General features: G+C 50.3%; 62 protein-coding genes, 7 tRNA genes and 1 other RNA gene (2 of these 70 only partly in view). 18 read left to right on the forward strand and 52 right to left on the reverse strand.

All coding sequences use genetic code 11. The features are described 5' to 3' along the window. The 6 genes from VMW30_02415 to VMW30_02440 all read right to left on the reverse strand — a co-directional run. A tRNA-Lys gene (locus tag VMW30_02415) sits at positions 1–21 on the reverse strand (it extends 52 nt beyond the left edge of the window). A 119-nt stretch (positions 22–140) separates the two neighbouring features. Continuing rightward, complete coding sequence (locus VMW30_02420) at positions 141–647, reverse strand: UTRA domain-containing protein (GenBank protein HUW87222.1); 507 nt, start codon at positions 645–647, stop codon at positions 141–143. Between the two features lie 317 nt (positions 648–964). Further along, positions 965–2,182: an iron-containing alcohol dehydrogenase gene (locus VMW30_02425; GenBank protein ID HUW87223.1), complete on the reverse strand. Its 1,218-nt coding sequence runs from the start codon at positions 2,180–2,182 to the stop codon at positions 965–967. A 2-nt stretch (positions 2,183–2,184) separates the two neighbouring features. Further along, the gene (locus tag VMW30_02430) at positions 2,185–3,627 is read right to left on the reverse strand and encodes a cytosine permease (protein HUW87224.1); all 1,443 of its coding nucleotides are present in this window, start codon (positions 3,625–3,627) and stop codon (positions 2,185–2,187) included. Next, positions 3,624–4,556, reverse strand: coding sequence for an MBL fold metallo-hydrolase (locus VMW30_02435; protein HUW87225.1), 933 nt, complete (start codon positions 4,554–4,556; stop codon positions 3,624–3,626). Before VMW30_02435 ends, VMW30_02430 begins: the two co-directional genes overlap by 4 nt. Before the next feature lie 89 nt (positions 4,557–4,645). Next, positions 4,646–5,611 (reverse strand): L-threonylcarbamoyladenylate synthase, encoded by a 966-nt coding sequence (locus VMW30_02440; GenBank protein ID HUW87226.1) that lies wholly within the window; start codon positions 5,609–5,611, stop codon positions 4,646–4,648. 9 nt (positions 5,612–5,620) lie between these two features. On the opposite strand from VMW30_02440, the gene VMW30_02445 reads away from it, so the two are divergent. Next, a complete protein-coding gene (locus tag VMW30_02445) occupies positions 5,621–6,778 on the forward strand; it encodes a glycosyltransferase (protein ID HUW87227.1) in 1,158 nt (385 codons plus the stop codon). On the opposite strand, the gene asnB is transcribed toward VMW30_02445, so the two are convergent. Both asnB and VMW30_02455 read right to left on the reverse strand, forming a co-directional pair. Next, positions 6,775–8,622, reverse strand: a complete 1,848-nt coding sequence (gene asnB, locus VMW30_02450; protein ID HUW87228.1) for an asparagine synthase (glutamine-hydrolyzing) — start codon at positions 8,620–8,622, stop codon at positions 6,775–6,777. The genes VMW30_02445 and asnB overlap by 4 nt on opposite strands. A gap of 6 nt (positions 8,623–8,628) precedes the next feature. After that, on the reverse strand, positions 8,629–9,585 hold the full coding sequence (locus VMW30_02455) for an NAD-dependent epimerase/dehydratase family protein (protein ID HUW87229.1): 957 nt from the start codon (positions 9,583–9,585) through the stop codon (positions 8,629–8,631). 102 nt (positions 9,586–9,687) lie between these two features. Between VMW30_02455 and VMW30_02460 the strand changes: the two genes are divergently transcribed. The 5 genes from VMW30_02460 to VMW30_02480 all read left to right on the forward strand — a co-directional run bounded on the left by VMW30_02460 (position 9,688) and on the right by VMW30_02480 (position 11,386). Then, positions 9,688–10,407 carry an SIMPL domain-containing protein gene (locus VMW30_02460; GenBank protein HUW87230.1) on the forward strand — a complete coding sequence of 240 codons (720 nt, stop codon included), beginning with the start codon at positions 9,688–9,690 and terminating at the stop codon, positions 10,405–10,407. Between the two features lie 92 nt (positions 10,408–10,499). After that, a tRNA-Glu gene (locus VMW30_02465) sits at positions 10,500–10,572 on the forward strand. Positions 10,573–10,626: 54 nt separating this feature from the next. Next, positions 10,627–10,700, forward strand: a tRNA-Asp gene (locus VMW30_02470). A gap of 49 nt (positions 10,701–10,749) precedes the next feature. Continuing rightward, positions 10,750–10,823, forward strand: a tRNA-Phe gene (locus tag VMW30_02475). A 176-nt stretch (positions 10,824–10,999) separates the two neighbouring features. Beyond that, positions 11,000–11,386, forward strand: coding sequence for a hypothetical protein (locus tag VMW30_02480; GenBank protein HUW87231.1), 387 nt, complete (start codon positions 11,000–11,002; stop codon positions 11,384–11,386). A gap of 148 nt (positions 11,387–11,534) precedes the next feature. On the opposite strand, the gene VMW30_02485 is transcribed toward VMW30_02480, so the two are convergent. Next, a complete protein-coding gene (locus tag VMW30_02485; protein HUW87232.1) occupies positions 11,535–11,975 on the reverse strand; it encodes a hypothetical protein in 441 nt (146 codons plus the stop codon). Positions 11,976–12,250: 275 nt separating this feature from the next. Here VMW30_02485 and VMW30_02490 point away from each other — a divergent pair, with 275 nt between their 5' ends. Together VMW30_02490 and VMW30_02495 are read left to right on the forward strand one after the other, a co-directional pair. Further along, positions 12,251–13,474 carry an XRE family transcriptional regulator gene (locus VMW30_02490; GenBank protein HUW87233.1) on the forward strand — a complete coding sequence of 408 codons (1,224 nt, stop codon included), beginning with the start codon at positions 12,251–12,253 and terminating at the stop codon, positions 13,472–13,474. 2 nt (positions 13,475–13,476) lie between these two features. Further along, positions 13,477–14,010, forward strand: coding sequence for a hypothetical protein (locus tag VMW30_02495; GenBank protein ID HUW87234.1), 534 nt, complete (start codon positions 13,477–13,479; stop codon positions 14,008–14,010). 246 nt (positions 14,011–14,256) lie between these two features. Here VMW30_02495 and VMW30_02500 read toward each other — a convergent pair whose 3' ends face one another. The 19 genes from VMW30_02500 to fbaA all read right to left on the reverse strand — a co-directional run bounded on the left by VMW30_02500 (position 14,257) and on the right by fbaA (position 32,326). Next, positions 14,257–15,768, reverse strand: a complete 1,512-nt coding sequence (locus tag VMW30_02500; protein ID HUW87235.1) for an ice-binding family protein — start codon at positions 15,766–15,768, stop codon at positions 14,257–14,259. Between the two features lie 142 nt (positions 15,769–15,910). Next, on the reverse strand, positions 15,911–16,195 hold the full coding sequence (locus tag VMW30_02505; GenBank protein ID HUW87236.1) for a DUF167 domain-containing protein: 285 nt from the start codon (positions 16,193–16,195) through the stop codon (positions 15,911–15,913). Positions 16,196–16,216: 21 nt separating this feature from the next. Beyond that, positions 16,217–17,662 carry a hypothetical protein gene (locus VMW30_02510; protein HUW87237.1) on the reverse strand — a complete coding sequence of 482 codons (1,446 nt, stop codon included), beginning with the start codon at positions 17,660–17,662 and terminating at the stop codon, positions 16,217–16,219. Positions 17,663–17,673: 11 nt separating this feature from the next. Continuing rightward, complete coding sequence (locus VMW30_02515) at positions 17,674–17,853, reverse strand: DUF5302 domain-containing protein (protein ID HUW87238.1); 180 nt, start codon at positions 17,851–17,853, stop codon at positions 17,674–17,676. A gap of 25 nt (positions 17,854–17,878) precedes the next feature. Continuing rightward, on the reverse strand, positions 17,879–18,931 hold the full coding sequence (locus VMW30_02520; protein HUW87239.1) for an MraY family glycosyltransferase: 1,053 nt from the start codon (positions 18,929–18,931) through the stop codon (positions 17,879–17,881). Between the two features lie 23 nt (positions 18,932–18,954). Continuing rightward, complete coding sequence (locus VMW30_02525) at positions 18,955–19,152, reverse strand: BldC family transcriptional regulator (protein ID HUW87240.1); 198 nt, start codon at positions 19,150–19,152, stop codon at positions 18,955–18,957. A 96-nt stretch (positions 19,153–19,248) separates the two neighbouring features. Continuing rightward, on the reverse strand, positions 19,249–20,064 hold the full coding sequence (locus VMW30_02530; protein HUW87241.1) for a hypothetical protein: 816 nt from the start codon (positions 20,062–20,064) through the stop codon (positions 19,249–19,251). Between the two features lie 5 nt (positions 20,065–20,069). Next, positions 20,070–20,246, reverse strand: coding sequence for a DUF3073 domain-containing protein (locus VMW30_02535; GenBank protein HUW87242.1), 177 nt, complete (start codon positions 20,244–20,246; stop codon positions 20,070–20,072). Positions 20,247–20,285: 39 nt separating this feature from the next. Beyond that, positions 20,286–21,341 carry a phosphoribosylformylglycinamidine cyclo-ligase gene (gene purM, locus VMW30_02540; GenBank protein HUW87243.1) on the reverse strand — a complete coding sequence of 352 codons (1,056 nt, stop codon included), beginning with the start codon at positions 21,339–21,341 and terminating at the stop codon, positions 20,286–20,288. Then, positions 21,341–22,819, reverse strand: a complete 1,479-nt coding sequence (gene purF / locus VMW30_02545; protein ID HUW87244.1) for an amidophosphoribosyltransferase — start codon at positions 22,817–22,819, stop codon at positions 21,341–21,343. Before purF ends, purM begins: the two co-directional genes overlap by 1 nt. Positions 22,820–22,898: 79 nt before the next feature. Next, entirely contained in the window at positions 22,899–23,204 is a 306-nt protein-coding gene (locus tag VMW30_02550) for a sterol carrier family protein (GenBank protein ID HUW87245.1), read from the reverse strand. Positions 23,205–23,214: 10 nt separating this feature from the next. Further along, positions 23,215–25,443, reverse strand: a complete 2,229-nt coding sequence (purL, locus tag VMW30_02555; protein HUW87246.1) for a phosphoribosylformylglycinamidine synthase subunit PurL — start codon at positions 25,441–25,443, stop codon at positions 23,215–23,217. Beyond that, positions 25,444–26,115 carry a phosphoribosylformylglycinamidine synthase subunit PurQ gene (gene purQ, locus VMW30_02560; GenBank protein ID HUW87247.1) on the reverse strand — a complete coding sequence of 224 codons (672 nt, stop codon included), beginning with the start codon at positions 26,113–26,115 and terminating at the stop codon, positions 25,444–25,446. Continuing rightward, positions 26,116–26,361, reverse strand: coding sequence for a phosphoribosylformylglycinamidine synthase subunit PurS (gene purS / locus VMW30_02565; GenBank protein ID HUW87248.1), 246 nt, complete (start codon positions 26,359–26,361; stop codon positions 26,116–26,118). It abuts the gene before it with no gap. Between the two features lie 21 nt (positions 26,362–26,382). Further along, the gene (locus VMW30_02570; GenBank protein ID HUW87249.1) at positions 26,383–27,264 is read right to left on the reverse strand and encodes a phosphoribosylaminoimidazolesuccinocarboxamide synthase; all 882 of its coding nucleotides are present in this window, start codon (positions 27,262–27,264) and stop codon (positions 26,383–26,385) included. Further along, positions 27,261–28,682, reverse strand: coding sequence for an adenylosuccinate lyase (gene purB, locus VMW30_02575; protein ID HUW87250.1), 1,422 nt, complete (start codon positions 28,680–28,682; stop codon positions 27,261–27,263). The genes VMW30_02570 and purB overlap by 4 nt, the downstream gene beginning before the upstream one ends. After that, complete coding sequence (purD, locus tag VMW30_02580; GenBank protein ID HUW87251.1) at positions 28,682–29,926, reverse strand: phosphoribosylamine--glycine ligase; 1,245 nt, start codon at positions 29,924–29,926, stop codon at positions 28,682–28,684. The genes purB and purD overlap by 1 nt, the downstream gene beginning before the upstream one ends. Positions 29,927–29,975: 49 nt before the next feature. Continuing rightward, complete coding sequence (locus VMW30_02585; GenBank protein HUW87252.1) at positions 29,976–31,259, reverse strand: adenylosuccinate synthase; 1,284 nt, start codon at positions 31,257–31,259, stop codon at positions 29,976–29,978. Positions 31,260–31,291: 32 nt separating this feature from the next. Beyond that, positions 31,292–32,326, reverse strand: a complete 1,035-nt coding sequence (gene fbaA, locus VMW30_02590) for a class II fructose-bisphosphate aldolase (protein HUW87253.1) — start codon at positions 32,324–32,326, stop codon at positions 31,292–31,294. A 437-nt stretch (positions 32,327–32,763) separates the two neighbouring features. Between fbaA and acs the strand changes: the two genes are divergently transcribed. Further along, on the forward strand, positions 32,764–34,722 hold the full coding sequence (acs, locus tag VMW30_02595; protein HUW87254.1) for an acetate--CoA ligase: 1,959 nt from the start codon (positions 32,764–32,766) through the stop codon (positions 34,720–34,722). Here acs and VMW30_02600 read toward each other — a convergent pair. From VMW30_02600 to nth, 3 genes are read right to left on the reverse strand one after another with little or no spacing between them, the layout of a single operon-like run. Then, positions 34,706–35,203: a CvpA family protein gene (locus VMW30_02600; protein ID HUW87255.1), complete on the reverse strand. Its 498-nt coding sequence runs from the start codon at positions 35,201–35,203 to the stop codon at positions 34,706–34,708. The two genes, acs and VMW30_02600, sit on opposite strands and share 17 nt — an antisense overlap. Positions 35,204–35,207: 4 nt before the next feature. Further along, the gene (locus VMW30_02605) at positions 35,208–35,753 is read right to left on the reverse strand and encodes a TlpA disulfide reductase family protein (GenBank protein HUW87256.1); all 546 of its coding nucleotides are present in this window, start codon (positions 35,751–35,753) and stop codon (positions 35,208–35,210) included. Next, the gene (gene nth, locus VMW30_02610) at positions 35,750–36,445 is read right to left on the reverse strand and encodes an endonuclease III (protein ID HUW87257.1); all 696 of its coding nucleotides are present in this window, start codon (positions 36,443–36,445) and stop codon (positions 35,750–35,752) included. Before nth ends, VMW30_02605 begins: the two co-directional genes overlap by 4 nt. A gap of 69 nt (positions 36,446–36,514) precedes the next feature. On the opposite strand from nth, the gene VMW30_02615 reads away from it, so the two are divergent. Beyond that, complete coding sequence (locus VMW30_02615; protein HUW87258.1) at positions 36,515–37,198, forward strand: Crp/Fnr family transcriptional regulator; 684 nt, start codon at positions 36,515–36,517, stop codon at positions 37,196–37,198. Here the strand turns inward: VMW30_02615 and VMW30_02620 are convergent, their stop codons facing one another. Genes VMW30_02620 through VMW30_02630 form a run of 3 tightly spaced genes read right to left on the reverse strand, consistent with a single transcriptional unit; the run spans position 37,199 to position 38,314 of the window. Next, positions 37,199–37,660 carry a RidA family protein gene (locus tag VMW30_02620; protein ID HUW87259.1) on the reverse strand — a complete coding sequence of 154 codons (462 nt, stop codon included), beginning with the start codon at positions 37,658–37,660 and terminating at the stop codon, positions 37,199–37,201. Then, a complete protein-coding gene (locus tag VMW30_02625; GenBank protein HUW87260.1) occupies positions 37,657–37,812 on the reverse strand; it encodes a DUF4177 domain-containing protein in 156 nt (51 codons plus the stop codon). Before VMW30_02625 ends, VMW30_02620 begins: the two co-directional genes overlap by 4 nt. A gap of 49 nt (positions 37,813–37,861) precedes the next feature. Next, on the reverse strand, positions 37,862–38,314 hold the full coding sequence (locus tag VMW30_02630) for a GatB/YqeY domain-containing protein (protein ID HUW87261.1): 453 nt from the start codon (positions 38,312–38,314) through the stop codon (positions 37,862–37,864). Between the two features lie 36 nt (positions 38,315–38,350). Here VMW30_02630 and VMW30_02635 point away from each other — a divergent pair, with 36 nt between their 5' ends. Further along, positions 38,351–39,169 (forward strand): metallophosphoesterase, encoded by an 819-nt coding sequence (locus VMW30_02635; GenBank protein ID HUW87262.1) that lies wholly within the window; start codon positions 38,351–38,353, stop codon positions 39,167–39,169. Here VMW30_02635 and VMW30_02640 read toward each other — a convergent pair. The 11 genes from VMW30_02640 to ffs all read right to left on the reverse strand — a co-directional run bounded on the left by VMW30_02640 (position 39,161) and on the right by ffs (position 47,206). Further along, positions 39,161–39,234, reverse strand: a tRNA-Pro gene (locus VMW30_02640). The genes VMW30_02635 and VMW30_02640 overlap by 9 nt on opposite strands. A gap of 99 nt (positions 39,235–39,333) precedes the next feature. After that, positions 39,334–39,759, reverse strand: coding sequence for a hypothetical protein (locus VMW30_02645; protein ID HUW87263.1), 426 nt, complete (start codon positions 39,757–39,759; stop codon positions 39,334–39,336). After that, positions 39,756–40,427: a nucleotidyltransferase domain-containing protein gene (locus VMW30_02650; GenBank protein HUW87264.1), complete on the reverse strand. Its 672-nt coding sequence runs from the start codon at positions 40,425–40,427 to the stop codon at positions 39,756–39,758. The genes VMW30_02645 and VMW30_02650 overlap by 4 nt, the downstream gene beginning before the upstream one ends. A gap of 121 nt (positions 40,428–40,548) precedes the next feature. Beyond that, positions 40,549–40,617: transfer RNA gene (locus VMW30_02655), tRNA-OTHER, on the reverse strand. Positions 40,618–40,695: 78 nt separating this feature from the next. Further along, a complete protein-coding gene (locus VMW30_02660) occupies positions 40,696–41,073 on the reverse strand; it encodes a hypothetical protein (GenBank protein HUW87265.1) in 378 nt (125 codons plus the stop codon). Between the two features lie 372 nt (positions 41,074–41,445). Next, positions 41,446–42,312 carry a class I SAM-dependent methyltransferase gene (locus tag VMW30_02665; protein HUW87266.1) on the reverse strand — a complete coding sequence of 289 codons (867 nt, stop codon included), beginning with the start codon at positions 42,310–42,312 and terminating at the stop codon, positions 41,446–41,448. Between the two features lie 6 nt (positions 42,313–42,318). Beyond that, on the reverse strand, positions 42,319–43,371 hold the full coding sequence (locus tag VMW30_02670) for an aspartate-semialdehyde dehydrogenase (GenBank protein HUW87267.1): 1,053 nt from the start codon (positions 43,369–43,371) through the stop codon (positions 42,319–42,321). Continuing rightward, a complete protein-coding gene (locus VMW30_02675) occupies positions 43,368–44,639 on the reverse strand; it encodes an aspartate kinase (protein HUW87268.1) in 1,272 nt (423 codons plus the stop codon). The genes VMW30_02670 and VMW30_02675 overlap by 4 nt, the downstream gene beginning before the upstream one ends. Before the next feature lie 82 nt (positions 44,640–44,721). Beyond that, positions 44,722–45,321: a recombination mediator RecR gene (recR, locus tag VMW30_02680; protein ID HUW87269.1), complete on the reverse strand. Its 600-nt coding sequence runs from the start codon at positions 45,319–45,321 to the stop codon at positions 44,722–44,724. 8 nt (positions 45,322–45,329) lie between these two features. Continuing rightward, on the reverse strand, positions 45,330–47,078 hold the full coding sequence (locus VMW30_02685; GenBank protein ID HUW87270.1) for a DNA polymerase III subunit gamma and tau: 1,749 nt from the start codon (positions 47,076–47,078) through the stop codon (positions 45,330–45,332). 31 nt (positions 47,079–47,109) lie between these two features. Next, an RNA gene (gene ffs, locus VMW30_02690) (signal recognition particle sRNA small type) lies at positions 47,110–47,206 on the reverse strand. 39 nt (positions 47,207–47,245) lie between these two features. On the opposite strand from ffs, the gene VMW30_02695 reads away from it, so the two are divergent. From VMW30_02695 to VMW30_02725, 7 genes are all read left to right on the forward strand, one after another. Beyond that, positions 47,246–47,330: transfer RNA gene (locus VMW30_02695), tRNA-Ser, on the forward strand. Between the two features lie 175 nt (positions 47,331–47,505). Further along, a complete protein-coding gene (locus tag VMW30_02700) occupies positions 47,506–48,000 on the forward strand; it encodes a hypothetical protein (protein ID HUW87271.1) in 495 nt (164 codons plus the stop codon). Positions 48,001–48,014: 14 nt separating this feature from the next. Continuing rightward, positions 48,015–48,353: a hypothetical protein gene (locus VMW30_02705; GenBank protein ID HUW87272.1), complete on the forward strand. Its 339-nt coding sequence runs from the start codon at positions 48,015–48,017 to the stop codon at positions 48,351–48,353. A gap of 32 nt (positions 48,354–48,385) precedes the next feature. Then, positions 48,386–48,721 carry a hypothetical protein gene (locus VMW30_02710; protein HUW87273.1) on the forward strand — a complete coding sequence of 112 codons (336 nt, stop codon included), beginning with the start codon at positions 48,386–48,388 and terminating at the stop codon, positions 48,719–48,721. 724 nt (positions 48,722–49,445) lie between these two features. After that, positions 49,446–49,583, forward strand: a complete 138-nt coding sequence (locus VMW30_02715; GenBank protein HUW87274.1) for a hypothetical protein — start codon at positions 49,446–49,448, stop codon at positions 49,581–49,583. Then, the gene (locus VMW30_02720; GenBank protein ID HUW87275.1) at positions 49,558–49,896 is read left to right on the forward strand and encodes a hypothetical protein; all 339 of its coding nucleotides are present in this window, start codon (positions 49,558–49,560) and stop codon (positions 49,894–49,896) included. The genes VMW30_02715 and VMW30_02720 overlap by 26 nt, the downstream gene beginning before the upstream one ends. A 289-nt stretch (positions 49,897–50,185) precedes the next feature. Next, positions 50,186–50,527 carry a hypothetical protein gene (locus VMW30_02725; protein HUW87276.1) on the forward strand — a complete coding sequence of 114 codons (342 nt, stop codon included), beginning with the start codon at positions 50,186–50,188 and terminating at the stop codon, positions 50,525–50,527. Positions 50,528–50,558: 31 nt separating this feature from the next. On the opposite strand, the gene VMW30_02730 is transcribed toward VMW30_02725, so the two are convergent. The 7 genes in view from VMW30_02730 to VMW30_02760 are tightly spaced (at most 27 nt apart) and all read right to left on the reverse strand, a layout consistent with a single transcriptional unit that may run on beyond the window. After that, positions 50,559–51,530 (reverse strand): ABC transporter ATP-binding protein, encoded by a 972-nt coding sequence (locus VMW30_02730; GenBank protein ID HUW87277.1) that lies wholly within the window; start codon positions 51,528–51,530, stop codon positions 50,559–50,561. Then, positions 51,527–52,540, reverse strand: coding sequence for an ABC transporter ATP-binding protein (locus VMW30_02735; GenBank protein ID HUW87278.1), 1,014 nt, complete (start codon positions 52,538–52,540; stop codon positions 51,527–51,529). The genes VMW30_02730 and VMW30_02735 overlap by 4 nt, the downstream gene beginning before the upstream one ends. Before the next feature lie 27 nt (positions 52,541–52,567). After that, positions 52,568–53,713 (reverse strand): FGGY family carbohydrate kinase, encoded by a 1,146-nt coding sequence (locus VMW30_02740; protein ID HUW87279.1) that lies wholly within the window; start codon positions 53,711–53,713, stop codon positions 52,568–52,570. Positions 53,714–53,719: 6 nt separating this feature from the next. Next, on the reverse strand, positions 53,720–54,457 hold the full coding sequence (locus tag VMW30_02745; GenBank protein HUW87280.1) for a KDGP aldolase: 738 nt from the start codon (positions 54,455–54,457) through the stop codon (positions 53,720–53,722). Next, complete coding sequence (locus VMW30_02750) at positions 54,454–55,611, reverse strand: aminotransferase class V-fold PLP-dependent enzyme (protein HUW87281.1); 1,158 nt, start codon at positions 55,609–55,611, stop codon at positions 54,454–54,456. Before VMW30_02750 ends, VMW30_02745 begins: the two co-directional genes overlap by 4 nt. Continuing rightward, the gene (locus VMW30_02755) at positions 55,608–56,669 is read right to left on the reverse strand and encodes a glutamate cyclase domain-containing protein (protein ID HUW87282.1); all 1,062 of its coding nucleotides are present in this window, start codon (positions 56,667–56,669) and stop codon (positions 55,608–55,610) included. The genes VMW30_02750 and VMW30_02755 overlap by 4 nt, the downstream gene beginning before the upstream one ends. A 15-nt stretch (positions 56,670–56,684) precedes the next feature. Continuing rightward, positions 56,685–56,823, reverse strand: partial view of an ABC transporter permease gene (locus VMW30_02760; protein HUW87283.1) — the 3' end only. 698 nt of this gene lie beyond the right edge of the window; 139 of the gene's 837 nt are visible here — the last part of the coding sequence; the start codon falls outside the window, past its right edge; its stop codon occupies positions 56,685–56,687.

The following is a 56,823-nucleotide window of genomic DNA, read 5'->3' on the forward strand; positions in this document are numbered from 1 at the left end:
TACCGACTGAGCTAGAGGCCCGGGACCTGACTAAATGATAAGACTGACGTCATATCTGAAAGGTCTCAGAGTGAAGTGTAAAGGGTAATCGACATTTACCCTGACCAACCTTGCTCTCATGCGTCCCTTCATATGCGTGATCAGATATCCGCAATCTGCCAAAATGCATTTGGGATCTGGCTGCTTGAGGAGACATCGAAGCGAAGTTGAACCATATCGACGCGGTATACCCCTCGTGCGACTTCGAAGGGGATCTCTTCCCCGTTTTCCAGGTGATATTCCGTGCAGAGGGTAACAAAAACGGCACCCTGAACGGGCACCTGAAGTTGTTCCGCCTCCCAAGCACTACAAAAACTCGTCTCGATTCCGACGCGAGTACGTGTGAGTCCTACTTCGCGCATTTGCCGTGTCGATTCTAGAATGAAAGGTAATTTTTTACGTAAGTGTTTTCGATAAGGCTCAGCTGCCCCAAGGGGAAAGAAACTATCTAAAAGCGCGACTGGGGTTCCATGCACTCGCAGAAGAGTCATAACTCGGATGATCTTTGCCTTGGCCTGTAACTCAAGTTTTTCTCTAACCCATTTAGGTGGCAACTCTTCCTGGTAATCAAGTACCAAAGATTCATGGTCTGGAATGGGATTAGCCATTAGCCGACTAAGGCCACCAACTCGGTGTTCAAGTTTCGGAGGACTAACAAAGGTACCCCGACCTCGAATACGACGAAGCTGCCCATCCTGCTCTAAAACAGAGAGGGCTTGGCGAACCACGGTGCGACTGACTTGATAGGTTTCGCAAAGACTCGGTTCTGACGGGATCATTTGCCCAACGGCCCATGCGCCCAGCTCAATCTTTTCCTTCAACACCTCCTGCAGTTGGAAGTACAACGGGATCGGACTACTTCTCCTTAACTCGTCTTTCGCCACCAGCAAAGTATGTCAGGTTTGAGGAGTTGCCTCTCTATCCGCTACTCACCCTTCGCGTTGTATTCCAATTCTCGAACGAACATATCTCGAAATTCAACAACGCCAGCTGTACGTGGATTCGATGGAGTCGATGTATTAGCAAAAGCCTTTTGGGCTAGAACATCTAGATCTTTCTCATCTATGAGAGAGGCGAGGGTGGGAATACCGATGCGCTTATTCAATTCACGCACGTAGGTGATGGCAGCATTGGCAGCAGTTTCATCATCCATTTCGAAGGTCTTTATTCCGAAGGCATTGGCGAGCCTTGCGTATTTCTCGCGAGATACGGGCAAGTTGTACTCCATGATCATTGGCAGACCAATCGCACAGCACTCCCCGTGCGGGTGGTCATATAGCGCCCCAACCGCTTCAGCAATTGAGTGGGTTCCTGAGACGTCGGTGATACCTACCGCGAGACCCGCAACCAGACTGGCTTGCATCATTCCGCACCGTGCTTCAATGTCGCCTCCATCCTTCACGGCTCTCTCGAGGTACATCGCGATCAGTCGGGCTCCTTCCAGAGCCATCCCATCAGAGGCAGGAGTGTCCAAGCGACATTGCAAGGAGTCTATGGAATGACTGAGTGCATCCATACCGGTAGATGCGGTGATCCGTGATGGCACAGAGAAAGTTAGGTCTGGGTCAACAAGAGCTAGCCGTGGACAGATGCGTGGGTCAAAGAGATTCATCTTTTTCTTACGTACCGTGTCCAAGATTATTGATGACGGCGAAACTTCGCTTCCGGTGCCAGCCGTTGTTGGGATTGCAATCATTGGTATTGGATCGTGCTGGAGGGCGCCAAAATCCTCCCAATCGCGCGGATGACCGCCATTAGTAAGGAGCACGGCAATGCACTTGCCCGTGTCAATCGGAGAACCCCCACCAATTCCAACAATCAATTGGATTCCCTGAGAACGCGCCAACTCAGCGCCTTCAATACAGTGAATGTCACGAGGGTTTGAAAGAACTTTGTCGAACATGGTTACGGTCAGACCAGCCGACTCAAGAGCAGTAACGATAGGAGCAACTAAACCTGTCGAGTAAACTCCGGGATCGGTCACGACCATCACCCTGCTCGCGCCAAACCCCTTGACTTCTCCAGCAAGTGTTGACGTAACTCCACGTCCATACTGAACTCGAGTTGGCATATTAAAGGTGCCATCAGCTGCGACACCGACTCCGGTTCGCGATAAGGCGGGATGTATTGGATGTTCAGACATCACTAACCCTTCACTTTACTTGAGGATTTACGAAATCGAGAGGATGCCAGCATGTAGTAGATACCGGCCCCCAGTATCAGTCCGACAAATGGAGAAATGTCGGCACCGCCAAGGTAGTCCATTGCAATAAATCCCTGGAATTTCGCAGTGTTAGCAGTCAATGCACCCGCGACAACTCCGACAATCAGGGCAATCATCGCCGCCCAGTTAACACCTCTGGTGTACCAATAACTTCCACCCTTTGTAAGTAGCAAGTCTTCACTCACGTAATTACCTTTACGAAGGAAAAAGTCCACCATGAAAATTCCTGCCCATGGTGCAAGGAGTATTACGAGCATGGAAAGGAACTGAGTGAAAACAATCGAGAAATCATAAATGAATAACGCTATACAGGCCAAAGCAACGGTAATCACTGCATCCACGAAAACACTCTTATATCGTTCAATTCGAACTCCGATTGCGAGTAGCGAAAGTCCGCTCGAATAACTATTCATTACATTGTTTGCAATAACTCCCGCCATCATGACGATCAGAAATGGGAAGAGAAACCAACGTGGAAGTATGGAGGGTAAATTCTTAATTGGGTCAGATGTATCAACCAAAGTGCCGAGCACTACGCCCAGTCCTCCAAATAGACAACCAGGAATCGCCGTGGCAAGTGTGACCCATCCTACGATGGCACGTCCATCAGTCCGACGCGCTAGATAACGCGAATAATCGGAGGCATAGTTCACCCAACTAATTGCACCAGCACCAAGAACAGCGGTCAGTCCAAGGAACCACGTTGAAACCGTATTTGCCGCCGCAAGATCGCCGCCCGAGTACCCCCAATTAACTTTTGGAACTAGCAAGATTCCCATCACGATAGTGAGACCTGTGAGGACGTACGCCAACCACTTCTGCGCGACTACAAGAGTCGCGTGCCCAAGAATCGGAATAACGAAGGTGAGGAACGCCATCAACACCAGAAATGGGGCAAGAACCCATTTGGCAGTATGAATTCCGAGTTGATCAAGTAACGTGCGAAGAGCAAGTGTGCCCAAAATGATATTTACGGTCTCCCAACCTAAAGTAGCCGCCCAACTAAATATTGACGGAACCATATTTCCGCGAAGACCAAATGGAGCACGACTGACGGTAAGGGCAGCAGTGCCGGCCCGTGGTCCAGGAAGGCTGCAGATGCCCACAAGGACAAAAGCTAAGTTTCCGACAATCACGACGCTTAGGCCCTGCCAAATGTTGAGACCAAAAAGAATGAGGACTCCACCCACAATCATGTTGATAAAGGTCGAATTGGCAGAGAACCATGGCCAGAAGAGTTCTTTGGGGGTTCCATGGCGGTCAGTATCAGGAATGATGTCTATACCGTGGGTTTCTATTTTGCCGAAAGCGTCAGCAACCTTGTGATCGATGTCGTGATTGTTGGCAGCCTCATCTTTATTCATCCTGTACCCACCTTTTCATTAGTAGTTGCTTGGCCGGGAAGATATATTGAGAATTCTTCAAAGAGCGCTTCTCGCACCAATTGACCAGAGCAGTCTCGGTTTATCCTAAATTCGACTTTCCCATCGAGGAGATCCTGGGCACCTTCTGAAACATCACGAAGAAAATATGGCAAAGTTGAATATCGCACCCAATGGTGCACAAGCACGGCGTGAATATCCGGAATCAATGCGGACAATCGTTTGGCGGATTGAGCAAAGTCCACAACATTTGACTCCGGCCACTGAAGGTAGATAGCGCCCGTACTAATTGCATCACCCGCAAAAAGAAGGCCATCCGGCTCGAGCAAGAAAGCAACATGATCTGGCGAATGTCCCGGCGTTGCAATTACTTTCAACTCACGCCCACCCAGGTCAACCACGTGTCCATCGGCGAGAACTCCACTTGCCTTACTTCCAGGGATTTGCCATGTGTTGTTCGTGCCCTTGATGGGAAATGGACGAGGTTCATCAGCTGGAGCAAGCGAGAAGAAAAACGATCGGTCTGATTCAATATAGGTAGGAAGGGCCTGTTCCATCTTCTCTACGTAATCCAGATACTCGACCAGCACCTCCCGCGGTACATCTTTTGCAATAATTGGGACGCCATCAGGATGAATCAAAATTTGATCAAACTCGTGATTCCCACCGATGTGATCAAAATGCGAATGAGTATTGAGCACGAGGATAGGAAGATCCGTAATGGCTTCCACAACTGGGCGGATTGGTCGGACACCCAATCCAGAATCAATGAGCACCGCTCTGGCCGAACCCACGACAAGCCAAGTATTTACGTGAGGAGGCTCTCCCAGCAGCCATATTCCCGCGGCCACTTCGCGCACACGGAACCAGCCCCCAGCCGCCTTGAAAATCTTGTCGCTCCGCAGTCGCATGTAAACATCACCCTGTAATCTTGTTATTACAACTTAGTGAGGTGGATTAAACATCCCCTGTCTTGTGGCGTCAAGGGTTTTGGTCGTTTTTATCGTCCGCGAGAGGCCCGCACGAGGCGGTCGCGAATTGCGATGGCTAGTCCATCTCCCTCCGGAGGCAAAACAGCAATCTGCTTGAGCCCTTGATCATCACCTTCACGAAGGGCCGCGTAGAGCACCCTCGCGTAATCCTCTGCGTTCTTTGGAGATGCAAGACGGATAGCACCTTGCGGCGTAGCGATCGTTGAGAGTGCGATGAAACCTTCGCCGGCTTCAGCCAGGGCACCGATAATCACTTTTGCCTTAGGCGAGTAGTGATTCTCAAGTGAGCCAGAGACCCTCACACTGCTTTCCGCTGAATGATCAATTTCGAGTCCCGTACTTTCTTCAATCATTAATTCTGTAACTGCACCTGGGCGCAGTATGCGCGGAGCTTCACCTGTGCAATCAATGATCGTGGATTCAACTCCGACTAATGAGGGACCTCCGTCAAGAATGATGTCTTGGGGGGCAAGATACTTTCCGATTTCCGCTTCAACAGCGGCAGAGGTCGTTGGCGAAACTTGTCCAAATCGATTCGCGCTCGGCGCCGCAATTCCCAATCCTCCAATTTTTTCAAACGCACTAAGAAGAGAAAGGGCAATGACATGGGCCGGAACTCTTAATCCCACAGTGTCTTGCCCGCCAGTAATGAAATCTTTGGCAACCGCGCTCCGTGGAAGTATCAAAGTCATTGGCCCTGGCCAAAAATCACGGGCGAGGGAAATTGCATAGGTTGGAATATCTCCTGCCCAAATTTCCATCTTTTCCATCGCGCTAATGTGGACAATCAATGGATGGTCTACCGGACGCCCTTTGACTTCGTAGAGTCGGTCAATCGCACTTTGATTAGTTGGGTCGGCACCTAGACCATAAACAGTCTCAGTGGGGAAGGCGACCAACGAACCCTTTTTCAATTCGGCTGCCGCCTGACTCAAAGTGTCAGCAGTACACATGGAAACAAAATTTTGCGCCAAGATACTCCTATGGCCAGAAACCAAGATCAACGCATTCGCGTTATGCGAATTATAGCCCGAATGAATGTCGGGGGTCCCGCCGTGCAGGTTTCGGGCCTAATGCGAGGTCTTGATCCGTTGAAATTTGATCATCGGTTAGTGACCGGGTTCTGCGCAGAGGATGAATCAGATTATTTAGAGACAGTCGCGACAGATGTGCATGCCACACGAATAAAGGGGTTAGGGAGGTCCATCTCTCCCAGAGCCGACTTCAAGGCATTTCTACTGGTTATCCGCGAAATACGGGCATTTCGTCCGCAGATAATCCATACACACACCGCCAAGGCCGGTGTCATCGGACGCGTGGCCTCAATACTTTCGGGCCATCGTTCTGTGCGAGTTCATACCTACCACGGACATTTGCTGCACGGGTATTTTGGCAAAGGCAAAACCCTTCTTGTGATTGTCATCGAAAGATTTTTAGGCCTCTTCACGACAAGATTATTGGCCGTAGGCAAGCAAGTCATAGACGATTTACTTGCGGCGGGTATCGGCACAAAAGAGAAATTCGGCGTAATGCCCCCGGGACTTAGATTGAGCCCGTTGCCATCGCGAATAGATGCCTGCAATGCTCTTGGAATTGATCCTTCGAAAACTTTTTGCGCATTCATTGGGCGAATTACCAAGATTAAGAGACCAGATCGATTTCTTGATGTCGTTTATGAAATTCACAATCAACAAGTTCCCGTGCATTTCATCGTTGCTGGTGCGGGAGACCTATTGGAATACTGTAAAGAACGAGTCACTAACGAAAACCTTCCCGTGACTTTTCTCGGATGGCGCGAAGATATCGAGACGGTACTTGCTGCCTCGGATATGGTGCTCCTAACAAGTGATAATGAAGGAACTCCTCTCTCTCTCATCCAGGCCGGCATGGCCAGACTTCCGGTCGTATCCACGAATGTTGGATCAGTGGGTGAAATTGTCGTTGATCAAGAGACAGGAATCTTGACAGACCTCAACGCTCGATCATTGGCAAATGCACTTAAAGAACTCGTGGAAGATGACAATCTTCGAGAAGATATGGGCCTAGCGGCTTATGACTACACCATGCAGCGATACGGCGTTGAGCGGTTGGTAAATGATCACCAGAATTTATATACCGAACTTTTATCTCGGAACTCTTAGCGATCAAGCCAATTTCTTGCCCAGAGTTCGAGCATCAGCATCGGCCAGATGATTGAATCACGATCCTGACCTGACATATGTTGCTTAAGGGCTTTCTCTACCTCTGCCTGCACGAACCAGCCACGATTGCGTGCTGTCGAATCAGTGAGAAGGTCATATGTCATCGGCTTCAATCCGGTTCGCAACCAGTCGGCTCGTGGAATAGCAAAACCCATCTTTGGACGGTCAATTAATTCTGCAGGAAGCAATGAGCGTGCAATCTCCTTGAGAAGATACTTGGCCTGGCGCCCCTTGATCTTAAAAGAAGACGGCAGAGATGAAGTCCACTCGACAATTTCATGGTCAAGAAGCGGGGATCGCAGTTCCAGGCTATTGGCCATCGTTGCCATATCGGCTTTCACTAGCAGGTCACCGGGTAGGTACCACTCAAGATCAGACCGGAGCATTCGGGAAAGGTCATCCCTTGCACCCGCGCGCTCAAAGTCTTTTTCAAATTCACTGTGCGCACGCGCGGAACGGAAATCTGGAGATATCAAAAAAGAGAGTTCGGAGTCCGACCCAAGTGAAACCACGCCGCGATATCGCGATGCTAAAGATGGATAAGGCTGAATTTGAGAAATTATCCGCCGAAGTTTCCGGTTCGAGATGCCTTCACGTGCCGAAAGGCTCTTGCCGAGTGGAGATGCCAGTGCCATGACAGAGTTCCACCGTTGCATCATCGGCGTTGCCAGGTATCGGTCATATCCACCAAAAACTTCATCGCCACCGTCGCCACCCAGAGCTACTACAACTTCTTGTCTGGCAAATTTTGCGAGCATAAAGGTTGGAATGATTGACGAATCGGCAAATGGTTGATCTAGAGATCGAGAAAGTTGCTGCAATAAGAGAGCCGGATCTGGAGTTAGTTTCTCTTCGACATGATCGGTACCCAAATATTTTGCGACTTCCCTCGCGTACTTTGACTCGTCATATCGTGGGTCATCGAAACCAATTGAGAATGTTCGAACCTTTCCAGGGACAAGTTGCGTCATGTAGGCAGTGACAACGGTTGAGTCGTATCCTCCACTCAAAAAAGATCCAAGTGGTCGCTCAGAGATTAGTCTGCGTTCAACCGCCTCTTTGATGAGCACTTTTGTCTGATCAATCGCATCTTCGAATGAGACCTTCTTCTCGCTAGAGAAGTCAGGTGACCAATACTTCGATGTAGCCATTGAACCATTGCGCCATGTGCCCATCGATGCCGGAGGGATTTGGCTGATCTCATTAAACGCAGATCGAGGGGCATTGACGTATCCGAAAGAAAGAACCTCTGAAATCGCCCCGGTCCGAAGCGTGGACTTCGCACCTGCGGCGATCAGAGCCTTCACCTCTGAGGCAAAGAGAAGAGTTCCATCAGGTTGAAGTGAATACCAGAGTGGCTTCTTTCCCATTCGATCCCGAACTAATAGGAGTGTCTGCGTACGTTGGTCCCAAATAGCAATCGCGAACATTCCATTGAGTTTTTGAGTAAATTCGAGCCCATACTCCTCGTAGAGATGGACGATGACTTCCGAGTCGCCATTGGAGCGGAATTTATGCCCTTTTGATACTAGGACCTCTCGCAATGACTTGTAATTATAGATTTCGCCATTGAAAACCAGGTGGATTGTTTTAGCTTCATTGGACACAGGTTGTTGACCGGTGCCGACATCAATAATCGCCAGCCGACAGATTCCTAACGCGACTCCGGAATCAAAAAAAGTTCCCCGCTCATCGGGCCCGCGGTGCTCTATTGAATCAAGGACACTCCCAAAGGAATCTTTCTTTGGAGCGTTAGCCCCGACACCTCCGGCAATGCCACACATATTGCGTCAGTCAGAAACCGTCGGCCCGTTGGCGACAGTTTCTCCAAATGCCTTTAACCAATTGACTGTTTCGGAAAGTGCCTTCTCGAATTCCAGCGGGACAACTGTTGGGAATATCTTCTTTAAGAGAACAGGGGAGTTCTGAGACTCTTTGACATCTCCTGGACGGATGGGCATGAAATTTACTTGCAGATCCGGGAAATGCACCTTAAGCATCTCGATAGTGTCAATAAGAGAGATACGGTTGCCATATGCAAGATTTATCGCGCCGTCATGAGTGACTTTGCGTTCCATCGCATCAAGACAAATATCGACAACTGTTCTTACGTAAGTGAAATCGCGTGATTGTGAGCCATCTCCAAAGACTTCGATTGGCTCGTTATGCATCGCCTTCCAGATCCATTTTGGAATCACGGCTGCATATTCATGATCGGGTCGTTGTTTAGGTCCGAATACATTGAAGAAACGGAGCAATGTCACAGGAACGTCGTACGCAGTTCCATAAGCCTGAACGTATGCCTCTGCGGCTAACTTGCTCGCAGCATATGGAGTCATAGGTCCAAGCCACATTGATTCATCTTTCGGAAGCGCCCCATTTCGTCCGTAGACGGATGAAGAAGAACTGAAAAAGACATGAGCGCCCGTGGCCCGCGCAACTTCCAAAACATTGAGCGTACCCGTCGCATTCACATCGTGGGTCGCCACCGGATTCTTCAAAGACCGCGGCACCGACCCCCGCGCACCTAAATGAAAAATTACTTCCGCATCGCCGATAGCGTTTTTCAGCTCAGCCGCGTCAACCAAGGAAACCTGGTGGAGTCTATTGATATCTGTATCAACGTTGGAAAGAAGACCGGTGGATAGATCGTCAACAATGCTTACTTCATGCCCTTTTTGGGTTAAGGCGGCGACGAGATTCGAGCCTATAAACCCAGCACCACCTGTGACGACGACATGTGACATAAGCGCACCCTATCAATGTAACCCATCTGATTATGACTGGACTCTTAGGCATTACACAGCAAAATCGCTTGCATTTTCAATTACGCGTACGAGAATTAGAACATGAAAAAACTTAATTTGAAACGTATAGCCGTCATCACAATGGCGGCAGCCCTAGTCGGAGGCGTTGTACTAGCCCCCGCAAGCAGAGCCGCTACAGTGAGTCGATACTTGTCGATATCAGCTGAGGGAACCGTCAAAGTGACACCCGACGCTGTCAGGATTAACGCAACTGTTACGTCCGTTGCAGGGACGAGTAAGGAAGCACTTGCTGCAACGGCCACATCAGCCGCCGCTGTACGAGCCGCTTTCCTTGCAAAAGGAATAGCTGCTAGAGACATTGCAACCCAGAGCGTCACGATCTACCCCGAATACAAATACACGCAAGATGGGGGCTCGGTACTCATCGGATACAGGGCAAGTCAAAATTTTGTTGTGGTAGTCCGAAAAGCATCGACTGCCGGAACAATTGTTGATGCAATCGTGGCGGCAGGTGGAGATAATCTCCAACTTAATGGTGTTACTCCATTTGTTCTTGACTCAAGTAAGGCAACGGCAAGCGCACGCACGATTGCAGTTAAGAATGCAAAAGCAAAAGCAGCATCGTATGCCTCACTTCTTGGAGTCAAACTAGGCAAAGTAAATCACTTGGTTGAAAACTCTTCGCCTTCGCCTTATCCACCAATAATGTCCGTTTCGAAGGACTCCGCAGGTTCTACTGAAATTGATCTCGGATTGCAGGACGTGACTGTCTCAATCAGCGTTCAATGGGCGCTGAAGTAGCCAAATTGTTAGTAAAACCGCCCCGTCAGCACCTTTTGATGGGGCGGTTTTACTGCGCGGTGCAATAAAGGTACGATTTGCGAGCCTCAAACGTCCCCATCGTCTAGGGGCCTAGGACATCGCCCTTTCACGGCGGTAACACGGGTTCGAATCCCGTTGGGGGCACTGGTCTCTATCCGAGGTACTCGCGCATACTCTGCGCGGATACTGATAGAGCGAGGCCTGGTAGCGCAGTTGGTTAGCGCGCCGCCCTGTCACGGCGGAGGTCGCGGGTTCAAGTCCCGTCCAGGTCGCAAGAGTTTGGTGTCGTACAACTGGATTGGCCGACGCTGAAATCTTGGAGGCTGGGTAGCTCAGTTGGTACGAGCGCGCGACTGAAAATCGTGAGGTCGACGGTTCGATCCCGTCCCTAGCCACTCAACAGAGGCAGGTCACACGCCTAATTTCTTTTATTCCACATCCCTATTCAGTTGTAAATCATCCAAACTGCTAACACTTTGCTAACACCAGTACCCGGGGCATTGACATATCACGTAGGTTTCTTTCGAACCGAGCCTCCCGAAAGGAAACACATTATGGCGAGTACGAACAAATGACCATCGTATGGCAGAAAGTTGTAGAACTACTGAATACCGGCGGATTCATACCTGCAGTAATACTCGTCGGACTATTAATCTTCAAAGATCAAGTAATAAAGTGGAGCGATTTTCTCCGTGAAGAGCGCAGGACTCGGAAGACGGATAAGTCGAACCTGATACAAAATGCCCGTTTTTTAGCCAGTGGTTACAGAAAGTCCGACCCCGCCAAGAATAGAGTCGACTTCACCGACGAGCAGGCATACATGGCTATCAGCTCTTACTTAGACGAGAGGGAGCGACTATTCATTCAACACCAGGATTCTGCGAATTTCCGCGAACGTCTAGAACGGCTCAACAACGAGGTGAGCAGGTTAGCAAGGAAGTGGAAGGTCTACATCTGAGAGTGCATCCTCAAGGCTTCGCTATGGACTTTCGTTTTGAGTAAATTCACTTACTCCACAGCCCTCGCAAAAATGATCGATGCGTTCTCTGCTTGTTGATTGGTGACATGGGCGTAGGTGGTCGCCGTAGTCATGGCATCCCAGTTGCCTAGTCGTTGAGCGACCACATTAAGCGGAGTCCCGGCTTCAAGAAGTACGGCCGCATGGAAGTGTCGGAGATCGTGAAAACAGTGAGAAGTTCTCCCTTGCGAGCGCCGGAGTAGATCGCCAATCGAAAGAACGCGAAAAGTCGGTGATCATTCAATGCTTCAAGAAACTTCTTCGCTTCTTCCCTTGTGAAGGGATCCAATCGCCGGGGAGTCCCTTTGGGAAGTTGAACTTTCTTTGCTGGATTGATCGCAAGCAGTCCGTCCACTTCGACGGCATAGGAGAGAGCCTTCTTCAAGATGGAAGCGTGGTACTGCACCGTTCTAGCTGATAGCAGCTCGCCATCCTCATTCCTAAATGATGGAAAGATAATCCCACTCATCGGAATAATTGACGGCGGAGACCAAGGGAAAGAATCACTCGGGGTTTCGGCAAGGGCCATGACCCGAAGTATGAATTTCTAAATCCAGCAATCCCACCTACTCATGTGCGCGCCGAAGTTGCACGAGTGAGGGGCGTGATCTGTACAAAAAGAGAACCCTGAGGTGCCCGAGCAATTGGTTGCAGTTAGCCGTCTATCGCATAAGCGTCCCCTAAATCGAGGGCTCCTTCCCGTGCGTTCTAGGTCGCCCAATCCTCGATTTCCACCGAAATTCACAGAAAATCGAGAGGGTCTGGACTTTGGATTTTCCGAAGTCATCGGGTACAGTCCCAATTATGGCCGAGGAACTGGGAACCAGAATCCGCATGTTCAGAGAACGGCGCGGAATGTTGGCGAGGGAATTAGCCGAAGTCCTTGATCTATCGGAAGCCACCATTTCCGAAATCGAAAACAACAAAAGGCCAGTGAAGGCCTACGAAATTGCAGAAATTGCAGATGCTCTAGGAATATCCGCGATCGCGCTATTCAATCCCGAGTCTTTTTCCTCCTCAATTCCGGTGTTCGCAAGGGTGGGAGATTCAAGCCTCAGCACGGAGAAAGTGCAAAGAGCGGTGCGATGGTACGCGGATTTCAAGGAAATTCTGGATCCATATGTTCAGCGGAATTTAGAATTAGTTGATGCTCGACCAAGGATCGAGATTGATAGCGACTACCTCGAGAAATCCAAGAAGTTGGCCGGTTGGTGCAATGACAATTTTGGTGATTGGCGCGGGTCGGAAGACAAATTCATGGCGCTCAAACTGGAGATTGAACAGAAATTTGCGTTCGATGTCGTCTTAATCGACGCAGGAGAAAACGAGATTCTAGGAGCCAGTCTCACGTCTTTTGAGTTTCCAATCATTTTTGTTAATTCGTCTATCTTAAAACAACGAGCCCTGTTCACCTTGGCGCACGAACTTGGACACATGTTAAGCGTTACAGATTCTTCGCTGATTCTTGATCATGAATTGAAAGACAAAAATAGCGCTGAGAAATTTGCTAACGCATTTGCCGCAGAATTCTTAATGCCATCCAACCTTGTTAAACAGAGTTTCAAGACTCATAAATTTGCGGGGCAAGCGTTTGAAGAACTGCTAAGAGTTTGCGGGGTGAGTTGGCAATCTCTTGTGTACCGTATTCACAACCTGGGAATAATAGATGCCAGCGTAAGATCAGCCCTTCTCCAAGTCGGAGCGATCGGCTACCAAGGGCACGTTCATCGTCGCGACAACCTAGAAGTGGACCTGCTACCTCATGAAATACCCCTTAACGCTGCCCCTGGAAGCATTCTTGCTGAAGCAGCAAAGAGAGCCTTCATCGCTGGGGATTTGGGGCTCAACCCAACGATTTCGATGTCCGGCTTTACTGAGGAACAATTAATTAACTTGTCCCCTATGCCGGATAAATCCACACCCGACCGCGAACTAGAAGTTGAACTTGAAGCACTCAAGAACATCGCCAGTGACTCAGAAAATTCCCAAGCCGATGAATCTATGGATGAAAATCGAGTCTACGCGTAACCGTGGCTCAACCAGTTATTTATGACACCTGCTTATTGAGCCATATGGCCGAAATTGATCGATTACCAGTGTTGGAATACCTGTATTCAGATCGACCAACACCGAGATGGACGCCTGCCGTCAAGCGTGAAGTTGTAAAAGGCACGAAAGTCCCCAGAAGCCGAGATTTCTGTCATAGAATCCTGAACCTGACGTGGTTGGAAGATCCGATTGAGCCAAAAGATACTAGCGCGGTTCTCTATCTGCGGAGTCAACTGAGTAAGTCTGATCAGTCTCAATCCGCAAATATGGGTGAGGCAGAGAGCATAATCTTGGCGAGAGAAGTATCCGGAAGTTTTATGACCAATGATTTTGGTGCCTATGGGTACGCTGGAAGAACGGAGTACTTGGGTACAAGTCGGGTGCTGACAGCTTGCGATGCCCTCCACGAGGCATACAACTACAACCAGATGAGTCTTTCGGACGTTGAGCAGGCGCACGACCAGATTAGACTTGAGAGGAACATGATTTGTGAATGCCAATTCAAGTCATCGTAGGTTTCCAGAAGTTGCTAACACTAAGCAGAAAATCATGCGAAGCCCAAGGGAAGTGTGACCCATTCCCAAGCAAATTCACGCCTAGAAATGGGTCACTAGGGGATGCCAGAGATCGTATGAAACAAGCCGACCGCGACTGAAGTCGACGGTTCGATCCCGTCCCTAGCCACAACCATTTTCCAACACAGAAGGCTCGGCCCCGACATTAATGTCGGGGCCGAGCCTTCTGTGTTGCGCTAATCGGACCTAATCCCTACCAGAGTTGTGGCCTCTATTTATAGTCACTAGCGATCCAAGCACTGGCAGCGCCGGCACTCCTGCAACTATGGTGCCAGTAAAACCAATAGCGAAACTGGTTATGGGCCGAGACTTTTTGCTATTGGAATTTGCAGGTACCGTGAACTTGACCGTCACATTTGTTGCTCCTGTTGTAACGGCCTGCCATTTTCCACTGTGACCTGTCCGATTCCAAGCATAAAGAACTCCGCTTCCAGTTGCGGTCCCGGCGCCGTTAACGGATGAATAAGTGTTCAACGCCCCTTGGAATCTCCACTGCCGTGGCACCGTCCAGGTAACCTTGCCCGCAACCGCGGTTGAAGTGTCGAAAGTTGGAAGAGCCGATTTAATGAGAAGGTTGAAGCTGGCTCTCCCGAATGGAGAGATATAGGATCCTGCCCCGCTGACAACAACGCGGGATTGGACCTTCTCCTGAGTTCCAACAACCAACTCCACTGGGTTGCTGGTGGAGGCCAGGCAGTAGCCATCACCCGGATAGGTTGCCAGCAAGTGATACTCGCCGTTTATCCAATTGGTGGTTACGACCGGACTTGTGAGTGGATAACTTCCCACGACTCCGGTTAATGGATTCTTATTCAAGGAAAATGAAATCGGTCCAGCACAAACTCCAGTACCAGATTTCGGAGATGCAACGGCGCTCAGAGTCAAAGTGGCACCGGGTTGAACACTGCCTGATGATGGGCTAGTTATTTGAACCCTGGTTTCCACCTTATTCGCGGTGCACGGTGACTTGATGATTGAGTTTGCATTCAACGCCACTGAGCCACCCAGCGACAGAATGCGCCCCAACACCTTGGCATTTGCCCCGCCGGTGAAATTCGAATTTGTCAAAATCGTGCCTTTGAAATCTGAATTTGCGCCCAGCGTCGTAGTAGTCCCCACTTGCCAAAACACATTACATGCTTGTCCTCCATTGACGATATTGACCTGGCTTGAAGCGGCAGTATTCAGACTCATAGGGGTTTGCAAGATGAAGACTGCGTTGGGATTTCCTTGTGCGTCAAGTGTCAGTGTCCCAGTTACTCCCAAACCCGTTGGATTGGTGTAAATACCAGGAACCAAAGTTTGACCTCCAAGATCCGCCGTAAACACGGAAGCTGGCGCTGCAACAACAGCTAAGGAGTACGCAGTTGCCAGATCGGTCTTAGCTGCGATAGCCGTCGCATCGCCGAAATGATACGAACCAGAGAGTGAGAGTGTTCCGCTATCTGAATAGGTTACCGTCGGATATATGCCAAGGTCACCTTGGATTGTCGTTGCACCAGTGTTTGAAATCCCACCACCTGCTAACACTGCAAAGTTATTTGCCTGTCCAAGGGAAATAGCAGTTGCGGCAGATGCGACTGGGGTCGCAATTACCATGAGAGTTGTTGCGACCATAGAGATAATTGCCGCATAAGCAAATCTCGCCTTTCGCATCTTTTCTTTGGCTTCTTTAGCGATCTGAGTTTTTATGTTCATGTTTCTCTCCATAGTGTCATTACTTTGAGAACCTGTAACACCTACTAGGGGTGGTAGGTTCCTAACGAATGGGGTTTCGCTAGGTCTCTAAGATAGGCACCGTATCCTTAAGTCATTCTGTGAAAATATTGTCAGAACTCTGTTATAAGAGTCTGGGATCACCACTCAATTCGTCAAGCCGCATCTGCAAGGCGTCCGAATCTGCATCTATGACAAGCCGCTTATCTCTAGTCAATTCACCATGCACGATTGAGATATCCCGCGCTCTCACGCCGAACGCCTTAGCCACTTCTTTGAGTACCGCCTCATTGGCTTTACCGTCGACAGCCGGAGCTTGAACCGCCACGATCAGCCGTGGAGGGTCTCCAACGGTGCCTCCAACTCTATTTCGCTTGGCGTTTGGCCTTACACGAATTTCTATTAACACTAATTTGCCTTAAGAATAAAGTCAGACGGAACGAGAATTGAACTTCGACCGGAACCGCACAAAAAGGAAAATTAACGGAATGAAGATAATTGATCGATGGCGGAAAGATGTGCCTAAATTAACTTCCACCAGAGCGCTAAAAATAATCAGTAAAGTCGTGAAGACGATAGTGAAGACGATTGCTGGATCTCGTAGGAACATTGATTTTCGAGAGCGAAATATCTGAATACCAACACAGAAATAAAGTAGCCACCAGATTGGCGACTCGAAGGAAACAATGCTGAGCGCAATTCCACCTTGATCCAAGAATGGAATTGGCCCAAAGAGGAATAAGAATGCAGGACGAAAAATTGACAGTGGGTCATGGACATTTCCTGGCTTCAGGATGTAACCACTCAGCGATGAACTCTCTGGCAGCGCTGCCTTGCTCTTCTTGACCAAGCCACTTTTTACTTTTTCATCCCAGATACTGTGAACCTTAGTAGCAATGCCGAGTGCAGTCAGGACTCTCGTAAACGGAGAATCTGGATTATCCAGCAGGTAGAAATGCAGAGCGATGAGAGTCGTATCGCCATGAAAAGTCACGACAGTAACCGGCTCGCTTGATCCCGTCGGCCCCAAAGGTCCACCTGGACCGCTCGATCCCAATTGGTCGTTGGGTATAGCCACCTGCACTATCGAGTCACCTGATCGTCCGCCCACCGATGTGACGTCAGTATGGAAAATAGATGTAACTATAAATTGGAGTGCATACCATGAAGTGGTACCTGCAAATAAAATGGATGGAACGAGAAAGAGAGCCACTACCAAATGAATGAGTTTTCTTCTGTATTTTCGTCGAATGACTTCCACAACTATCAGCCCAACAGCCGCGGCCACCAGGCAGATCCAAAGATAGCTTTTGGTGGAGAGTAGCCCGTACGACCCGAAAACTAAGAAAAGGGATGCTTTCCTCTCTTCGCCTTCAAAAAGGTAAGCAACTCCTACGAGTACAAGGCTAATCTCAAAAAGAATAAAGGTCTCTCGCAATCCGACCGAACTCCATAAGAAGATCGATGGAACGTAGAAGAAATAGAATATTCCATTACTTTTCTTAGTTCGCGGATGCGATCGATAATAATAATTCATGAGGAGAGTCAAACTTGCTGTCACCAAGGCAACCGAAAGAAGCCTGATGGCTACATAATCCGGTACCCCACCAATATTCAATAATTTCGCTGGTAGATACGAAATCCAGAGAAATGCCTTGGGGGCAGTGATCCATCCACTGCCAAATTGAGGATTCGCATCTGGACCACCATACAGATTATTAAAAGTGTATAAATATCCGCCTTCATCCGGTGCAAATGCGAAAAGCTTTCCAAGAAAAACAGCAAAAAGAATGTGAGCGGTTACAAATATGGATACAAATTTATTGCGCCAAATAACTCCCGTTACCCTTCTGGGAGCACCAACGAAAATGAGCATCTATGGCGTTCCTACGCAGACCCAGATTTACGTTGGAAGCGTTTGGGAGCCCCACCCGCAGCCTGGCCACCGCCAACTTTCGAACCAGCATTTGGGCCCGTCGCACTTCCGGACACACTCTTCTGCTTCTTCTTCTCTAGCGCTTCAAGGAACTTGGCACGGGCATCGTCTTTTGGCTTCTTATCGGACATGCGCACAGGGTACTACTGCCCTGCCTCACCTACCTGCCTCATCTTCGCTGGGAATTCGCAGAAAAAAGATGAGAAGGAAAAGCCAAAGTACGACTCCTCCGATCATCAATTGGTTACCGTGTTGAACAGGCCAATGATAGACAGCGAGTGCGAGAGCACCGAAAACGGCGGCGGCGAACCAGAGAATCGGAGCAACGACGTGTCGATCGATTCCAATGCGAATAAGTCGGTGGGACAAATGGTCACGACCGCCTTGAAATGGCGAAATTCTTCTATAGATTCGAGAGCCGACCGCCACGGTAGTGTCAAGAATCGGCAATGCCATCAAGAAAAGCGGAATCGCAAGCGATTTACTCCGTGGAGCAAGATCTGGATTTAGGCGAATGGTCAATACAGAGATGATAATCCCTAGAAACAATGATCCCGCATCTCCCATATAAATCTTGGCTGGAGCCTTGTTCCACATCAAGAACCCCGCGGTAGCACCTGCGGTGACGATGGCAAGAGCACTAACTAAAACTTGTTGGCGGTCGTAAGCGATGAAAAAAAGGAAAATCGCGATCACCGCGACAGTACCCGATGCGCCACCATCTAGATTGTCGAAAAAATTTATCGAGTTGCAAACACCAACAATCCAAAAAATCGTAACCGCACTATCTAGAATCTTGATGTTGAGCGGCGTCCCAATTGTGTTAGTAGAAATCAGAATGGATGCCACAACTACAGCCGCGATTGTTTGAAGAACCAGCCGCGGCCACGGCTCTAACCCACGTAGATCATCAACGAGTCCCATAATTGAAATGGCGAGTGCGGGAATGAGTACCGAGCTCGCAAGTGCAAAGGTGTGCATCGAAAAGTCCGAGTAGAGCATCGCCCCGTAACTGGCGATTAGTATTCCTATAGCGATCCCAACTCCGCCCAAATAAGGCACGGGCTCTTTGTGAGTTTTACGAGGAATATCTGGAGAATCGACGGCACCATTTCGGATCGCAAGCGCGCGCATAATTGGCGTTAAAGCACCAACCAAAATAAAGGTGAAAGCACCAAGCAATAGGAATTGCCGTATCGAATACTGCATTTTTGTATCTGGAGAATATTTCTTTAGTTGCCTGAGTTTGGACGGCTTTGAAGCAACTCTTTAACTTCCGATTCTCGGTATCTGCGATGACCACCGAGGGTGCGAATAGAGGTTAATTTCCCAGCTTTTGCCCACCTAGTAACCGTCTTTGGGTCTACGCGAAAGAGTGCTGCAACTTCCGCTGGAGTGAGAAGCACTTCTGCATCGGTAAGCCTGTTCATACAAATTACCTCCACAGATGTCCATTTCGCACCAATATGACAGGAAGTATCCGCCTTTGTGGCCACTCGTGCAAGAGGATTCTTTTATTATCTCGACTACATTGCCTGTTCGAAAGCAGCGACTTCTCGCCAACGCGTGACAAGTCGCTCGTATCCTCGACCGGCCACTGCACCATCACCCGAAGCAAGACCGGAGACAGAACTCAGTACATCTTCAATCGAAGTATCCGCATCAAGTCCCTCTTCTCCTTTCCCAACCAGAGACTTCTCAAGATATTCGGCTAGTCCCCCATAATCCAGTTCGAGAAAAGACTCGGGATGAAAATTGTCTAACCAGTTGCCCAAGTCTTGTAACTCCTCTTCCACTTGACCCGAGCCAAAGGCGTTCCGCACTGCACTATGTGTAATCAGGCACCGAGCCTTTGCATTCGCCAGTGAAGTGCGAACTACCGTGAAGGGGCCGTAACTATCCCTACCGCGCACGCGTTCTTCAGGGACAAATAGTGTGAACCAGCGCGGAGGAATGATCCACGTCTGCGTCAAAATGTGAGGCACTTTACTTTCAACAAAATCAAACCCGGAAGTCATGACTTCTTCAACTCCTTCAGGGATAAAGAGCGAACTCACACTGGATGGAAGTGAAGATTTAAAATCCTCGATCGCGGCCCAGCATCGCGTGGCAGTCGACCATGGTGATACGTACCGCGCATTATCTATATCGATGACGTGTGCGCCATCGGGTCTTAGAGCTGGCGACTCTGGTGAAATAATCCTTCGCAATGCAAGAATCTGCTCTTCCCGCGAAGAGTTCTCTGTTGCAGCGATTGTCGACCACCTCAGGCGGTCAGCGGGTTGAAAAGAAGAGATGGGTTCGTAGACTCGTAACGATGCAACGTACGGAGTCGGGCGCATGGCGATTACGCCCGCGGAATGTAGTTGCCTTCAGCGAACGGATCGTCATCATCACGATCTTTCGCCGTATCAGGCTCTCCGTGCAGCTCTTTTGCTAGGCGGTCGAGATCCATCTCTTGGGATGAATACTTCAGATCGCGAGCAACTTTGGTTTGCTTGGCTTTTGAGCGGCCGCGCCCCATAGCGTGACCTCCTTAACTATGTGCAATCAGGGAGGAAGGTTATCGTGCTTGGTAGGAACCTTCCAAAGTGGCCCCCGGGGACTCGGGGATCTCTAAGACTTCACCTGCGACCCAGGCCTTAATTCCGCGCGCAGCCAGCGTTTTGAGCGCCAAATCAGCGCTGCCGGGGTCAATCACCGCCACCATGCCCACTCCACAGTTCCAGGTCGCCTCGTAGTCAGCCTGCGCGATCCTGCCCAGATTGGCTAGGAGATCGGTAGCCACCGGCAGGGCCCAGGTGGAGCGGTCAAAACGAGCGCTCAGGCCGGAGGGGATCACTCGAGCGGTATTCGCTGCCAACCCACCGCCCGTCACGTGGGCAAAAGTACGTAGGTCCGTGTGCAGAGCTTTGATGAGGACCAGGCAATCACGGGCATAGATCTCAGTCGGTGTCAGGAGTTCTTCCCCGAGTGATCTTCCTAAATCTTGGTAGGTGTGGCCCAGATCCAACTTGCTCGTCACAAGGATGTGGCGAATCAAGGAGTAGCCATTTGAGTGAAACCCGCTGGACGGCATCGCCAACACCAAGTCGCCCTTTTTAACTTTCTCCGCGCCTAGCAGATTGGGCGCATCGACAACTCCAGTTGCAGCGCCGGCAATATCGAATTCATCTTCCCTCAATAACCCGGGGTGCTCTGCCGTCTCTCCACCAATCAATGCAGTGTTGGCCTTCTGGCAACCCACCGCAATTCCCTTGACGATTTCAGCAATGCGCTCGGGAAATACTTTTCCGACAGCAATGTAGTCGGTCATGAATAGTGGCTCGGCTCCGCAAACCACCAAATCATCAACCACCATCGCGACAAGGTCTTCACCGATAGTGTCGTAGATTCCCATCTGACGGGCAATCTCTGTCTTGGTCCCGACGCCATCAGTAGATGTCGCCAGCAACGGTTGTTTGTAATTCTTGAGAACCGAGGCATCGAAGAGTCCGGCAAATCCGCCGATACCTCCCACTACCTCTGGTCGAGAGGCTTTGGCAATAGAAGCCTTCATCAATTCAACGGCGCGTTCTCCGGCTTCAATGTCCACGCCTGCATCGCGGTACGTCGACATTAGTGAGCCCCTTGCACGGGAGTAATTTCCAAACGCATCTTTCCCTCGGACATATCCGTCGGGATTGAAATTGGGTATTCGCCGGTGAAGCAAGCATGACAGAGCTTGGATTCAGCAATCGTCGTCGCTTCAATCAATCCCTCTAGGGATACATATCCCAGTGAATCAGCACCGATCGATCGACGGATCTCCTCGATCTCCAAGCCGCTCGCGATTAATTCTGCGCGTGAGGCAAAATCAATTCCATAGAAGCAGGGCCATTTAACTGGAGGACTGGATATTCGCACATGAATCTCGCGTGCGCCCACTTCACGGAGCATTCGCACGATTGCACGCTGAGTGTTGCCACGCACAATCGAATCGTCCACGACAACGATGCGCTTGCCCTCAATAATCTCGCGCAGGGGATTGAGTTTGAGGCGAATTCCCAGTTGTCTAATGGTCTGACTGGGTTGAATGAATGTGCGGCCAACGTATGAATTCTTTACAAAACCAGCGCCGTACGGAATACCTGATGCACGCGAGTAGCCAATGGCTGCCGGAGTCCCCGATTCAGGCACTGGTATGACGAGGTCCGCTTCGACTGGATGTTCATGCGCTAAGCGCTCACCCACGGCCACGCGAGTTGCATGTATGCCTCGACCGGCAATGGTTGTATCCGGACGCGCTAAATATACGTACTCGAAAAGACAACCTTTAGGGTCTGGCGGAGCCCAGTGCTGCGAGCGGATACCAGTCTCATCGATTGCGATGAATTCGCCTGGCTCTACTTCACGAACGAAAGATGCACCGACAATGTCTAAAGCAGCGGTCTCGGATGCAACGACCCATCCACGTTCTAGTTTGCCAATAACCAATGGACGCACTCCATGTCGATCACGGGCTGCATACAAAGTGCGCTCGTCCATAAAGACAAGAGAGAAAGCGCCCTCAAGTAGCGGCAGCACTGCCATCGCACTTGCTTCGAAGTTCTTTTCATCCCGACTCGCAAGCAGGGCAGTCATGACTTCAGTATCAGTCGTTGCACCGCGTTCTTTACCAGTGGTTAGCACGCTCTGATGTTGCAGCATCTCTGCCAGACTGCCAGTGTTTGTCAGATTGCCATTGTGGGCAAGGGCGAGAGTGCCGTACGTTGTGGGACGAAGTGTCGGTTGCGCATTCACCCAGGTACTTGAACCGGTAGTCGAATATCGGCAATGTCCAATTGCCAACTCGCCCTTGAGAGAGATGAGATCGGCTTCGGTGAAAACTTGCGAAACCAGACCCATATCCTTATAAACAAGAATTCTCTCGCCGTCACTCGTTGCAATACCGGCAGATTCTTGGCCACGATGTTGAAGTGCATATAGTCCGTAAAAAGTAAGTTTGGCGACCTCTTCACCTGGCGCCCAAACTCCAAAGATTCCGCACTCATCCTGCGGACCTTTATCTTCAGGAAAGAGTTCGTGAGTAAGTAGTCCATCTGGACGGCGGGTCATTTCGTAGATTGACCTCGCTTTCTGAATAGAAAATGGAGAACATTTCCAACAAAATTTGATTGCCTTGCAACGAGAATTATCAAAGTATAACGTGCAATTTGAGTAGCGGCAGATACGGCGAGAGGTCAGCTCGTGCCCCAGAAGCACGGACTGAACCGGAGGCGAGGGCCTGCGTCCACATCAAAGTCCCCTCTGCCAAGGCAAGCCAAGTTTCAGCATCCATTTCGATGACATTTGGCGGGGTACCTCGCGTATGGGTGGGACCATCACCAAATTGAATTACGGCATACGGTGGAATCCGGACCTCGATCGCCCGACCCGGGGCAAGGGACGAAAGTTGACGCAAAGTCGCTTTGACCGATTCAAGAATCTCTTTGTCAAGCATTCTCAGATTGCTACCCAAAAAGTTTCGGAATCGTATCTGTGTAGCTTCTTCGCAACTCATCCAGTGGGATCACTGCCTCATTAATTGTGAGTGAGTTCCCCCCCGAGGTGCCAATCTTCGTTAGAGTAATATTCGCAGTCTTGGCGAGTTCGCCCAGTCGGTCAGCGTTCTTTGATTCGATCGCAACGATTACACGACCCGGTGTTTCACTTAGCAGAGCGGTTGCGACCTCACCCGAGAGAGTAATAGTCGCACCGATGTTCTTCCGTAATGTCATTTCCGACAGTGAGGCCGCCAACCCGCCTTGACTCAAATCGTGGGCAGATTCAAAAATTGACTGACCCTCAAGAAGTAGATCTATCAATCTCATTTCACGTTGAAGATCCGCAATCGGTGTCTGCCCTCCTCGTTGACCGTGCATGTAAGCCCATTCACTTCCGGCGAAATCTTCATGCGTCTCACCAAGCAAATAAAGATCAAGGCCCGAACGATCAAGTGCCATGCTCGTCCGAGTTCGTACATCCTGTATCACGCCAAGAACTCCGATGACCGGTGTCGGCAAGATCGCCACCGTTCCAGTCTGGTTGTAGAAGGAAACATTTCCTCCAGTGACAGGCAATCCCATTTCCAAACAACCGTCCGCCAACCCACGCACAGTCTCAGCAAATTGCCACATAACTTCCGGATCTTCAGGCGAGCCAAAGTTGAGACAGTTTGTGACTGCCAACGGTTTAGCGCCAGCAGTTGCAATGTTGCGAGCAGCTTCGGCCAACGCCAATCTCGCGCCCTCGTATGGGTTCAGGTACGACCAAGAGGCATTAGCATCGGTCGAAATAGCCACACCTAGATGGGTTTTCTCATCAATTCTGACCATTCCAGAATCTTCGGGCTGTGACTGGACCGTGTTGCCTTGAACGTACTTGTCATATTGGGCAGTCACCCAACTCTTATCAGCCATATTGGGGCTAGCCATGAGCTGGAGCACAGCCGCACGAATTTCTTCTGCGCCTTTGGGCATAGGAAGCGAAGGAGTCTGAGCAGTAAGTGCATCAATATAATCGGGCTTTGCCATGGGACGGTTGTAGACAGGTCCTTCATGCGCGACGGTGCGCGGAGGAACATCGACAATTACTTCGCCATGCCAGGTAATTATTAGTCGATCACCATCGGTAACTTCACCGATGACCGTCGCGGTAACATCCCATTTTTTACAGATCTCAAGAAAGCGGGCAATCCTGCTCGGTTCGACGATTGCGCACATACGTTCTTGAGATTCACTCATCAAAATCTCTTCTGGGGAAAGACTGGGATCGCGCAATGGCACATCATCCAACGCAACATTCATTCCGCCAGTGCCCGCCGAGGCGAGCTCACTCGTTGCGCAAGAAAGACCCGCCCCACCCAAATCTTGAATACCTACGACCAAATCTTCGGCAAAAATTTCAAGGGAGCACTCGATGAGTACTTTCTCTGTAAAAGGATCACCAACTTGAACACTCGGTCGTTTGGCAGGACTCGTCGAACCGAATGTTTCACTTGCAAGAACTGAAACTCCTCCAATGCCATCTCCACCAGTCTTCGCTCCAAAGAGGACCACAAGATTTCCAACACCCGAAGCTTTCGCAAGTTTGATCTCATCATGACGCATGACGCCAACGCAGAGTGCATTGACAAGTGGGTTGCCTGCGTATGTCTCATCAAAACTAATTTCTCCACCGATGTTTGGAAGGCCAAGACAATTTCCATACCCACCGATACCTGCGACGATGCCAGGAAGCACTCGGCGTGTGTCAGCGGCTTCTGCAGGGCCGAATCGGAGTGGATCCATGATCGCGATTGGTCGGGCACCCATCGTCAAAATGTCGCGCACGATTCCACCGACTCCAGTTGCTGCGCCTTGGTAAGGCTCGACAAATGAGGGATGGTTGTGGGATTCAATCTTGAAAGTCACTGCGTAGCCTTGTCCGACATCTACGACTCCTGCGTTTTCACCAATACCTACGAGAAGAGCAGCGGTTTTAGGGGCTTTTTCACCGAATTGGCGCAGATGAACCTTCGAAGACTTATAGGAGCAGTGCTCACTCCACATGACCGAATACATGGCCAATTCACTGGAACTTGGGCGCCGCCCAAGAATCTCGCGAATTCTCTCGTACTCATCGATTTTGAGTCCCAGTTGTGCGAAAGGTTGTTCAACATTGGGAGTAGTACTTGCAATCGCGACTGTATCTAATGACATCTACTTTCCTACCATCTGGCTAATAATTGATGTAAAAAATGGAAGCCCATCGGCACTTGGTCCCGTCAGGGAATCAATGGCGTGCTCGGGATGCGGCATGAGTCCGACGACGTTTCCTCGAGCATTGGTAATCCCCGCGATTAAATTGCGCGATCCGTTGGGATTCTCTCCAACGTAACGAGCGACAACCAGTCCTTCTCCCTCTAGATGTTCCAACGTCGGATCATCACACTGAAATGATCCCTCGCCATTTTTTAGTGGAATAACAATTTCCTGGTCTTTGCTAAACGATGAGGTCCACGACGTGGAAGTATTTTCAATTCTTATTCTCTGGTCTGTGCAGAGAAAATGCAGGCCTTGGTTCCGAGTCAGGGCACCTGGCAGTAAGTGTGACTCGCATAGAACTTGGAATCCGTTACAGATTCCTAGAACCGGCATTCCAACATTTGCCTTTTCAATAATTGAAGTCATCACCGGCGCAAAACGCGAAATGGCACCGCAACGTAAATAGTCTCCGTAAGAAAATCCACCAGGAAGAATTACTGCATCCACTCCGTGCAGATCGGGATCCGCATGCCAGAGAGAGACTGCCTCTGCACCGGCTGCACGAATCGCACGAGCGGCATCATGATCATCTAGCGAACCAGGAAAGGTGACTACGCCAACTTTCACTTACTTCTCCACTCTCACCGTGAAGTTTTCAATTACTGGGTTCGCCAACAAAGTTTCCGCTACTCGAGAGATCTCGGCCAATTGGGCGGCCGATGGCTCGCCTTCGACTTCGATCTCAAATCGCTTTCCCTGCCGGACGGAGGTCGCAAAAGTGAAACCTAAGCGAGGAAGGGCGGCGCTCACCGCCTGCCCTTGGGGGTCGAGAATCTCTGGTTTAAGCATGACATCGACCACGATTTTTGCCATGTGAATCTGCTCCTTTGTCGTCTAATCCTGGAAGGGTGTGCCGGTAAGCCTCAAATATGCATCTCGGTAACGTTCTGCCGTCTTCTCGACGATCTCTGCAGGCAACTGCGGCGGTGGGGATTCACGATCCCACCCGCTTTCCACCAAGTAGTCGCGAACAAATTGTTTGTCGAAAGAAGGCTGGGCTCCACCAGGACTCCATGTTTGTGCATCCCAGAACCTGGATGAGTCTGGAGTCAGAGCCTCATCGCCCAGAGTGATCTCATCATTTTCATCAACGCCGAATTCGAATTTCGTGTCAGCGAGGATAATTCCGCGGCCCTTGGCGTAATCAGCGGCGGCGCTATAGAGCTGGAGAGTCAGATCGCTGAGTTCATTTGCTTTAGGAACAATTTCAAGTGCTTGTTCTAGATTGATATTTATGTCGTGGTCTCCAACTGCCGCCTTCGTCGCAGGAGTGAAAATATTTTCAGGAAGTTGTGAGCCATCCAGTAGGCCACTCGGAAGAGGAATGCCACAGACTGACTGCGACTTTTTATACTCACTCCATCCGCTGCCCGTGAGGTAACCGCGTGCCACGCATTCAATGGGGAACATGGTCAGCGGTTTAACAATTACCGCGCGGCCTTTCACCTCTGATGGAACATCCACGCTAATGACGTGATTTGGAACAATGCTCTTCAACTGTTCGAACCAGAAGAGTGAGAGCTGAGTAAGTACGGCCCCCTTTGTTGGAATCGGCGTGGGTAGAACCCAGTCGAAAGCAGAGATCCGATCGGACGTCACCATCAACAGGCGGCCCGACGCGTCTGAATAAAGATCACGAACCTTTCCAGTTCGCAGATGTGTCCAGCCTGGAATTACGGCTGCTGGTGGTGGCCCGGCTTGGCCAAAGCCGCTCATCGAATCGTCCCTGGTTTGTAATTGGCGGCATCGTGATGCGTCGCGGTAATCAATTCAATTCTCTTCACAACGCGGGCAACCTGCTCACGGGCATCGCCCGTGAATTCAATGGGATTGCTGATGAGTGCAGCCAGGCTCTCCCTATCCAGCGGAATCCTTGGATCATCAGCGAGAGCAGCGAGAAGTAAGTTGGGTTTTCCTTCGCGCATGGCTAATGCAGCTTGGGTTGCGTGCTCTTTGATAATCTCATGGGCGGCTTCACGACCCACACCCGCCTTCACACTTGCCATCAGGATTTTGGTGCTGGCCAGAAATGGCAGGTACCGCTCAAGTTCTGCCTCAATAACTGCCGGGAAAATACCAAATTCACTGATTACGGTGAGCATGGTCTCCAACAGCCCATCAATGGCATAAAAAGCATCCGGAATCGCCACGCGGCGCACAACGCTGCATGAGACATCGCCTTCGTTCCACTGGTCTCCGGCTAATTCGCCAGCCATAGAGACGTACCCGCGGAGAAGCACAGTGAGACCATTTACACGTTCGCAAGAACGAGTATTCATTTTATGCGGCATGGCGGAGGAGCCAACTTGTCCGGCCTTGAAACCTTCCGTGACAAGTTCGGCACCCGCCATAAGCCGAATAGAAGTCGCTAGCGAGGATGGCGCTGCTGCAATCTGAAGCAACGAAGAGAGAACATCAAAATCGAAGGAGCGAGGATAAACCTGACCTGTTGAATCCAGTACGTGATCAAAACCTAATTCAGAAGCAATTGAGAGTTCGAGTTGCTTGTGTGCTTCCGAGGATCCGAGCAGATCGATGGAATCTTGCGCTGTTCCGACCGGCCCCTTTATTCCTCGAAGCGGGTAGCGCTCCAAAAGAGAGGAGAGGCGTTCGTAGGCAAAAAGTAATTCTTCCGAGGCTGAGGCAAAACGTTTTCCAAGAGTTGTGATCTGGGCCGGAACGTTGTGTGAACGGCCGGCGATTGGTTGATCGGCATATTGGGTTGCTCGCTCACCTAAGCGGGCTAACAAAGCAACCGTCTTGTCTCGGACAATAAGCAAGCCATTTCTGATTTGAAGTGCTTCAATATTTTCCGTCAGGTCACGACTTGTCATTCCAGCATGGATAGCCTCGTGGCCAGCCAAAGCATTGAACTCTTCTATTCTTGCTTTCACATCATGACGAGTGATCTTCTCTCTCGCATCGATGGAAGAGAGATCAACTTGAGTGATTACCTTTTCGTAATCCCGAATAACATCCTGGCTAATTGGGTGACCGAGTTTGGATTGAGCTCGTGCGACTGCAAGCCAGAGTTTTCTCTCAGAAATTATTTTGGCTTCCGGCGCAAAGATCTCGCGCATTGCACCTGATGCATATCTACTCGCCAGAACACTCACTGGTACATTCTCGCCCATCAGTTGCCCTTCTCCGCAATCGAGGCATTGAAAGCTATATCCGTGCGGAAAAACGAGCCCTCCAAGTGAATCTGGCTTATCCCGCGATAAGCGCAGTTGCGCGCTTCCGTAAGATCGCTACCCAGACCAGTAACAGCCAATACCCGACCACCGTTAGAGACGAGTTCGTCGTTTACTAAGCCAGTTCCAGCCTGGAAGACCTGTACGCAATCAATATCTGGAAGGCCCGTGAGCGGGTCTCCCGTCCGCGGCGAATCTGGGTAGCCATGTGCTGCCAGCACCACCGTGACTGCCGACTCCTCACGCCATTCCAGAGTTACCCCATCTAGATCTCGCATGGCCGCTTTATACAGAAGTGCTCCCAAAGGCGTGATGAGACGCGGAATCAGTACCTGCGTCTCTGGATCGCCAAATCGAGCGTTGAATTCAATAATCCGAGTTCCATGGTTTGTGAGTGCAAGACCCGCATAAAGCAAACCCACAAAAGGAGTACCCCGCGCCGCCATTTCAGCAATCATCGGTGCGAGAACTTCCCGCTGGGTCTGCTCGACAATATCTGTCGGTGCCCAAGGAAGTGGTGAGTATGCGCCCATCCCACCTGTGTTGGGGCCCTCATCATGATCGCGCGCGCGCTTAAAATCTTGCGCCGGTTGCATGGCAATGATTCTTTTCCCGTCTGAAATTCCAAAGAGTGAAATCTCCGGGCCGTCGAGAAATTCTTCGATAACGACTTTCTTGCAACTCAGTGCGTGCTTGAGGGCTACATCACGGTCCCGCGTAACAACCACACCTTTTCCAGCAGCCAAGCCGTCGTCCTTTACAACATATGGCGCGCTGAACGAATCCAAGGCCCTCTCGATTTCCTGTCGAGTCGTACAAGTGAAACTTCGTGCGGTTGGGACACCGGCATCATTCATAACTTCTTTTGCAAAAGTTTTGGATCCCTCTAATTGAGCCGCCGCCTTGGACGGGCCAAAAGTTGCAAATCCACTTGCTCGCAATACATCTGCCACCCCATTCACTAGTGGCGCCTCTGGCCCCACTACAACGAGATCAACGTCTAACTCTTGTGCAAGAAGTAAAATTGCCGCATTGTCGGTCATATCGACCGGATGAATTGTTGCGATTTCGGAAATTCCGGGATTGCCAGGTGCGCAATGAAGCTCTGCTACCTCGGGATCAACTGCCAGACCGGATGCAAGTGCGTGTTCGCGTCCGCCGCTGCCAATGAGTAGAACTTTCATCGGAGTGCCTCAATAATTTGAGCCACGCCTCCCACCAGAGTATTCATCCTTAGACAAAGTCCTTTACGACGATGGTCTGATTTCTTCCAGGACCAACACCAATTGCGCTCATCGGTGCACCTGAAATCTTCTCGAGAAATGCTACGTACGCTTGCGCGTTCTTAGGCAAATCCGAAAGTTTGCGCGCGCTAGAAATGTCTTCGGTCCAACCAGAGAGGTATTCATAGATTGGCTTTGCGTGGTGGAAATCCGATTGAGAAGAAGGTAACTCTTCAATACGTTTGCCATCAATTTCATATGCGACACAGACCGGAATCTTCTCCCAACCAGTTAAAACATCTAACTTTGTTAAGAAGAAATCAGTGAGTCCGTTTACTCGAACGGCGTAACGCGCAATTGGTGCGTCATACCAGCCACAGCGACGGGCGCGTCCCGTAGTAACGCCAACTTCGCCGCCAATGGTGCGTAACTTCTCGCCATCTTCATCGAGAAGTTCTGTTGGGAATGGACCGGATCCAACTCGCGTTGTGTACGCCTTCACAATGCCGATTACCTTCGTAACCTTGGTTGGACCTATGCCAGATCCTGTGCAAGCCCCGCCCGCCGTCGGATTACTGGAAGTGACAAATGGATATGTTCCATGGTCAACATCGAGGAGTGTGCCTTGGGATCCCTCGAGAAGGACAATTTTGCCTTCCTCCAATGCCTTGTTAAGGAGCAGTCCTGTATCAGTGACATATGGGCGCAATATCTCGGCATACCCTAGATATTCTGCAAGCACATCTTCGACTTCGATGTTCTTTCGGTTAAATACCTTTACCAGAATTTGGTTTTTATCTCGTAAAGCACTCTCAATTTTCTGACGAAGAATCGAAGGATCAAAAAGATCCTGCACGCGAATACCAATCCGATTGATCTTGTCTGCGTAAGCTGGTCCAATACCTCGACCTGTCGTACCAATCTTGGAAGTGCCAAGAAAGCGTTCGGTAACTTTGTCGATAGTGCGATGATAAGGCGTAATCAAATGCGCATTCGAACTAATAACCAGTTTAGAACAATCTATTCCGCGCTCCGTGAGGTCCTTTATCTCCTGTAGAAGTACGCCGGGGTCAATGACAACACCATTACCGATGACTGGCACAACATCCGGACTCAATATTCCAGAAGGAAGCAGGTGGAGTGCGTACTTCTGATCACCGATAACAACTGTGTGACCCGCGTTGTTGCCGCCTTGATAGCGGACGACATAATCAACGCGGTCACCCAGCAGGTCAGTAGCTTTACCCTTGCCCTCATCGCCCCACTGTGCTCCCAGCAGAACTATGGCTGGCATAAGTAACGCCTTTCGTTAGAAGAGTGAAGAAATTAAGCGAGTAGAGATGTTCCTGCCGAGCGAAGATCGTCACATGCGTGTTGAACACGAGCAGCCATACCTGCTTCAGCTGCCTTGCCCCAAGCACGTGGGTCATACATCTTCTTATTTCCAACTTCACCATCGATCTTGAGGACGCCGTCGTAATTCTTCATCACGTGATCGACCACTGGTCGGGTGTAGGCGTATTGAGTATCGGTGTCGATATTCATCTTAATGACACCGTAATCGAGCGCCTCTCGAATTTCACTCAGAAGCGATCCAGAACCGCCGTGAAATACGAGGTCAAAAGGCTTTGAACCAGAAACAAGGCCCTTTTTCGCCGCAACCGCGTCCTGCAATTCCTGGAGGATTTTTGGTTGAAGTACAACGTTGCCGGGTTTGTAAACTCCATGAACGTTTCCGAATGTTGCAGCAAGCATGTAACGCCCGCGCTCACCAAGACCTAGAGTTTCGGCCGTCAAGATGGCATCCTCCGGTGTGGAGTACAACTTGGCATCATGCTTTGCCTCAACGCCATCCTCTTCGCCACCGACAACGCCAATCTCTAATTCCAGGATCGTTTTAGCGGCAGCTGACTTCACTATCAGTTCGTCTGCAATGCTCATGTTCTCCTTCATGGAAACGGCTGAGCCATCCCACATGTGAGAGTTGAAAAGTGGGGCCTTCCCATCTTTGATCCGCTGCGCACCGAAATCAAGCAGCGGCCGCATAAAGCCATCGAGCTTTTCGGCGGGGCAGTGGTCAGTGTGAAGTGCAATCTGAACGTTGTAATTCTTTGCCACGATATGTGCGAACTCTGCGAGGGCAACCGCACCGTCCACCATCTTCTTGACGGTCGAACCAGAGGCAAATTCCGCGCCGCCCCAGGAAAATTGGATGATTCCATCAGATTGCGCTTCAGCAAAACCGCGCAGAGCTGCAATGAGGGTGGAAGATGATGAGACGTTGATGGCTGGATAAGCGAAGGCGCCTTTTTTAGCGCGATCGAGCATTTCTGAGTAAATCTCTGGACTGGCTATTGGCATTTCGACTCCAATGATGGGCGCGAGTGTAATTCTCTCATCTAGCGCGCCATTGGGCCGATTGGAGGCTTACGCCCTATCCCACCACATTCTGCCCAGAACCAAAAATCGCCATGCGGCACCAGGAGGAATGATGCCGCATCGCGATCTTTTTGACCCTCACGGGCGAGGCAGTTTGGGCTCTCAGTGTCCGAGCGTCTTGAGTATCTTCAACAAGATGCTGGCCAGCCCGCTGACTAAGGCGGGATTGCCGAGAATCTTGAGAAACATCGTGAAAAATGCGATCAGGCTCATGTGTTCCTTTCTCTCGTTCTAATATGTGAGACGGACATTCTCTGTGCAGGAGAGCCTCTCTCTCATCGCGCCAATCTCACGTGTGAGCAACGCAGATCGGTGCATTGCTACCCAACTATGAGAATGGGCGGTAATCTCCTCGGACTATGAGCGAAGAGACACTTGAAAATTTACTGACCGAAACCCGCACCTTCCTGCCCAGCCTTGAATTCGCTGCGGACGCCAATGCACAACCTTTTATCTATGCGCAGGCGAACAGAGACCGAATCGCTTTCTGGGAGACGCAGGCGGAGGAGTTGACGTGGGAGAAGCATTGGGATCAGGCCCTCGACTGGCAGCCTCCATACGCTAAGTGGTTTATCGGAGGAACCATCAACGCCTCGGTCAATTGCCTCGACCGGCATGTTGAAGAAGGACGCGGCGATCGCGTGGCATTTCATTTTGAGGGCGAACCTGGAGACACCCGCACGATCACGTACGCAGACCTCTTTATTCAGGTAAAAAAAGCGACAAACGCGCTCATCGAACTGGGCGTCAAAGCCGGAGATCGCGTGGCGATCTACATGCCAATGATTCCAGAAGCAGCTGTCGCAATGCTGGCATGCGCCCGTCTGGGCGCACCTCACTCTGTTGTCTTTGGCGGCTTTTCCGCCGAAGCACTCCTTTCAAGAATTAGGGATGCCGATGCAACTCTGGTCATTACATCCGATGGTGGCTTCCGCAAGGGAAATGCTTTCGCACTCAAACCAGCCGTTGATGAAGCACTTCTTGGAGAAACGAAGGTAAAGAAAGTTCTGGTTGTGAAGCGAACTGGACAGGACGTCGCCTGGGACGCTGCCCGTGATGTCTGGTGGGATGAGATTGTCGATCGTCAAAGTGATCAGCACATCGCGGAAAGTTTTGATAGTGAGCATCCGCTCTTTATTCTCTACACCTCCGGAACCACAGCCAAACCAAAGGGTATTTTCCACACGACCGGGGGCTACTTAACTCAGGTCGCATTCACCCACAAAATGGTCTTTGATCTCAAGCCCGAGACTGACGTCTTCTGGTGCACCGCGGATATCGGCTGGGTTACGGGTCACTCGTATGTTGTTTATGGACCGCTCATGAATGGCGCCACTCAAGTGATGTATGAAGGCACGCCGGACACTCCTCATAAGGGCCGAATTTTTGAATTGATCGCCAAGTACAAAGTTTCGATTCTCTACACCGCACCTACGCTCATCCGCACATGGATGAAGTGGGGTGATCAATATCCTCAAGCACACGACTTATCTTCGCTACGTCTGCTTGGAAGTGTTGGTGAGCCAATCAATCCTGAAGCATGGATGTGGTACTACAACCTGATCGGCGGAGGACGCTGCCCGATCGTGGATACCTGGTGGCAGACCGAAACGGGAGCGATCATGATTTCACCCCTGCCTGGCATCACGGCAAGTAAGCCCGGCTCGGCTATGCGACCCCTGCCTGGCATCAGCGTGAAAGTGGTCAACGAGAAGGCCGAACCAGTGGCTAATGGTCATGGTGGTTACCTCATTATTGATCAACCATGGCCCTCAATGTTGCGCGGAATTTGGGGAGAACCCGCGCGCTACCAGGAAAACTACTGGTCCAAATTTGATGACCTTTACTTTGCGGGAGACGGTGCCAAACTCGATGACGATGGAGCGATTTGGTTGCTCGGTCGAGTCGACGATGTCATGAACGTTTCAGGTCACCGCATTTCCACAACTGAAGTTGAATCGGCTCTGGTATCTCACGATGCAGTCGCAGAAGCAGCAGTCGTTGGCGCATCGGATGCAATGACTGGGCAAGGAATTGTCGCCTTCGTTATTCTGCGTTCTGGAATTGCTCATGCTGAAGGCAGTGAGTTGATTGCGCAATTGCGAAATCACGTCGCGAAGGAAATTGGACCTATCGCACGACCTCGACAGATCATTTTAGTCGCAGAACTTCCAAAAACTCGCAGCGGAAAAATTATGCGGCGGCTTCTCCAAGACGTTGCGGAAAATCGGGCCGTAGGAGACTCAACAACACTTGCTGATCCAAACATCATGAAGCTGATCTCGGAGGGACTCCAGAGCGCTACAGCGGACGAATAGCGTTTAAGCTTTTCTCAATCTCGGCGCGTAAGTGAGTTACGAATGTAGGCATCTTCTCGTTTATTTTTGGGTAGATCGTGCTTTCCGAAACTGCGCTCCTTGCCGCGCTCCAGGGCGACCAGAGAATTACAGAGATCACCAAGTAAGAAATCACGGTGACGCGCAATAATTCCAAAGCAACTCCAGCAAGAGAATCTATAAAACGAAGTGGGCTCCACAGAAGTCTGGCTCGGAAGAAATGGGCCAATGCACCAAGAAGGCGTCTCCCGAGTTCGGCCATAATAAAGATTGCAAGAACTGTCGCGCCAAATCTGTTGATCGCACTGTGTACCTCTGCAGCAAACTGAAGCGCCAGGGCCAATCCCAGTACGCCTCCACCGATATAGCCAACGGTCGAAAAGATGGTGTGGAGGAATCCCCTTCGAAAACCCGTAATGACGCCAAAAATGGCGAGGATAACCAGAACTGCGTCTACAAACATGACGCTAACCTACGGTGATATTGAGGTATTTACTTGCCAGAGTCCGTAATTCTGCTTCGTTTCGCAACACCCCTATCTTCTTATAAACGACCTTGCCCGCAGTGTCGATAAACCAAGTGACGGGAACTCCCATTCCAAAGAGTCCGCGAGTCCTTCCGTCCGGGTCGGTTAAGTTGGGCCAGGTCATACCATTCTCAATCACAAAATTGGTCGCGTCGGTCCGCTTCGCTTCTTCAACGTTGACCCCGAGAAGGCGGATTTGGGTCTTTGCTTTAGAGTAAAAAGAACGGAAGATCGGAATTTCCTCTTTACACGGAGCACACCATGAACCCCACACATTAAGAATCAGAGGTCCTTTCAATTGATTAAAGTGAACTGTGGAGTTTCCGTCAAGACAGGGAATCTCAACCCCCTCATTAGATGAAGAGAGCGGAATTGATTCACATCCAACGACGGTTCCCAGTTTTGGCACCACAGTAGATTGAGAAGAACACCCTGATAAGACGATTGATGAAATCACAAAGATAGTAAGAATCTTTGGACGATTCATCGGAAATCCGAATCTGACTTGACGAGTGCCCGTGCCCGTGCGGGATCCATCTCGCCAATCCCAACTGATGGGCAGATCTTCGCTAGTGGGCAGGCACCACAAGCCGGCTTGCGCGAGTGACAGATCCGCCGACCGTGCCAAATCATCCGCTGAGACAAGTTTGTCCATTCCTGTTGGGGTATTAGTGCAGCAACATCGCGTTCGACCTTCACCGGGTCCAGCGAGTGACTCCACTGAAAGCGTCGACTCAATCGTCCAAAGTGCGTATCTACGGTAATACCTGGCGTGTCAAAGGCATGCCCCAACACGACGTTCGCAGTCTTCCGACCCACTCCAGGCAGAGTCACTAACTCCTCCAGAGTGCGCGGGACCTTTCCGTTGAATTCAGACTCAAGCTTGATCGCCAGACCTTTTATATTCCTAGCCTTGGCTCGGAAAAACCCGGTGGAGTGCACGAGCTCCTCAATTTCCAGAAGATCCGCACCGGCGAAATCCTGGACTGTGCGGTACTTCCGGAAAAGGGCGGGAGTCACCTGGTTCACCCGCTTATCCGTGCACTGGGCAGAAAGCACCGTGGCGACCAAGAGCTGCAGAGGGTTCTTGAAATCCAACTCGCAGTGCACATCGGGGTAGGTCTTGGAGAGGATCCGGTAAATCGAGCGAGCGCTCTTCACAGATTGCGGATCGGTCATCACGCATCAGAGGCTACGCGTCTGGAACTAAAGGTGAAACTTTGGCCCATTTGCTAGTAAAGTCCCCCCGTGACTCAAGACGAAGCGATTGTTCGCCGCGCCCCATTATTTACTGCCCTCGATGACGCCTCAGCCGCATCCCTACGTGCCACCATGGACACGGTGAGACTACCAAAAGGTGCAACTCTCTTCTCTGAAGGCGACGAGGGACATCATCTTTACGTGATCATCGAAGGCAAATTAAAATTGGGTACATCCAGCGGAGATGGTCGAGAGAATTTACTTTCAATTCTTGGACCGGGCGAAATGTTCGGCGAACTCTCCCTCTTTGATGCCGGCCCGCGCACCGCAACTGCAACCGCGGTCACTGACGTTCGACTCCTAAGTCTCGGACACGATCAAGTTATTCCGTGGGTTACACGACACCCGCAGGTTGCACTCGATTTACTAGAGCGATTGGCGCAAAGATTGCGTCGCACCAATGAAGTTGTTGGCGATCTAGTTTTCTCGGATGTTCCAGGTCGTGTTGCAAAAGCACTTATGGATCTGGGTGATCGCTTTGGAAAAGAGACCGATGAAGGTCTTTACGTTAACCACGACCTCACGCAAGAAGAACTCGCACAACTCGTGGGCGCTTCGCGCGAAACGGTAAACAAAGCACTCGCGGACTTCGCAAGTCGTAATTGGATCCGACTCGACGGTCGTGCAGTCCTTATCATTGATGTCGATCGTTTGAACAAGCGCGGGCGTTAATCACCCACGCAGTTCAACGGTGAGTTCGACCTCCACGGGTGAGTCCATCGGCAATTCAGCAATTCCCACTGCTGATCGCGCATGCTTTCCTGCTTCGCCCCAAATGTGAAGGAAGAGTTCGCTCACACCATTCACGACTGCTGGCTGATTTATAAAACCTGGTACTCCGTTTACATATCCAACAACTCGGACGATCTTTACGATGTCGTCCACATTTGCAACTGTTTCCACTGCGCCTAAACAGTTAAGTGCGCAAATCTGAGCCAGCGCCTTTGCCTCTTCAACGCTAACTGCACCGCCAACTTTGCCCGTGAGAGAAATCTTCCCATCAACAAGGGGGAGTTGTCCTGCAGTGAAAACCAAATTTCCAGTACGTACCGCGGGTACGTACGCCGCAATAGGTTTGGCAGCAACTGGAAGTTCTAAGCCGAGTTCGGCAAGTTTTGCGCGTACGTTGGTCATTTGATCTCTCTCTTCATATATGCGACTAGTTGATCTCCACCACCAGGCCCTGGAATTACCTGCACCAATTCCCACCCTTCAGAACCCCAGTTGTCGAGGATCTGCTTGGTTGCGTGCGTCAATAACGGAACTGTCACGTATTCAAATTTCATTCCACACCTTCTCTGTTCTTGGTCTCGCGTTTAGGTTTACCGTAAAAGATTATTTGGAGAGTGCTTCCCGTACGGCCGCAGAGACCGTACCTCCATCTGCTTTGCCGGCAATCTTAGGCGAGAGCACTTTCATCACGAGTCCCATCCCTGCCGGCCCCGCTGCCCCGGTTTCCGCAATTGCCTCGGCAATCATCTGCCTCAATTTCTCATCGCTGAGTTGTTCAGGGAGATACTTCGCAATCACTTCACCTTCTGCTCGTTCTAGGGCTGCCCTCTCTGGACGATCTCCCGTTTCGAAAGCCTCTGCTGCTTCACGGCGTTTTTTCGCTTCACGCGAGAGCACGGTGATGACTTCTGCTTCACTCAACTCGCGGGCGCTCTTGCCGGAGACTTCCTCATTTGTGATTGCCGTTAGAACCATTCGGATTGTGCCCGAGGTCAATTCATCGCGAGATCGAATCGCTTCTGTCAGATCGGTTCGGAGTGTTTCTTTAAGTCCCATAGCGGTATCTTCTCATGCTAGGGAATAGGAGTTGGTATGGGTTTTGTAGTACGAGAGGCAGAAATGCCGATCCTTCCGGCGGGGTGCAATTCCATCCGAATTCTCCATTTCTCAGATTTGCATCTCACTCCTGATCGAAAGCGCGAGATTGCCGACATTAAGAGTCTCGTCCAACTCCAACCCGACCTCGTCATTAGTACAGGCGATTTTCTGGGCTCGATCGATGCTGTGCCCATCGCTCTAGATGCACTCGATGAATTGCTCGATATTCCGGGTCTCTTCGTATTCGGTTCAAACGACTACTTCGCTCCTCGACTGAAGAATCCTCTCTCGTATCTCACGCCAGACCATGGAGAGCGCATCCATGGTGAGCCCCTGCCGTGGCATGAACTTGCCGCAGGGCTCACCGATCGAGGATGGAGAAACCTCAACTTCTCGCGTGCCTTACTTACCGTCAATGGAAGCCTCATCGAAGCGCGCGGCACAGATGATGCCCATTTGAATCGAGATGACTACTCACTTGTAGCTGGCCAACCAGATTCAACTACAGATATAGCCATAGGCGTCACGCACGCCCCCTATCTTCGAGTACTCGACGCAATGCGCGATGACGGTCTAGATGCAATCTTCGCCGGACACACACACGGTGGACAGGTTCGCCTGCCCTGGATTGGGGGGAGTAGAGCGCTTACAACCAATTGCGATCTGCCAACGTGGAGGGCAAGAGGGCTTACGCGGTTCGGGAAAGAGCCATGGCTCAATGTTTCTGCTGGTATGGGGACAAGTCCGTATGCGCGTATACGCGTTGCAAGTCCGCCCGAGGTATCCCTCGTGACTCTTACTTCGTCGGGGTGACTGGATTTGAACCTGCGACCTCGTCGTCCCGAACGACGCGCGCTACCAAGCTGCGCCACACCCCGCTAAACAGATCATAGGTTCTAATCCGCATCTTGACGTGAGGCACTACGCCCTAAGATGATTTTCATTCCATACTGTTTATGGAGCAGTTATGCACTTGCTCAACTTGCTCCGAGGGTCCTCGTTGCAAATTCCACAAGAGACTGTGCGCGTCGCATTGCGATCTTCAAGTCGTTTAGTGAGATGTGGATCATGCCATATTGAGCTGTGTCCTTTAACGAAAGAAGTTCCAAGAGGTCCCCTGCCGCCTTATCGCCTCCTTCAATCTGCCGTAGGAACTCTGCAGCCTTTCGGTGGTCGTCACCGCGAGAGCGGATGTGGAGTTTGAAACAGCAGACAGCGTCTGATGCCGCAATCCCAGCAAGTACAGCCATTGATGCTGCCACGCTGCCAGATTCTCCGATCCCCTCGAGTGCCTCACCCTCCAACAGATCGGCGGACTCAAGGTATTTGCGAGCTGACTTTAGGCGGATTCTGGCTTCGGGCTTCCCACAAGTACCGCTTCGTCCAAGTTTTGCTGCACTCATCTCCGCGCCTCAACCATCTTCAGAGCATCGGGTCCCCAGATATATCGAGCATCATCTCGCAATGACTCAACAATGGGCTCACCTCGTTCCACCATTTCTTGAAATTGGGATAGCGATACCTGAATGAGACTGGCTGGATTACCCGACCACCGATATACCCAGTGACTAAGTTCAAGGAGTTGGGCACTCCACATTTCGGAGTAACTCTTCTGGGGCTCAACTACTTCCGACAACTCGTCACTACGACTACTGGGACGCAGACGATTTGGTCGAATAATCAGCATGTCAATGTCGGATTTAACGCCACCGTCCCCCCTGGCTGCAGAACCGAATACAGCGGCAGACACAGGATGAATCGTCCATTCAGTGATTGCCCTTCCAATTCGCTCAAAAAACTTCCCCCGAAGATCGACAAGAGCCTCCACCGCTGGTGCGGCTACGTGATCGCGGTTAAATGTGTATAGGTTGGCATTTCCAGCCTTTTGAACGTTAAGAAGACCCTGCTCTCGAAGACGATCCAAAACAAGACTTACACCTCGATAACTCTTGGCTTCTATGAGTCGTTCTATTTGCCTGCCAGTCATCGGCATTGTTATCCCAACTAGGGCAAGCAGAACTTCGGCATCAAGGGATGGGATGACGGCATGAGCAGGTGTCGTGAGGTCCATTTTCTGCCTTCGCTTCCTTGACTACTTTACTAGTCTTATGACTACTTTACTAGGCAGTTGACTACTTTACTAGTCATCAAGGTAACATCTACTAAAAACTTCAATGGTGACAAGATCAGCGTCGGGGTGACTGGATTTGAACCTGCGACCATCCCTTACGACGCGCGCTACCAAGCTGCGCCACACCCCGCTAAACAGATCATAGGTTCTAATCCGCTGGATTTGAACGTCCTGCGTTGACTCATCCCAGATGCCAGAGTATGTGTGATTACTTCAATGGTCCATTGAGATGTGAAGGTCCATAAGCACTCGTTGATACTGTCAAAGGTGCCATTTCCGTGGAAGCCGCTGGCACGCTTAGGGGTGCCATTTCAATGGGGGCCGTCAAAGGTGCCATTTCAGCGGGAGCCGCAGAGGGGGAGACTGCGGCATCGCCTGTGGCAACACTGATGGATGCATCCGTTAAAGGTGCCTTGAGATGGGAAGGTCCATAGACGCTAACTGAGGTGCTACCTGCTCCACCGACGCTGGCTGCGGCATATCCAAATGCAACACCGCCCAGAAGGGCTGAGGCGGAAATGATCAGAACGGCGATGGTGCGACCAGCGAAAGTGCCATCGTTCTTGTGGCTAGATGTTCTGATCATGATATTTCCCTTCAGTTCGAGGGGTTCTTCCCTATGGCTCTAATCTGCCCGACCCATCACGCTCCTACATCCGTGCTCCCCGCGCTTTCCAGAGGGTATTACTCGTATAAATAGAGGTAGAAATACACGTAGGGCGATGGGGGTAAACACGTACTAGGCGCTTTGAGGAGCACAGTTCGCGCTCCAAACCGGTCGCCCCGTGACCCAAATTGCCCAAGAATTAGAGATAGGCAATGGCACTTTGAGCAACCGGGTGAAAATTTCACTCAGATAGAGGCACTCAACTCTTGATTACCAAACTCCCGTAGTGCCCAAGTCAAGATGCTCGCAAGGCGTTGCGTGTTGCGTTGGTTGTTAGAAAAGTGGACGTGACTATTGGAGTGAACTCAAGAGTGGTTTTCTTACCGAGAATGTCCAGAAAGGCTCAGCATCCGAGAAATGCAGAGTCGAAAGATCAAATCCAGCGCCACCTACCATTTCGGTGATCTGAGCTTTGGTAAAACGTTGCTCTAGTGATGTCCCGAATCGATCGAAAGCATCATTTCGCATGACGTAATAGGTCATATCTTGATAGTGATGCAACGGAACATTGTGCGGATCGATTCCAACTTTCTTAAGCACTTTAGATATTCTCGCCAAAGGAAAGTAAATAAATAAAGCGATGAACTCGCAGACCAACCTTCTGGGAAGGTACGGCAACTTCGAAACCATGAACCTCAATCGATTCGAGGCTCGCCAAATCATTCGATAATAGGACGGTTTGTCATCAAGGGCGTAATACAAATAGCAGAGAAAATACCCGCCGGGCTTCATTTTCTTATAGATGTCCTTCATGCCGCGCATCGTGTCGGGGATGTGGTGGAGGACGCCAAGAGACACGGCAAGATCAAGGGATTCTGCAGGAACTGAATTCTCAGAAACAGATTGGTTGAGAAGGCGTACCTTCTCATTCACAGCAAACCGCTCCTGAAGAATCTCAAACGATTCGACTCCGGGCTCAACTAACCATAACTCCTTCGCAAAATCCAAGAAGAAATGGGCCCAGCGGCCGCTTCCCGCACCAAAATCGCCAATCGACATGTCGGTGCGGCTTTTAACTTCCTCGGGTAATGCGCGAATGTATGCAGAAAACTGTTCGCGAAGTTCTTCTAATTGACCAGCATCAAGATAGTTAAACGCTTTCCACTCGCCACCGAAATGAGAAATGACGCGTTCGTCTCGATTCTGATCCTTACTCACTTTGGATTACTCGCTGAATTCTTCGGCAAGTAGTTCGGCAATTTGTGCGGTGTTGAGGGCCGCACCTTTACGCAGATTGTCGCCGCACACAAATAGATCCAACGCCATTGGATCATCAAGACTCTTGCGAACTCGTCCAACCCATGTGGGATCGGTCCCAACTACATCTGCAGGCGTTGGAAACTTATGGTTGATCGGATCATCGACCAATTTCACGCCGGCCGCGTTCTGCAAAATATCTTGCGCTGCCGTGCGCGAGGGCTCTTTTCCAAAAACAGCATGCACGGTCAGAGAGTGAGTAGTCACTACCGGTACACGTACACACGTTGCCGAGACTTTGAGGTTGGGCAACCCAAGAATTTTTCGTGACTCATTGCGCACTTTAAGTTCTTCAGAGGAATATCCATCTGCTTTAAGAGATCCCGCCCATGGCACAACATTGAGTGCAAGTGGCGCTGGAAAAGGCCCCAGGTCGGAAATCTTTGAACGAATATCACCGGCGATAGTGCCCGCGTCTGTCCCAGCAAGGAGCTCCATCTGCTCACGTAAGGTGTCGATGCCCGCCTGACCCGCACCCGATGCTGCTTGATAAGACGAGACAACAAGTTCTTTCAATTCATACTCGCGGTGCAATGCGCCCATGGCGACAATCATCGTGAGAGTCGTGCAATTGGGGTTGGAGATAATCCCACGCGGACGTTTCTGCGCGTCCAGTGGATTCACTTCTGGAACAACGAGCGGAACATCATCATCCATTCGGAAGGCTCCTGAGTTATCAACGACTACGGCACCTCGAGATACGGCAATGGGTGCCCACTCAGCCGCAACCTCATCGGGAACATCGAACATCGCGACATCAATTCCGTCGAAAACCTCTGGTGAGAGCGCAAATACAGTGATCTCTTCTCCACGGCAGACCAATCGCCTGCCGGCACTTCGTTCGGAGGCGACCAGACGAATTTCACCCCACACATCGGGGCGCGTAGAAAGTATCTCCAACATGACAGTACCCACTGCGCCCGTGGCACCAACAACAGCAAGGGATGGTTTACGACTCATCGACCGGTTCCCCCGTAGACGGTTGCTTCTCCATCGGAATCATCCAGTTCAAAGGCGGAATGTGCGGCGATCACGCCACGTTCAAGATCGGCTGCTCGACAGATAATCGAAATGCGAATCTCGGAAGTAGAAATCATTTCAATGTTTACGCCAGCCTCTGAGAGAGCTGCAAAGAAATTGGCGGTAACACCAGGATGCGAGCGCATTCCAGCGCCAACAAGTGAGAGTTTGCCAATCTGGTCGTCATATTGAATCGAAAGGAATCCAACCTCACCTTGAATGCGCTTAAGTGTTGCTGTTGCATTAGCGCCTTCGCTCTTTGGAAGAGTGAATGAAATATCTGTCAGACCCGTCGATGCTGCAGATACGTTCTGAACGATCATATCGATATTGATGTCAGCATCCGCGATAGCTTGGAATATACGAGCGGCAACACCGGTGCGGTCTGGCACACCCACGATTGTGATTTTGGCTTCGCTCTTGTCATGTGCGATTCCAGAGATGATGGCTTGCTCCATAGTGTCTCCTTCGGGATGGTTCTTAACCACCCACGTGCCCTCGTTGGTTGAGAAAGATGAACGAACATGTATCGGCATTTCATATCGGCGTGCATATTCAACGCATCGGAGATGCAGAACTTTTGCACCGCTGGCTGCGAGTTCGAGCATTTCTTCGTATGTGACAGTTTTCAACTTCCGAGCGTTCGGTACAACGCGAGGATCCGCGCTATAAACTCCATCGACATCGGTATAAATTTCACAGACATCTGCATCTAATGCCGCAGCTAGAGCAACGGCAGTCGTGTCTGATCCACCGCGACCAAGGGTCGTAATGTCTTTTGTGTCCTGGCTGATTCCCTGAAATCCAGCCACAATTGCAATCGCACCCTCATTGACTGCTTCTCTGATTCGCCCCGGAGTGACATCGATGATTCGAGCCTTGCCATGTGCCGAATCAGTGATGACGCCTGCCTGGCTGCCGGTGAAAGAGCGCGCCTCGTGACCAAGATTGGAGATTGCCATGGCAAGAAGTGCCATCGAAATCCGCTCACCGGCAGTGAGCAACATGTCGAGCTCGCGGCCCTGTGGGATCGGAGTGATCTGGTTGGCCAGGTCGATCAGTTCATCAGTTGTGTCACCCATGGCACTTACGACAACCACAACCTGGTTGCCGGCGCGCTTGGTAGCCACAATCCTGGCCGCAACCCGCTTCATTCCCTCGGCGTCGGCAACAGAGGAACCACCGTATTTTTGAACAATCAGACCCATGGCGCAATTATGAACTACCCGGGGAATCTTTGGTACCTTATCTCACATTTTAAGATGAATAACCGTTCAAATAGTGAGATTATTAGTTCTCAACGGTCCGTCGTCCCTCAAATGCTCGTCCCAGGGTTACTTCATCTGCGTATTCAAGGTCACCGCCTACCGGAAGGCCGCTGGCAAGACGTGAGACTTTGATACCCATGGGCTTAAGGAGGCGGGCCAAGTACGTGGCGGTTGCCTCGCCCTCCAAGTTGGGGTCGGTGGCCAGAATAATCTCAGTGACCGAGTCATCGGCCAGTCGAGCCAGGAGTTCACGGATCCTCAGTTGATCCGGGCCGATGCCGTCGATTGGGCTGATAGCCCCGCCCAACACGTGGTACTTGCCGCGGAACTCTCGAGTGCGCTCGATTGCAATCACATCTTTGCTCTCCTCCACCACGCAGATGGAGGAATTTTCTCGGCGCGGATCACGGCAGATTCGGCATTGGCTCTCTTCGGAGACATTGCCGCAAATAGTGCAGAACTTCACGCGCTCCTTTACCGTCCGGATCGCATCCACTAAAGCCGCGGCAGTTTCGCTTTCGGATTGAAGGATATGAAAAGCGATGCGCTGGGCACTCTTTGGGCCTATGCCAGGCAAGCGACCCAGAGCATCAATGAGATCTTGTATGGCACCTTCATACATGCCACTCATCAGCGGGGTTTCTCGCTAATGAACTGCGCGCCTAATTCTTTGGCTAGGAGCGCCTGTCCCGTAAGCAAATTGGCATCCGTGGGTGATTCATCCACCCGCACCGCTCGCGCCTGTGGTGTATTTGGATCAATTGATGGATCGACAACGACTTCGATCTTTCGATCTAGTCCAACCACATCAATAAAGGATTGGCGCAGAATCTCATCGCTTGCAGATCGGATAAAGGAATCACGTGCCCCGGCATTCACAATGGCAATTGTGATTGCGCTGTCATCAACCGCAAGAACCTGCGCACTGGTACTGAGCAGAGACCATGTCAGGCGACGGCGCTTCTTGACGTCTTCAATCACATCAGGCCAGAGTCTGCGCAGTCCCGCAATGTCTACATTGCTAACGGGAGGGGCAACAATCTTCTCCGGTTTCGTCTGCTCCGACTGATTTGGCGACACAGGAAGAACTTTTTTAGTGTCGCCTCCATCAGCCGGCTCCGACGAAACCTTTATGGATTCACTCTTTGGCGCTTTTGTCTCTAGCGCTTCCGTTTTCAACGCCTCAACTCTTGGGGTCGATGAGCTCATAGGGGCTAAGTTTTCGGCGCGCTCAAGTCGCTCCACGCGCACCAATAAACCGCGATCGGAATCATCGCTGATCGGCAATAACATTCGTCCGCAGATCAATTCCAGCATCAGTCTTGGTGCAGTTGCGCCACGCATCTGAGTTAAACCTTCAGCCGCAATATCGGCAGCGCGCGACAAACTTGCCGAACCGATTCTTTGTGCTTGTGCAGCCATTCGCTCGATTTGGTCATCTGATACTTCGCGCAGAATCGCACTCGCACCACCAGATGGAAGCGCATCGACAATCATGAGATCGCGCAATCGCTCCAATAAATCCGCTGCAAACCGACGTGGGTCATGGCCAGATTCGATAACCCGGTCAACCGTTTTGAAGAGCGTTGCGCCGTCGTGGGCTGCAAGAGCATCAATAGCATCATCCAGAAGCGCGCTATCGGTAAAGCCCAGGAGTTGGATGGCGATGTCGTAACTCACTCCTTCTTTACCTGCGCCCGCGAGTAGTTGTCCAAGAATGGATTGCGCATCTCGTACCGAGCCACCACTGGCACGGACAACCAAGGGAATAACACCCTTAGCAACTTTGACGCCTTCTGCATTGCAAATCTTCTCCAAGTTAGCGGCCAAGATTCCAGGTGGCACTAATCGAAAGGGGTAATGATGCGTTCGCGAGCGGATAGTCGAAATCAATTTCTCTGGCTCTGTTGTTGCAAAAATAAAAATTACATGAGGAGGCGGTTCTTCGACGACTTTCAAAAGAGCGTTCGCTGCGCCAGGTCCAAGTTGGTGAGCCTCATCAATAATATAAATCTTGTACTTACTCTGCACTGGCGCAAAGAAAGCTTTGTCGCGTAAATCGCGAGCATCATCCACCAGTCCATGAGTGGCAGCATCCAGTTCGATGACATCAAGTGAACCAGGACCGTTTGCGACTAGGTCTCGGCACGATTGACATTCACCACAGGGAGTAGGCGTAGGACCGAGTTCGCAATTCAAGCTACGCGCCATGATCCGAGCACTTGAGGTTTTCCCGCATCCCCGCGGACCCGAAAATAAGTAGGCATGGTGAGTGCGACCCGATGCCAGGGCGTTTGAAAGCGGGATGGTCACGTGCTCTTGGCCGATAACATCGGAAAAGACCGAAGGACGATATTTGCGATAGAGCGCCAGTGCCACCTATTTACTCCTCCCGCATAAAGAATTCGATTAAAAGGACCCCTCGTGCACCCATTAGAGCGCACTTACCCTTGCTGCCTTCCAGCCCTGGGGGAGTTCAGCACGATAATGCCGCACGAGGGATCTGGCGCTAATCATACTTAGACCACCGATAGAGTTCTCACCCTGGAGGATTCGCATAGCGGCCGAGTGCGCACGCTTGGAAAGCGTGTGTAGGGCAACCTACCGAGGGTTCAAATCCCTCATCCTCCGCTCCGAGAGCTTTGCTCTCATCGCTTCGGCTGAATCACACATATCTATCGGTCGCTTATTTACGAGGAACCCCTGCCTGATACAGGCAGTCTTCTGGTTGGGACATCCTCCGCCAATTTTTCTCTCCGTGTGGATAACTTTCTCGGGGCCTCCTTGGATTTTGTCATCCTCGGACATGACTACATACTCAAAACTATTCAGAAAACCAATGGCATTATCCGCTGCATTCTTGGCCATCCTTCCTTTACTTTTCTCAACTCCCTCCAACGCAGCAACGACCCGCCCTAAAGCGCCAAAAGCGTCCTGTCGTATTGAAATTGGCAATGCTCACCTTTCAACTCATCTAAATGAATCAATGGGGCTCAAGGCGGTAAAAGTTAATGCTCAATCCATCTGCAACGTCCCTCAACGCAATGTTAAATTAACGGTGCAAATATATAAAGTGGGCCTTTTTAGAGATTATTTGATTACTGAAAAATTTACGAATCCCTTCCTTGCAACTTCCTCTGGCATGCGGGTGAAGAATTTACAGACATTTAGGAGGTGTGCTTCAACTAAGAAGTCATCATTCTACGGGATTGCGTTTGCGGAAGCTCTAATAGCCGGGCAAAAATCTACAGCACATCCGGCTAGGTCACGAAAAATTGTCCCCCTTGATTGTGGCACTTGAGATAATCTCTGACCATGGACAACGATGTCGAGAACTCTCTCACTCCTGAGGAATTGGAGGAAGAGCGTGCCTATTTCCAACTCATTTACGACCTGGAGTTGAAGAATCATTCTCGGTATGAAATGCAAGCCGAACTCCTGATGAAGAATGGAGAATTTTCAATTACGATCAACAATTCACTCCTTCTTTATACATTGGAAGACGATGGATGTACCTTTCGCGTCTCAACGGATGGTGGGTTTGATTACTGTAAGTTGGGGTGGTCGAGTCTCGGATGGCGCAAACACGAGAAATTGAAAAGACTTATGGCGGAATTCGCAGACAGCGAAGCCCGTACAATTTTGAATCGCTAATTGCTATGAAAATGTTCTCATACTCTAAAAAAGTGAAATTTAATAACAATCATGGATTTTCCAATTACCAAGTGCTTTCAATAAGTGACGCGCATTCTATCTCGATAGAAACCCGATTGGAGAATAACCGTCCTCGCTACATAAAACAGACGCAATCACTTCTTAAAAATGGCGAGCTTGAAATGGAGGTCAGGGGCGTCACCATTAGATATTTCGTTAGTGGAAATGGAATTACAGTTTCGATTGGTCAGGATGATGGATTAAATTTCCATGAGTTACCTAGGAAAGCTCTTCCAAGATGGCGGAAGAAGGCAAGTGAAGTAATCCTCCTGATGATGGCCCAAACTGAAGTGGACCTCTGGCCTTAATCTCGCTTCTGAACCCCAACCCCTCTGTCCGTATAGAAAAATTTGCATATAGCGAAGAACGAGCAATGCTCGAGTTTTAGGTTGACAATCTCCGCTTTAAGAGCTGTGCTCTAATAGCTTCGGCTGAATCATGAATTAATCTATTCATTGACTTACCTTGCACATGGCGAGGCGGGAGTCATTTTGGGGTGTTGAAAATCGTTCGGCGAAGAAGTTGCTTTGTAAGTGCCTCAAATCAATGTATTAGGGCTGTGGATAACTTCTGACACCAGTCACTGATTTTTGTAATTCTCAGTCATGACAACTCTTTCTAAACTAACAAAGCTAACTTCGTTAATTATTGCTTATGGTCTAACTCTTAACGCGTTCTTGAGCACATCTGGCGCAAATGCAGCTGTAAAGTTGACGCATTCGGCTAAGTCAGTATGTGGAATAGAGATTGATAACGTACATATTTCTCGACATATGGTTCGTTTTCAGAACATACGAGGTGTGTTAGTAAGTGCCCGCTCTAAATGCAATGTTCCACACAGCCAGGTTTTGTTAACCGTACAGCTCTACAAAGTTGGGAAATTTGGAAACCACTTACTTAGGACTAAAACTACAGACCCAAAAAACCCAAAATCTTCAGGGTATCTAGTCAGGAATGACGCTGCTTTTATAGCTTGTCGTAACTACATAAGAACCACGTATTTCGGAATTGCCACCTCAAAGGCTCTCATCAATGAGCGATGGAAATACGCTGGGCGAGCGAGATCTGACAAATCTATTGAAATTAACTGCGGGACCTGAAATATCCTCTACCCATGCCGGCTCTAAAGTGCGAGAATTAGTTCGTGCCCGCAAATCCTCACCCGGATGAAGATGCCTCAACTATTGTAAGAGGTTTTGAGATCTTTGCGGACAACGAATCTAAATTTCGATCGATCGCGCAAGAATTGATTGAAAAGGATTTTGTCACGTTTGTATTTTTGGGAAAAAGAATCATTCTCACCACATACGGGCTTAGCTACAACATGGGCTTCAATTTAGAAACTGAAGATTTGGATGGCACTCAACGCTTTAAGAGCGGCTGGTGTTACTACCCTGATAATTATGAAGATCGGATCACCGAAATAACAACAGCAGTTTCAATTCTTGCTGCAGAAATTGAGTCAGCTGCCCCGATTAAATAGGGTTGGTCCCCAACGCCAATCCAACGCTGCGACCGCGCATCCCAAAGCGCCTAAAGCGTCCTGTCGCATCGAAGTTGATAATGCACATATTTCTACCTCATTGCTCGGCGTCGCAAACTTAAATACATAGAGGTGAACGCCAAGACCATTTGCAAAGTCTCTTAACAGAGATTTACTTTGGTATTGCTTATGCAAAAGCGATTATCGCGGGCAAGTGGCAGTACGCAGGTCGTACTCGATCGAAATCTATTATCCACCTTCATTGCGGCACCTGAGTTAAACTTGAGATGTGGAGATTTACGATGGCTCAGGCGAGCCTTTCATAGAGACCGAGGAAGAGCAGGCTTTCCTGGATCTTATGACGCAATTTTATTTCTCCAATCGAAGACGCTACAAAAAACAAGCCAAGAAATTGCTCCGAGAAGGTCTGTTACTCGTGGTAGTCGGTAATTCTATAATCAAATACACCATTGACGATGAAGGGGTTACCTACAGATTCTCTGACGATCAGGGAGTTACATTCTCAAATACGCTGGGGCTGACGCCGCTTCATTGGAAAAAAAGAAGACGAGTAGAGCGCCTAAGAGAAAAATTTGCACATAGCGAAGCGCGAGCAATGCTCGAGTTTTAGGTTCAAAACCTCGACGCTACTCGCCTACTCCCTATCCGATAAGGGGGAAGTGGCAAGCAACGACCCGCGAGGGTCCAATAACTCTTCTCTCCGGTATCTCCGTACTGCATATTGATTGGACGCGTGGACATCGAGTCCGAAAAACGCAACCGCTTGGAACATTAAAGGGGCTTGGAACATCCCCGCTAAGAATGATCCGCTCACGCTTCTCGCCGACTCGAGGAATTGGAACGGCAGAGAGCAGTGCTTGGGAATATGGATGAGCTGGCGAATTGAAGAATTCGTCGGCTGGCGCCGTTTCTACATCGCGTCCAAGGTACATCACCACCACACGGTCGGCCAGATACCGAACAGATGCCATGCTATGTGAAATGAAGAGATAGGAAAGACCAATGCGCTCCTGCAAGTCAAGCAACAAGTTCATCACTTGTGTCTGCACGGAAATATCCAATGCAGAAACTGCCTCATCTAAAACAATCAGTTTGGGATTTGTAGCTATCGCACGGGCAATACTGACCCGTTGACGCTGTCCACCTGAAATCTGATGTGGAAATCTCTCTCCGAAAGATGGGTCAAGTCCAACGAGTTCGAAACATTCTCGAACCCTGTCGTCGATCTCTCTCTTGTCTCCGAGGTCGTGAGCCCGTAATGGTTCAGCAACAGAATGTCTCAATTTCATCCGCGGATCCAATTGAGATTTTGGATCTTGCAGAACTATCTGCACACTTGCCCTAGTCCCTCTAAGTGCCTCGCCTCCTAGAGCCAAGAAATCTTCTCCGTCAAATACGACGGATCCACTCGTAGGTTCTATGAGTCTTAAGGTCGCAAGTCCTGTCGTACTTTTCCCGCATCCAGATTCACCAACTAGTGCAACGGTCTCATGAGAATCGACCGAATATGAAACATCCTCGATCGCATTGATCTTCTGTCGTCGGCCGAATCGACCACCCGCATCAACTGAGAACGTGCGCTTAAGATTTGTAACATTGAGTAAAGTACTCATGACTTACTTCCCTTCACCCAACAGGCGACAAAATGATTACCCGAAACTTCATTCAGCACTGGGACATCGACAGAGCAACGATCTATCGAAAGTGGGCAACGTGGGTTGTACCGACAACCGGTGGGCATTGAAGTTACAGTTGGCACGCTCCCGGGGAGAGAAGGCAATCGTTGCCAAACCCCATCAATCGATGGAAGTGAACGTAGAAGTCCTTCGGTATATGGGTGTGTGGGTGATGAAAAAATCTTTTCAACGGGTCCCTCTTCCACAATCCGTCCTGCATACATAATGGCAACGCGATCACAATTTTGAGCTATGACGCCCAGATCGTGCGAAACCAGAAGCATTGCCATACCCAGGTGCGATGTAACTTCCTTCAACAGTAGAAGAACCTGCGCTTGAATCGTCACATCAAGACTGGTCGTGGGTTCGTCTGCAATGAGAACTTCCGGGTCGCCAGCCATTGCGATAGCGATCATGATCCGCTGGCACATGCCTCCAGAGAATTCATGAGGATACTGATGAAGTCGTCGTTCGGGTTGATTAATGCCGACAAGATTTAGTAATTCGATTGCACGTGCCTGCTTCTGTTCTTTAGTTACATATTTCGGCTCGCGCAAACTTTCGAATATCTGTTGTTTCACGGTCAGTACTGGGTTCAGAGAAGACATTGGCTCCTGAAAAATCATTGCCGCCTTCGTTCCGCGAATTTCCCGAAGCCGTTTTTGAGACATTGTCCGCACATTCTCGCCGCCGAGAAGAATCTCGCCATCCACACTGAGAGAAGGTGGGAGCAGATTCAATATGGCCATGCATGTCAAACTTTTTCCGCTACCTGATTCGCCTACCAGACCAACGGTCTCGCCACGGCGAACATCAAGGTAGACGGAATCTAGGAGAGGTGCATCCGGATAATCTACGACACCTACCGATAAGCCCCGAATGCTCAATGGCAGATCCGTCAAGTCGACCGCAGATTGTCGCTGCACTGACTGCTTGTGATTGTTCATGATCGATCACACGACCCTTCAATTCGATTAATAAACATCGGCGCCAGTGGGCTTGTCTAGAAATAAATTCCTGCCTTCTTCTAACTTCCAACCACTGGCAATAAGAGTCATTCCTCGCGTCCCATCCTGTGCATCGGCCGGCACTTCATGTACTGACCAATGGGCCGGAAGCGGGATATCCCGGCCGCCAGCAGGTCGCACTTCCTGAACGTGAAATGCATCAATCATCGGCTGCAAATACTGGCCTATGCCCTCCGGTGGGATTTTGGCCGTGTCCTCACCCGGAAGCACGAAGAACCCCGTGCTCGGATCAACGGTTAGCCGCACTCCCACACACTTCCACGATTGTTGTAGGTGCTGAGTAAAAAAAGGAAGCGGCCCAAGATCGGGAATGGTGCCTGAAAAAAGAACGCGAGCTACCACCGTAGTTCCACGCGAAAGGCAGAGAATGTCCGAACCTATTGCTCCGCTAGAAATGTTAGCCGCTGGCCCATCGCCCAGACCGCAGAACACAGGTGTGCCTGCAGAAACCCCACAGGACTCAGCCGCCGATTCCAGCACGCCCCCGACAACCTCTCCCATTACTTCAATTTCAGGAAGCTGGCTAACGTCGATCTTGGTTGCCCTCAAAGTCTGAGTTGACCAACCCTGTTCCGCAATACTGTAGAAACCCATTGAAGAGGCAGAAGCGGGATCAGTTACCCATCGCCCTGTAAGTTTTTGAAGTAGAAATTCCTTGATTCCGCCAATCCGCACTTTCGAGATATCGAAATTCGGAGATTCCTCCGTAAGCCACAGTAACTTGGCTACGGTTGACACTGCTTCATCGCCACATCCAGAGGCACTTACATCAACCATATTGATCCTTGGGAAATGCATATCGACCCCGGGAATTAATGGACCGATTGGCATTCCATCCTGACCAACCATGCTTAGCCCGGCCATCTGACACGAAATTATGATGGCATCCGGCTTCTGATTTGCAGATACCTCATTGATGACAGAGGTGAAAGCGATCCAAAGAGAGTTATGCCCTCTCAAATCTCCTTCAACAGTATCCCGTGGATATGGGACAGTCGATCGCGCTACGACATTATCGACACCATCACGAAGAGTCGCCTTGATAAATGTTGAACCTACGTCAACAGCGCAAATTACCTGGTTCTCACTCATTGGTTTTCAAATACTGACGCGTATGTGGTCGTCAATTATTGCCATCGCATCGGCAATCAGGGAGAGATCTAGATCGCCCGTCGTTGGGTTCTTAACCGAGCTGTAAAGATGCGGCATGATTTTCTCTTCACCAGTGAAGGAGCATGCCTTCAAGATCTCTGGCAGCATTGCCACGGTCAATCCGCCCGTTGGCTCTACCATCATCCCTCTCGAAGTTGCTACCATCGCAACCTCCCGAAGTTCATCTATATGTGTCAACCCATGCAACGGAAATAATTTTACGGATTCGACACTCATTTCATGAAGAAGAGCAATCGCGAATTCTGTACTAACACTCTCTAATGCATAGTTACTACTCTCGGGGCCCGTACCGATGCACACTGCACCGACCTTAGAGGATGGTCTGATAAGGCCGTTCACAATCGTGAGGGCACCTGCGTCTCGCAATGCCTTTCGCGAGAGCGCGGATGCGGGAAACACTTGGTTGAGATGGAAGGGCTTAGTGGCTAAAGCTAGATCTAGAGCGCGCTGCCACTGATTAGCTGCGCCATCGCCTAGACCGACTGATACCAGGACCCCTTTTTCCTGCATTCTGTTAACAATGGCAATTCCATCACGTAGATCCGGGAAGTCTTTGGCAGTAACTCCAATAACTATCCGTCCTGGGTAGCGCTTACTTACTTCAATCGCAGTATCAACATTATTGGTCTGTACGTTAAGTAGTATCTTCTGTTGTGAAGTCATTGACGTTGGCCCATTCTTCCTAACTCTTCTGCCATATTCTCTCCCGTAAGAACCTTTCGCAGTAAATGGCCGAGATACTGCGCCCCATTCATGGTCAGTTCCCTGGGATCAATGCCAATTAGTCCCTCGTCCACAGCATGGTTACGGGTCCTAACCGAAGGATCTGCACTCTCCAGTTGAGAAACAACCTCTCTCGCACTTGTGGGTGAACCTTTCAAAATCGTAACCGCCAAGCGCGGAATCGGTCTCGTCTTATCCCACACAATCTCAAAAGTTGCAGGGAGTTTCTCGCCAGCAGCCGACTGAACTCTTTCTAGTCGCGCAACAAGTTCTTCTCCAGATGCAATCCCCTCCCCGGAAATGTATCGTTCGAGAGCGGCAAGTAAACCTGAAATTGCTTCCTTACTTACTTTCATAGCGCGCCCTGCTCCAGTTTCCTGTGCGACACAGGCCGCAATAAGCGTTGGATCTCCCATAACAATCCCTGATGTTGGGCCGCCGATAGCTTTATGACCGCTATAAATCACAAGATCGACTCCTAACTCAACATACTTCACTAGGTCGGTCTCCGCGGCGGCATCGACAATCACCTTCACACCTCGGTTATGCGCCAATGAAATTGTTTCAACGAGGCTAATAGCATCTTCCGCTTGTACATGGTGAGAAACCACAAAGAGAACCGAGGCAGTTGTCTCGCTCAGGGCTGATTCAAGGTGATGGCTAGAACAACGGTTTGAACTTCCAATCTCAACAGGATTCCCGCCGCCTAATCCAATCATCTGCGTTATTGGGGCGCCGAAATTCACGGCATGAGACTTTTGGATAATGACATCGCGTTTCAAAGTGTTTACATGCGGAACTTGCTCAATGAGAGTTTGATCCGTCCCCGTAATGGTTGCGGCAACCGCTTGAACAATCCCTGCAGCTGCGGATGAAACAACACAAGCTGCGGGTACGTTGATGAGCTCTACGATTCGTCGTCCAGCCGCAGCCTTTAGTTCTGCCATGTCGACGTATGACTGGGCACCAAAGATGATCGCCTCTGCTACATCATCAACTACGGCAGAACTGCCGAGATACGTCATTTTCCCAGCCGCGTTAATGATCCGTGGCAGACCAAGTTTCTGCCACGGATCAGTTGAAGGATTACTCACCCCTTTTTCCATCCTTTCAGATGCATCTCGACCGAGGTTGTCACAAGTTCGACAAATGCTGCGCTAGTGGCTGCTGACGTGCCATCATTTTTTGGATCGACGTACGCAGATAAACCATCGATGGCACCCGCATCAGAGACCTTTTCTGTAATCCGCAATAGGTCAACCGTGCGTAGAAGATCGGCGTTATCCGTGATGGCTGCAATAGCGGCACTCAATCCGACCGCTGCCCAATTTGAAATAGAGCCAACAACAAGATGATCAACGAGTGTGACTGGCGCTATAACCAAACCCTGCGGAAGATATTGCTCAACCGCGTGGCGAACTACACCCATTCCCAATTCATTGCCACCATCACCGATACCGATAGTCAAGATTCCTGCCTCGCGAGCCGCGCTGACTATTTCATCTGCCTTCACGACAAGTTCGGTCGGGACCAACCTGGCAGTGACGTTGTGATACTCCCCATTGACATTTGCGCCGGGTATCTCAATAGCAATAACGGCCGCGGGCGAATAGTGCTCTAGCAAAGCCCGGGCATCATCTTGCGAACGACTCAACTCTGTTGTAAATGCAAGCACAGCGGCAACTGAAGCTTTGTGTGGGCCTTGTTTCGAACGCAACGCCGTTTCGATGTCGGCAACAATGAGACCAGCCGCCCTCAACGCAGTCTCTGCAAAACTAATGAGAGACTCCTCGACAACAAGCACGGGGATGGCACCGAAACACTGTTCGATAGCCCGTGCCAGATATGCAGCACCCACGGGTCCATCGGTTTCGGTGAGCCCTTTCATCAGCCATGATCTCGACGGCCAACCTGTGCAGATAAAAACAACTTTACCCGGCAGGACTCGCTCTTGGAGGGCGAGCGCTGTACCCGTAGTCAGTGGCGAACCTGAAAGTTGCACAGCGGCGTCATAGAGTTGATGACAAATACCACGCGCGACGAGATCGATGGCAACAAGATTGTCTAGAACCCTACCTAACTCACTCCATTGATCCAATGCTTGCGCATGGGAATCCATTACTTTCGAGCCTTGCAAATCAGAACTAAGCATTATTTGCCACTTCTCTTAACTTCTCTTATCTAAGAAATCTCGGAGGCCATCTCCAAGAAGATTGAATCCCAAAATGAGCAGGGCGATCGCTATCCCCGGGAAAAGCATCACGTGAGGTGCGGCCAGAAAATCTATTCGCCCCTCGCTTAACATT

The organism is Candidatus Paceibacterota bacterium, from assembly GCA_035530615.1.
Classification (GTDB): domain Bacteria; phylum Actinomycetota; class Actinomycetes; order Nanopelagicales; family Nanopelagicaceae; genus QYPT01.

Coding starts and splice junctions, on each gene's coding strand:
- VMW30_02485 (HUW87232.1), bottom strand. CDS start 11,975: ATGGCCCTTGCCGAAACCCCGAGTGATTCTTTCCCTTGGTCTCCGCCG.
- VMW30_02715 (HUW87274.1), top strand. CDS start 49,446: ATGAGCGATGGAAATACGCTGGGCGAGCGAGATCTGACAAATCTATTG.
- VMW30_02605 (HUW87256.1), bottom strand. CDS start 35,753: ATGAATCGTCCAAAGATTCTTACTATCTTTGTGATTTCATCAATCGTC.
- VMW30_02740 (HUW87279.1), bottom strand. CDS start 53,713: ATGAGTGAGAACCAGGTAATTTGCGCTGTTGACGTAGGTTCAACATTT.
- purF (HUW87244.1), bottom strand. CDS start 22,819: ATGACCCGCCGTCCAGATGGACTACTTACTCACGAACTCTTTCCTGAA.
- VMW30_02600 (HUW87255.1), bottom strand. CDS start 35,203: ATGTTTGTAGACGCAGTTCTGGTTATCCTCGCCATTTTTGGCGTCATT.
- VMW30_02425 (HUW87223.1), bottom strand. CDS start 2,182: ATGTCTGAACATCCAATACATCCCGCCTTATCGCGAACCGGAGTCGGT.
- VMW30_02745 (HUW87280.1), bottom strand. CDS start 54,457: ATGACTTCACAACAGAAGATACTACTTAACGTACAGACCAATAATGTT.
- VMW30_02705 (HUW87272.1), top strand. CDS start 48,015: ATGGACAACGATGTCGAGAACTCTCTCACTCCTGAGGAATTGGAGGAA.
- VMW30_02530 (HUW87241.1), bottom strand. CDS start 20,064: ATGCGCCCGACTCCGTACGTTGCATCGTTACGAGTCTACGAACCCATC.
- VMW30_02420 (HUW87222.1), bottom strand. CDS start 647: ATGGCTAATCCCATTCCAGACCATGAATCTTTGGTACTTGATTACCAG.
- VMW30_02460 (HUW87230.1), top strand. CDS start 9,688: ATGAAAAAACTTAATTTGAAACGTATAGCCGTCATCACAATGGCGGCA.
- asnB (HUW87228.1), bottom strand. CDS start 8,622: ATGTGTGGCATTGCCGGAGGTGTCGGGGCTAACGCTCCAAAGAAAGAT.
- VMW30_02535 (HUW87242.1), bottom strand. CDS start 20,246: ATGGGGCGCGGCCGCTCAAAAGCCAAGCAAACCAAAGTTGCTCGCGAT.
- nth (HUW87257.1), bottom strand. CDS start 36,445: ATGACCGATCCGCAATCTGTGAAGAGCGCTCGCTCGATTTACCGGATC.
- VMW30_02430 (HUW87224.1), bottom strand. CDS start 3,627: ATGAATAAAGATGAGGCTGCCAACAATCACGACATCGATCACAAGGTT.
- purB (HUW87250.1), bottom strand. CDS start 28,682: ATGGGCGAGAATGTACCAGTGAGTGTTCTGGCGAGTAGATATGCATCA.
- VMW30_02520 (HUW87239.1), bottom strand. CDS start 18,931: ATGCAGTATTCGATACGGCAATTCCTATTGCTTGGTGCTTTCACCTTT.
- VMW30_02670 (HUW87267.1), bottom strand. CDS start 43,371: ATGAGTCGTAAACCATCCCTTGCTGTTGTTGGTGCCACGGGCGCAGTG.
- VMW30_02435 (HUW87225.1), bottom strand. CDS start 4,556: ATGCGACTGCGGAGCGACAAGATTTTCAAGGCGGCTGGGGGCTGGTTC.
- VMW30_02500 (HUW87235.1), bottom strand. CDS start 15,768: ATGAACATAAAAACTCAGATCGCTAAAGAAGCCAAAGAAAAGATGCGA.
- purS (HUW87248.1), bottom strand. CDS start 26,361: ATGGCAAAAATCGTGGTCGATGTCATGCTTAAACCAGAGATTCTCGAC.
- VMW30_02650 (HUW87264.1), bottom strand. CDS start 40,427: ATGGACCTCACGACACCTGCTCATGCCGTCATCCCATCCCTTGATGCC.
- VMW30_02550 (HUW87245.1), bottom strand. CDS start 23,204: ATGCTTGACAAAGAGATTCTTGAATCGGTCAAAGCGACTTTGCGTCAA.
- VMW30_02675 (HUW87268.1), bottom strand. CDS start 44,639: ATGGGTCTGATTGTTCAAAAATACGGTGGTTCCTCTGTTGCCGACGCC.
- acs (HUW87254.1), top strand. CDS start 32,764: ATGAGCGAAGAGACACTTGAAAATTTACTGACCGAAACCCGCACCTTC.
- purM (HUW87243.1), bottom strand. CDS start 21,341: ATGTCGACGTACCGCGATGCAGGCGTGGACATTGAAGCCGGAGAACGC.
- VMW30_02455 (HUW87229.1), bottom strand. CDS start 9,585: ATGTCACATGTCGTCGTCACAGGTGGTGCTGGGTTTATAGGCTCGAAT.
- VMW30_02515 (HUW87238.1), bottom strand. CDS start 17,853: ATGTCCGATAAGAAGCCAAAAGACGATGCCCGTGCCAAGTTCCTTGAA.
- fbaA (HUW87253.1), bottom strand. CDS start 32,326: ATGCCAATAGCCAGTCCAGAGATTTACTCAGAAATGCTCGATCGCGCT.
- VMW30_02700 (HUW87271.1), top strand. CDS start 47,506: ATGACTACATACTCAAAACTATTCAGAAAACCAATGGCATTATCCGCT.
- VMW30_02490 (HUW87233.1), top strand. CDS start 12,251: ATGGCCGAGGAACTGGGAACCAGAATCCGCATGTTCAGAGAACGGCGC.
- VMW30_02570 (HUW87249.1), bottom strand. CDS start 27,264: ATGAGCGGCTTTGGCCAAGCCGGGCCACCACCAGCAGCCGTAATTCCA.
- VMW30_02735 (HUW87278.1), bottom strand. CDS start 52,540: ATGAACAATCACAAGCAGTCAGTGCAGCGACAATCTGCGGTCGACTTG.
- VMW30_02625 (HUW87260.1), bottom strand. CDS start 37,812: ATGAAATTTGAATACGTGACAGTTCCGTTATTGACGCACGCAACCAAG.
- VMW30_02510 (HUW87237.1), bottom strand. CDS start 17,662: ATGCTCATTTTCGTTGGTGCTCCCAGAAGGGTAACGGGAGTTATTTGG.
- VMW30_02630 (HUW87261.1), bottom strand. CDS start 38,314: ATGGGACTTAAAGAAACACTCCGAACCGATCTGACAGAAGCGATTCGA.
- VMW30_02755 (HUW87282.1), bottom strand. CDS start 56,669: ATGCTTAGTTCTGATTTGCAAGGCTCGAAAGTAATGGATTCCCATGCG.
- VMW30_02445 (HUW87227.1), top strand. CDS start 5,621: ATGGCCAGAAACCAAGATCAACGCATTCGCGTTATGCGAATTATAGCC.
- VMW30_02660 (HUW87265.1), bottom strand. CDS start 41,073: ATGATCAGAACATCTAGCCACAAGAACGATGGCACTTTCGCTGGTCGC.
- VMW30_02585 (HUW87252.1), bottom strand. CDS start 31,259: ATGCCAGCCATAGTTCTGCTGGGAGCACAGTGGGGCGATGAGGGCAAG.
- VMW30_02645 (HUW87263.1), bottom strand. CDS start 39,759: ATGAGTGCAGCAAAACTTGGACGAAGCGGTACTTGTGGGAAGCCCGAA.
- VMW30_02525 (HUW87240.1), bottom strand. CDS start 19,152: ATGAACAGGCTTACCGATGCAGAAGTGCTTCTCACTCCAGCGGAAGTT.
- recR (HUW87269.1), bottom strand. CDS start 45,321: ATGTATGAAGGTGCCATACAAGATCTCATTGATGCTCTGGGTCGCTTG.
- VMW30_02635 (HUW87262.1), top strand. CDS start 38,351: ATGGGTTTTGTAGTACGAGAGGCAGAAATGCCGATCCTTCCGGCGGGG.
- VMW30_02730 (HUW87277.1), bottom strand. CDS start 51,530: ATGAGTACTTTACTCAATGTTACAAATCTTAAGCGCACGTTCTCAGTT.
- purD (HUW87251.1), bottom strand. CDS start 29,926: ATGAAAGTTCTACTCATTGGCAGCGGCGGACGCGAACACGCACTTGCA.
- purL (HUW87246.1), bottom strand. CDS start 25,443: ATGTCATTAGATACAGTCGCGATTGCAAGTACTACTCCCAATGTTGAA.
- VMW30_02480 (HUW87231.1), top strand. CDS start 11,000: ATGACCATCGTATGGCAGAAAGTTGTAGAACTACTGAATACCGGCGGA.
- VMW30_02620 (HUW87259.1), bottom strand. CDS start 37,660: ATGACCAACGTACGCGCAAAACTTGCCGAACTCGGCTTAGAACTTCCA.